General features: G+C 62.3%; 54 protein-coding genes (2 of these 54 cut by a window edge). 28 read left to right on the top strand and 26 right to left on the bottom strand.

The features are described 5' to 3' along the window. Window positions 1-690, top strand: partial view of a sulfate adenylyltransferase subunit CysD gene (cysD, locus tag G8767_RS12250; RefSeq protein WP_095969417.1) — the 3' portion only. The gene continues 225 nt to the left of window position 1, outside the view; the window shows 690 of its 915 coding nt (coding positions 226-915); its start codon lies off the left edge, out of view; its stop codon occupies window positions 688-690. Further along, complete coding sequence (gene cysC, locus G8767_RS12255; RefSeq protein WP_166810293.1) at window positions 690-2,570, top strand: adenylyl-sulfate kinase; 1,881 nt, start codon at window positions 690-692, stop codon at window positions 2,568-2,570. Before cysD ends, cysC begins: the two co-directional genes overlap by 1 nt. Here the strand turns inward: cysC and G8767_RS12260 are convergent. From G8767_RS12260 to G8767_RS12275, 4 genes are read right to left on the bottom strand one after another with little or no spacing between them, the layout of a single operon-like run. Next, window positions 2,567-3,937, bottom strand: coding sequence for a sulfatase (locus tag G8767_RS12260; RefSeq protein WP_124566900.1), 1,371 nt, complete (start codon window positions 3,935-3,937; stop codon window positions 2,567-2,569). The two genes, cysC and G8767_RS12260, sit on opposite strands and share 4 nt — an antisense overlap. 56 nt (window positions 3,938-3,993) lie before the next feature. Further along, window positions 3,994-7,191 carry a carboxyl transferase domain-containing protein gene (locus G8767_RS12265; RefSeq protein WP_166810294.1) on the bottom strand — a complete coding sequence of 1,066 codons (3,198 nt, stop codon included), beginning with the start codon at window positions 7,189-7,191 and terminating at the stop codon, window positions 3,994-3,996. Next, window positions 7,188-8,885, bottom strand: a complete 1,698-nt coding sequence (locus G8767_RS12270; RefSeq protein WP_166810295.1) for an AMP-binding protein — start codon at window positions 8,883-8,885, stop codon at window positions 7,188-7,190. The genes G8767_RS12265 and G8767_RS12270 overlap by 4 nt, the downstream gene beginning before the upstream one ends. Window positions 8,886-8,910: 25 nt before the next feature. Beyond that, window positions 8,911-9,546 carry a TetR/AcrR family transcriptional regulator gene (locus tag G8767_RS12275; protein ID WP_095969412.1) on the bottom strand — a complete coding sequence of 212 codons (636 nt, stop codon included), beginning with the start codon at window positions 9,544-9,546 and terminating at the stop codon, window positions 8,911-8,913. Window positions 9,547-9,696: 150 nt separating this feature from the next. Between G8767_RS12275 and G8767_RS12280 the strand changes: the two genes are divergently transcribed. Together G8767_RS12280 and G8767_RS12285 are read left to right on the top strand one after the other, a co-directional pair. After that, window positions 9,697-11,073 carry a M20/M25/M40 family metallo-hydrolase gene (locus G8767_RS12280; RefSeq protein ID WP_166810296.1) on the top strand — a complete coding sequence of 459 codons (1,377 nt, stop codon included), beginning with the start codon at window positions 9,697-9,699 and terminating at the stop codon, window positions 11,071-11,073. Then, window positions 11,070-12,632 (top strand): YfcC family protein, encoded by a 1,563-nt coding sequence (locus G8767_RS12285; protein ID WP_166810297.1) that lies wholly within the window; start codon window positions 11,070-11,072, stop codon window positions 12,630-12,632. Before G8767_RS12280 ends, G8767_RS12285 begins: the two co-directional genes overlap by 4 nt. A gap of 1 nt (window position 12,633) precedes the next feature. Here G8767_RS12285 and G8767_RS12290 read toward each other — a convergent pair whose 3' ends face one another. Next, complete coding sequence (locus tag G8767_RS12290) at window positions 12,634-13,221, bottom strand: DinB family protein (protein ID WP_166810298.1); 588 nt, start codon at window positions 13,219-13,221, stop codon at window positions 12,634-12,636. Window positions 13,222-13,239: 18 nt separating this feature from the next. Here G8767_RS12290 and G8767_RS12295 point away from each other — a divergent pair, with 18 nt between their 5' ends. From G8767_RS12295 to G8767_RS12310, 4 genes are all read left to right on the top strand, one after another. Then, window positions 13,240-14,487 (top strand): hypothetical protein, encoded by a 1,248-nt coding sequence (locus tag G8767_RS12295; RefSeq protein ID WP_253252803.1) that lies wholly within the window; start codon window positions 13,240-13,242, stop codon window positions 14,485-14,487. Window positions 14,488-14,566: 79 nt separating this feature from the next. Next, entirely contained in the window at window positions 14,567-16,213 is a 1,647-nt protein-coding gene (locus tag G8767_RS12300) for an MFS transporter (protein ID WP_166810299.1), read from the top strand. A 3-nt stretch (window positions 16,214-16,216) separates the two neighbouring features. After that, a complete protein-coding gene (locus tag G8767_RS12305) occupies window positions 16,217-16,669 on the top strand; it encodes a DUF6325 family protein (protein WP_166810300.1) in 453 nt (150 codons plus the stop codon). Next, on the top strand, window positions 16,666-16,950 hold the full coding sequence (locus G8767_RS12310) for an SHOCT domain-containing protein (RefSeq protein WP_166810301.1): 285 nt from the start codon (window positions 16,666-16,668) through the stop codon (window positions 16,948-16,950). The genes G8767_RS12305 and G8767_RS12310 overlap by 4 nt, the downstream gene beginning before the upstream one ends. Window position 16,951: 1 nt before the next feature. On the opposite strand, the gene G8767_RS12315 is transcribed toward G8767_RS12310, so the two are convergent. Further along, window positions 16,952-17,635 (bottom strand): SagB family peptide dehydrogenase, encoded by a 684-nt coding sequence (locus G8767_RS12315; RefSeq protein WP_095969405.1) that lies wholly within the window; start codon window positions 17,633-17,635, stop codon window positions 16,952-16,954. Next, on the bottom strand, window positions 17,632-18,552 hold the full coding sequence (locus G8767_RS12320) for an ABC transporter substrate-binding protein (protein ID WP_346842987.1): 921 nt from the start codon (window positions 18,550-18,552) through the stop codon (window positions 17,632-17,634). Before G8767_RS12320 ends, G8767_RS12315 begins: the two co-directional genes overlap by 4 nt. On the opposite strand from G8767_RS12320, the gene G8767_RS36535 reads away from it, so the two are divergent. Beyond that, a complete protein-coding gene (locus G8767_RS36535; RefSeq protein ID WP_240952203.1) occupies window positions 18,488-18,631 on the top strand; it encodes a hypothetical protein in 144 nt (47 codons plus the stop codon). The two genes, G8767_RS12320 and G8767_RS36535, sit on opposite strands and share 65 nt — an antisense overlap. On the opposite strand, the gene G8767_RS12325 is transcribed toward G8767_RS36535, so the two are convergent. The 3 genes from G8767_RS12325 to G8767_RS12335 all read right to left on the bottom strand — a co-directional run bounded on the left by G8767_RS12325 (window position 18,609) and on the right by G8767_RS12335 (window position 21,811). Next, complete coding sequence (locus G8767_RS12325) at window positions 18,609-19,403, bottom strand: ABC transporter ATP-binding protein (RefSeq protein WP_166810303.1); 795 nt, start codon at window positions 19,401-19,403, stop codon at window positions 18,609-18,611. The genes G8767_RS36535 and G8767_RS12325 overlap by 23 nt on opposite strands. Then, window positions 19,400-20,467 (bottom strand): iron ABC transporter permease, encoded by a 1,068-nt coding sequence (locus tag G8767_RS12330; protein WP_166810304.1) that lies wholly within the window; start codon window positions 20,465-20,467, stop codon window positions 19,400-19,402. The genes G8767_RS12325 and G8767_RS12330 overlap by 4 nt, the downstream gene beginning before the upstream one ends. A gap of 84 nt (window positions 20,468-20,551) precedes the next feature. Beyond that, a complete protein-coding gene (locus G8767_RS12335; protein WP_124566912.1) occupies window positions 20,552-21,811 on the bottom strand; it encodes an MFS transporter in 1,260 nt (419 codons plus the stop codon). Window positions 21,812-21,903: 92 nt separating this feature from the next. Here G8767_RS12335 and G8767_RS12340 point away from each other — a divergent pair, with 92 nt between their 5' ends. The 5 genes from G8767_RS12340 (at window position 21,904) to G8767_RS12360 (ending at window position 27,045) form a co-directional block, all read left to right on the top strand. After that, on the top strand, window positions 21,904-22,092 hold the full coding sequence (locus G8767_RS12340; protein ID WP_003943543.1) for a streptamidine-related RiPP repeat protein: 189 nt from the start codon (window positions 21,904-21,906) through the stop codon (window positions 22,090-22,092). 94 nt (window positions 22,093-22,186) lie between these two features. Further along, window positions 22,187-22,999, top strand: coding sequence for a hypothetical protein (locus tag G8767_RS12345; protein WP_166810305.1), 813 nt, complete (start codon window positions 22,187-22,189; stop codon window positions 22,997-22,999). Then, entirely contained in the window at window positions 22,996-24,426 is a 1,431-nt protein-coding gene (locus G8767_RS12350; RefSeq protein ID WP_166810306.1) for a CocE/NonD family hydrolase, read from the top strand. Before G8767_RS12345 ends, G8767_RS12350 begins: the two co-directional genes overlap by 4 nt. Then, complete coding sequence (locus G8767_RS12355; RefSeq protein ID WP_166810307.1) at window positions 24,419-25,756, top strand: YcaO-like family protein; 1,338 nt, start codon at window positions 24,419-24,421, stop codon at window positions 25,754-25,756. The genes G8767_RS12350 and G8767_RS12355 overlap by 8 nt, the downstream gene beginning before the upstream one ends. Beyond that, on the top strand, window positions 25,753-27,045 hold the full coding sequence (locus tag G8767_RS12360; protein ID WP_166810308.1) for a YcaO-like family protein: 1,293 nt from the start codon (window positions 25,753-25,755) through the stop codon (window positions 27,043-27,045). The genes G8767_RS12355 and G8767_RS12360 overlap by 4 nt, the downstream gene beginning before the upstream one ends. Window positions 27,046-27,074: 29 nt before the next feature. Here the strand turns inward: G8767_RS12360 and G8767_RS12365 are convergent, their stop codons facing one another. Together G8767_RS12365 and G8767_RS12370 are read right to left on the bottom strand one after the other, a co-directional pair. Next, on the bottom strand, window positions 27,075-27,848 hold the full coding sequence (locus G8767_RS12365) for an SDR family oxidoreductase (protein ID WP_166810309.1): 774 nt from the start codon (window positions 27,846-27,848) through the stop codon (window positions 27,075-27,077). 317 nt (window positions 27,849-28,165) lie between these two features. Further along, window positions 28,166-29,122: a sugar nucleotide-binding protein gene (locus G8767_RS12370; RefSeq protein WP_166810310.1), complete on the bottom strand. Its 957-nt coding sequence runs from the start codon at window positions 29,120-29,122 to the stop codon at window positions 28,166-28,168. 51 nt (window positions 29,123-29,173) lie between these two features. On the opposite strand from G8767_RS12370, the gene G8767_RS12375 reads away from it, so the two are divergent. Beyond that, entirely contained in the window at window positions 29,174-29,800 is a 627-nt protein-coding gene (locus G8767_RS12375) for a TetR/AcrR family transcriptional regulator (protein ID WP_003943606.1), read from the top strand. A gap of 6 nt (window positions 29,801-29,806) precedes the next feature. Here the strand turns inward: G8767_RS12375 and G8767_RS12380 are convergent, their stop codons facing one another. The 3 genes from G8767_RS12380 to G8767_RS12390 form a co-directional block, all read right to left on the bottom strand. Further along, window positions 29,807-30,247: a PAS domain-containing protein gene (locus tag G8767_RS12380; RefSeq protein ID WP_003943598.1), complete on the bottom strand. Its 441-nt coding sequence runs from the start codon at window positions 30,245-30,247 to the stop codon at window positions 29,807-29,809. A 111-nt stretch (window positions 30,248-30,358) separates the two neighbouring features. Beyond that, complete coding sequence (locus G8767_RS12385) at window positions 30,359-31,099, bottom strand: ABC transporter ATP-binding protein (RefSeq protein ID WP_095969394.1); 741 nt, start codon at window positions 31,097-31,099, stop codon at window positions 30,359-30,361. Beyond that, a complete protein-coding gene (locus G8767_RS12390) occupies window positions 31,096-32,142 on the bottom strand; it encodes an ABC transporter permease (RefSeq protein WP_166810311.1) in 1,047 nt (348 codons plus the stop codon). Before G8767_RS12390 ends, G8767_RS12385 begins: the two co-directional genes overlap by 4 nt. Window positions 32,143-32,256: 114 nt before the next feature. On the opposite strand from G8767_RS12390, the gene G8767_RS12395 reads away from it, so the two are divergent. The 4 genes from G8767_RS12395 to G8767_RS12410 all read left to right on the top strand — a co-directional run bounded on the left by G8767_RS12395 (window position 32,257) and on the right by G8767_RS12410 (window position 36,364). Further along, the gene (locus G8767_RS12395; protein ID WP_166810312.1) at window positions 32,257-33,459 is read left to right on the top strand and encodes a sensor histidine kinase; all 1,203 of its coding nucleotides are present in this window, start codon (window positions 32,257-32,259) and stop codon (window positions 33,457-33,459) included. After that, window positions 33,456-34,073 carry a response regulator transcription factor gene (locus G8767_RS12400; protein ID WP_019746299.1) on the top strand — a complete coding sequence of 206 codons (618 nt, stop codon included), beginning with the start codon at window positions 33,456-33,458 and terminating at the stop codon, window positions 34,071-34,073. Before G8767_RS12395 ends, G8767_RS12400 begins: the two co-directional genes overlap by 4 nt. 92 nt (window positions 34,074-34,165) lie before the next feature. Further along, window positions 34,166-35,404, top strand: a complete 1,239-nt coding sequence (locus tag G8767_RS12405; protein ID WP_166810313.1) for an HNH endonuclease signature motif containing protein — start codon at window positions 34,166-34,168, stop codon at window positions 35,402-35,404. Window positions 35,405-35,548: 144 nt separating this feature from the next. Beyond that, a complete protein-coding gene (locus G8767_RS12410) occupies window positions 35,549-36,364 on the top strand; it encodes a siderophore-interacting protein (protein WP_095969390.1) in 816 nt (271 codons plus the stop codon). Window positions 36,365-36,373: 9 nt separating this feature from the next. Here G8767_RS12410 and G8767_RS12415 read toward each other — a convergent pair whose 3' ends face one another. Together G8767_RS12415 and G8767_RS12420 are read right to left on the bottom strand one after the other, a co-directional pair. After that, entirely contained in the window at window positions 36,374-36,583 is a 210-nt protein-coding gene (locus G8767_RS12415; protein ID WP_166810263.1) for a hypothetical protein, read from the bottom strand. Next, window positions 36,550-36,735, bottom strand: a complete 186-nt coding sequence (locus G8767_RS12420) for a hypothetical protein (RefSeq protein WP_166810437.1) — start codon at window positions 36,733-36,735, stop codon at window positions 36,550-36,552. Before G8767_RS12420 ends, G8767_RS12415 begins: the two co-directional genes overlap by 34 nt. Before the next feature lie 195 nt (window positions 36,736-36,930). Between G8767_RS12420 and G8767_RS12425 the strand changes: the two genes are divergently transcribed. Next, window positions 36,931-37,869 carry a proline dehydrogenase family protein gene (locus tag G8767_RS12425; protein WP_206029300.1) on the top strand — a complete coding sequence of 313 codons (939 nt, stop codon included), beginning with the start codon at window positions 36,931-36,933 and terminating at the stop codon, window positions 37,867-37,869. On the opposite strand, the gene G8767_RS12430 is transcribed toward G8767_RS12425, so the two are convergent. The 4 genes from G8767_RS12430 to G8767_RS12445 all read right to left on the bottom strand — a co-directional run bounded on the left by G8767_RS12430 (window position 37,862) and on the right by G8767_RS12445 (window position 43,376). Further along, window positions 37,862-38,371: a VOC family protein gene (locus tag G8767_RS12430; RefSeq protein WP_166810315.1), complete on the bottom strand. Its 510-nt coding sequence runs from the start codon at window positions 38,369-38,371 to the stop codon at window positions 37,862-37,864. The two genes, G8767_RS12425 and G8767_RS12430, sit on opposite strands and share 8 nt — an antisense overlap. Before the next feature lie 51 nt (window positions 38,372-38,422). Next, a complete protein-coding gene (gene lpdA / locus G8767_RS12435; RefSeq protein ID WP_166810316.1) occupies window positions 38,423-39,823 on the bottom strand; it encodes a dihydrolipoyl dehydrogenase in 1,401 nt (466 codons plus the stop codon). Window positions 39,824-39,855: 32 nt separating this feature from the next. Next, the gene (locus G8767_RS12440; RefSeq protein WP_166810317.1) at window positions 39,856-41,133 is read right to left on the bottom strand and encodes a dihydrolipoamide acetyltransferase family protein; all 1,278 of its coding nucleotides are present in this window, start codon (window positions 41,131-41,133) and stop codon (window positions 39,856-39,858) included. 62 nt (window positions 41,134-41,195) lie between these two features. After that, window positions 41,196-43,376: an alpha-ketoacid dehydrogenase subunit alpha/beta gene (locus tag G8767_RS12445; RefSeq protein ID WP_095969383.1), complete on the bottom strand. Its 2,181-nt coding sequence runs from the start codon at window positions 43,374-43,376 to the stop codon at window positions 41,196-41,198. Window positions 43,377-43,817: 441 nt separating this feature from the next. On the opposite strand from G8767_RS12445, the gene G8767_RS12450 reads away from it, so the two are divergent. Genes G8767_RS12450 through G8767_RS12460 form a run of 3 tightly spaced genes read left to right on the top strand, consistent with a single transcriptional unit; the run spans window position 43,818 to window position 46,706 of the window. Further along, on the top strand, window positions 43,818-44,531 hold the full coding sequence (locus G8767_RS12450) for a GntR family transcriptional regulator (protein WP_095969382.1): 714 nt from the start codon (window positions 43,818-43,820) through the stop codon (window positions 44,529-44,531). 15 nt (window positions 44,532-44,546) lie between these two features. Continuing rightward, window positions 44,547-45,284: an SDR family NAD(P)-dependent oxidoreductase gene (locus G8767_RS12455; protein ID WP_095969381.1), complete on the top strand. Its 738-nt coding sequence runs from the start codon at window positions 44,547-44,549 to the stop codon at window positions 45,282-45,284. A 60-nt stretch (window positions 45,285-45,344) separates the two neighbouring features. Beyond that, complete coding sequence (locus tag G8767_RS12460; protein ID WP_166810318.1) at window positions 45,345-46,706, top strand: MFS transporter; 1,362 nt, start codon at window positions 45,345-45,347, stop codon at window positions 46,704-46,706. A gap of 52 nt (window positions 46,707-46,758) precedes the next feature. On the opposite strand, the gene G8767_RS12465 is transcribed toward G8767_RS12460, so the two are convergent. From G8767_RS12465 to G8767_RS12475, 3 genes are all read right to left on the bottom strand, one after another. Beyond that, window positions 46,759-47,202: an SRPBCC family protein gene (locus G8767_RS12465; protein ID WP_166810319.1), complete on the bottom strand. Its 444-nt coding sequence runs from the start codon at window positions 47,200-47,202 to the stop codon at window positions 46,759-46,761. 3 nt (window positions 47,203-47,205) lie between these two features. Further along, window positions 47,206-48,759 carry a succinic semialdehyde dehydrogenase gene (locus G8767_RS12470; RefSeq protein ID WP_095969378.1) on the bottom strand — a complete coding sequence of 518 codons (1,554 nt, stop codon included), beginning with the start codon at window positions 48,757-48,759 and terminating at the stop codon, window positions 47,206-47,208. Window positions 48,760-48,837: 78 nt separating this feature from the next. Beyond that, window positions 48,838-50,154, bottom strand: coding sequence for an MFS transporter (locus G8767_RS12475; protein ID WP_166810320.1), 1,317 nt, complete (start codon window positions 50,152-50,154; stop codon window positions 48,838-48,840). A gap of 71 nt (window positions 50,155-50,225) precedes the next feature. Here G8767_RS12475 and G8767_RS12480 point away from each other — a divergent pair, with 71 nt between their 5' ends. After that, on the top strand, window positions 50,226-51,197 hold the full coding sequence (locus G8767_RS12480) for a helix-turn-helix domain-containing protein (protein WP_095969377.1): 972 nt from the start codon (window positions 50,226-50,228) through the stop codon (window positions 51,195-51,197). Between the two features lie 30 nt (window positions 51,198-51,227). Continuing rightward, window positions 51,228-51,605: a DUF5313 family protein gene (locus G8767_RS12485; RefSeq protein WP_003943558.1), complete on the top strand. Its 378-nt coding sequence runs from the start codon at window positions 51,228-51,230 to the stop codon at window positions 51,603-51,605. Between the two features lie 7 nt (window positions 51,606-51,612). Here G8767_RS12485 and G8767_RS12490 read toward each other — a convergent pair whose 3' ends face one another. Both G8767_RS12490 and G8767_RS12495 read right to left on the bottom strand, forming a co-directional pair. After that, a complete protein-coding gene (locus tag G8767_RS12490) occupies window positions 51,613-53,364 on the bottom strand; it encodes an oleate hydratase (RefSeq protein WP_346842983.1) in 1,752 nt (583 codons plus the stop codon). A gap of 22 nt (window positions 53,365-53,386) precedes the next feature. After that, window positions 53,387-54,313 (bottom strand): TetR family transcriptional regulator, encoded by a 927-nt coding sequence (locus G8767_RS12495; RefSeq protein ID WP_095969375.1) that lies wholly within the window; start codon window positions 54,311-54,313, stop codon window positions 53,387-53,389. A 115-nt stretch (window positions 54,314-54,428) separates the two neighbouring features. Here G8767_RS12495 and G8767_RS12500 point away from each other — a divergent pair, with 115 nt between their 5' ends. From G8767_RS12500 to G8767_RS12510, 3 genes are all read left to right on the top strand, one after another. Next, entirely contained in the window at window positions 54,429-55,382 is a 954-nt protein-coding gene (locus G8767_RS12500; protein ID WP_166810322.1) for a cyclase family protein, read from the top strand. Continuing rightward, window positions 55,379-57,028: a long-chain fatty acid--CoA ligase gene (locus G8767_RS12505; RefSeq protein ID WP_166810323.1), complete on the top strand. Its 1,650-nt coding sequence runs from the start codon at window positions 55,379-55,381 to the stop codon at window positions 57,026-57,028. The genes G8767_RS12500 and G8767_RS12505 overlap by 4 nt, the downstream gene beginning before the upstream one ends. 376 nt (window positions 57,029-57,404) lie before the next feature. Next, window positions 57,405-57,671, top strand: the 5' end (the start) of a protein-coding gene (locus tag G8767_RS12510; RefSeq protein WP_166810324.1) for a histidine-type phosphatase. It continues 1,182 nt past the right edge of the window; the window shows 267 of its 1,449 coding nt (coding positions 1-267); the start codon lies at window positions 57,405-57,407; its stop codon lies beyond the right edge, outside the window.

The raw sequence follows: 57,671 nt of genomic DNA on the forward strand, positions 1-57,671 counted from the left end.
GAATTTCGCGACCGCCGAATCAAGGAGGGTGGACACACACTTCTGGTTGCCTCCGTTCAGGATTCGATCGACCAGGGCAGAGTGCAGGAGTCGACCGAGACCAGCGGATCACGAAACCGCCTGCAGACCAGAACCCTGCTCGACGCTCTCGAAGGCGGAAGGTTCGACGCCGCGTTCGGTGGCGCCCGCCGGGACGAGGAACGTGCGCGCGCCAAGGAACGAGTCCTCAGCTTCCGTGACGAGTTCGGCCAGTGGGACCCGCGAGCGCAACGGGCCGAACCATGGTCGCTCTACAACGGTCGGATCAGACGCGGCGAGTCCGTTCGTGTCTTCCCCCTGAGCAACTGGACCGAGCTCGACATCTGGCGCTACATCGCCCAGGAGGAACTGGAACTGCCGTCCATCTATTTCGCGCACCAACGGCGGGTATTCGAGCGCGACGGGATGCTCCTCGCTGCTTCCGAATTCAGCACAGATGCCGAGAACGCCGCGGCAACGACCGAGTGGGTGCGATATCGAACCGTCGGCGATCTGACCATCACCGGCGCCGTTCGATCGCACGCCACCACCATCGACGACGTCGTCACCGAAATCTCGGCCGCGACGGTGTCCGAACGAGGCGAGACTCGCGCAGACGACCGAACGTCGGTCGCCGCGATGGAAGACCGAAAGCGTGAGGGCTACTTCTGATGACCACCACCATCACTCGCCAACTCCTGCGGCTGGCAACGGCGGGTAGCGTCGACGACGGCAAGAGCACGCTGATCGGCCGGCTGTTGCACGACACCGACAGCCTGCCAACCGATCACCTCGATTCCGTGACCGACGAGCACGGTGTCGCCGACCTGGCTGCACTCTCCGACGGACTACGCGCCGAGCGTGAACAGGGCATCACGATCGACGTCGCGTACCGATTCTTCTCCACTCCGACAAGAAGTTACGTACTCGCCGACACCCCGGGACACGAGCGCTACACGCGCAACATGTTCACCGGAGCCTCCAATGCGCACGTGGCGGTCCTGCTGGTCGACGCGAGGACCGGCGTGCTGCGTCAGACGCGTCGGCACGCCAGAATCGCTGCGCTACTGGGTGTTCCGAACCTTGTGGCCGTGGTGAACAAGATCGATCTGGTGGATTTCGACGAAGCGAGATTCGCGCAGGTGCAGGAAGAACTGCGAGTCTTGGCGCGGCAAGTCGGGCGCGAGGACGTACTTGCCATCCCGGTCTCCGCGAAGGCCGGTGACAACGTCGTGACGCGTTCCGAGAACACCGCGTGGTACGACGGGCCGACGCTTCTCGAATATCTCGAAGGCGTCGAACTCCATGCGCCTGCGACACACATCGAGGAGCTTCGGCTTCCCGTGCAGTGGGTTTCGCGTCCAGATCCACAGAATCGGCGCCGGTATACCGGCCGCATATCGGCAGGCACACTGAGCGTCGGAGACGAGGTAGTGGTCCTGCCGTCCGGCTCGAAGAGCACCGTGATCGGCCTCGACACCCTCGACGACAACCGCACTACCGCCGTTGCACCACTGTCGGTTTCGGTGGAGTTGGCCGACGACATCGACGTCGGACGTGGCGACGTTCTGGTCAGCGGAGGTGCGCAGGCCCACTTGCCGGTTCTGGCCCGAGAACTCGAAGCCACGATCTGCTGGTTGTCGAACACGCCACTGCGAGCCGGCGATCGGATAGCACTCAAACATACGTCCCGGACCGTGCGAGCGACCGTTCAAGAACTGCACACCCGACTCGATCCCGAGACGCTCGACGAGCAGGACAGCCCGGTGGAGTTGGGGCTCAACGACATCGGAACGGTGACGCTCCGAACCAGTTCCGTGGTGGTCGCCGATACCTACGACCACAATCGGGACTCCGGCGCGTTCATTCTGATCGACGAGCAGAGTAACGACACCGTCGGCGCAGGCACCATTCTCGAACCACGCGTCGTCGTTCCCGGTGAACAGACCCGCAACGACATCAAATGGCATCCGTCCTCACTCGAACGTCAACGGCGGTGGGCGTCTACCACCCAGAAGGGCGCGACGATCTGGTTGACCGGCCTGCCCGCCTCCGGAAAATCCACCGTAGCTGTGGCTGTCGAACGTGCGCTGGTCGACGCGGGACGCACCGCGTACCTCCTGGACGGTGACAACGTCCGCCACGGTATCTCCGACGATCTCGGGTTCTCACCGGGAGATCGGGCCGAGAACATCCGGCGCGTCGGACATCTCACTCGACTGTTCGCCGACGCCGGCGTGGTGGCCATCGCGTCGATGGTCTCGCCACTGCGTTCGGACCGAGCAATTGCGCGTGCTCTCAACGAAGCTGCCGGGCTCACCTTTCTCGAAATTGCTGTCACCACTCCCGTCGAAGAATGCGAACGCCGAGATCCCAAGGGCCTGTATGCACGTGCGCGAGCGGGTGAACTGAAGGGACTCACCGGTATCGACGCGCCGTACGAGACCCCGGAGGACCCGGACCTGGCTTTCGACACGACGGGGGCTGACATCTCCGAGTTGGTCGAGCGGGTCATCGCATTGTTGGAAGAACGCGAAGCCACCAGGCCCTAAGGGTTTTCGGTGTCCGACTCGAGATAGCCGCGGTCCGCGCTGTAGGCGGACCGCACGTTGGGTCGGACACCGATCTTTTCGAGATATGCCGCCATGCGGTGCACGGCCATCGCGCTACCCAATGCCTCGTCGGGAAGACGATCATCCGTTTCGGCGCGCCACGTGTGAAGCTGTGAGGACAATTCCGCCTGTACCGCCGACACTTCCGGTCGATCGATCAGATTGATCTTCTCGTCAGGGTCGGACCGCAGGTCGTACAGCTCGCGAGGCGCACGTACCGCCAGATGCTCGGTGCCGAGCGCCTTTCCGGAGAGACTGTCCTCGATGTCGAGCGGTAGATCCAGAGCCGGGCGGACGGCGTAGTTCTCGATATAGCTGTAGTCCTTGGTGCGCACCGCTCGAATGGGATCGAAGCTGTCGTGAAAGGTCTTCTCCGTGAACAAGGAAGTCCGGACGGGCTCGGAAGGCTGGGTTCCACGATCGACGAGGGCATCGGCGTGCGAGCGACCTTCCACCTCGGTGGGGACATCGATGCCGAGGAGATCGAGAATGGTCGGAACAAGGTCCACACCGCTGAAGAGTGTCTCGTATTCCTTTCCGCCACTGCGATACCGAGCCGGAGGGCGAGCGATCAACGCAATTCCGGTACCCGGGGCGTAGAGCGTCGACTTGGCACGCGGGAACGCGGCGCCGTGATCGGTGAGGAAGAAGACCCACGTGTTCTCGTCGAGCCCCTCTTCCTCGAGCGTCCCGAGCAGATCACCCACCGCGGCGTCGGCCACCTCTACGCTGCCGTGGAATTCGGCCAGATCCTCGCGTACCTGCGGCACGTCGGGAAGGTATCCGGGAACCTCCAGCGCTGCGGTGTCCGCCGGTGTGTAGCGATCGGCCGGGTACGGCCGATGCGTTTCGAAGAACCCCGTGGTGAGCAGGAACGGCTCGGGTGGGAAGCGTCGTAACCAGTTCTGGGCACGCGGAACCACGTAGTCGCAGAACGAATTGGTGACGTCGTACTCGTGATAGCCCAGTCGCTTCGGATACGCAGTCTCGTGCTGCATGCCGAACAGCGAGGTGTACCAGCCGTTGTCGGAGAGGATTTGCGGGAGCGTCTGCACCTCGGCGTGGTACTCCCAGCCGTGGTGCGCCAACCCGATCAGACCGTTGTTGTGCGGATACCTGCCCGAGAAGAGCGAACCGCGCGAAGGTGAGCACAGCGGCGCCGTCGCGTGTGCGTCGGTGAAGCGGATACCTTCTGCTGCCAGTCGGTCGAGATGGGGGCTGTTGACCCCGGCGACACCGTAACTTGCGAGGTGTCGCCCCAGGTCGTGCCAATGAATGATCAGGACGTTATCTCGCGCAGCCGACACGTGGGCAAGGCTAGTTGCCCCGCCCACGTGCGGCAACAGCTCGAATCAGCAGGATCTCAACTGTTTCTGCCGAGCTGCCTGATCCAGGCGCGGGTGTCGGCCGGATCGATGACGTCGTCCAGTTCGAACGTGGTCGCCGCCATGAGAGCCTTGCCCTGTGCGTAGGCCAGTTCCACGAACTGACCGAACAGGGTCTCCCGAGCCTCCGGATCTTCGACGGACTCGAGTTCCTTGCGGAAACCGAGACGCACCGCGCCTTCCAGACCCATCGGCCCGATCTCGCCCGTCGGCCACGCCACCGTGAACTCGGGTGCGTGGAAGGAACCACCGGCCATCGCCATGGCGCCCAACCCGTAACCCTTGCGCAGGATGATCGTTCCGAACGGCACCGTGAGGCGAGCACCGGCAACGAAGAACCTGCCGAACCTTCGGACCGTCGCCTCTTCCTCCGAATCCGGACCCACCATGAATCCCGGTGTGTCGCACAGGGTCACCAGAGGGATGCGGTGCGCTTCGAGCAGTTCCAGGAAATCCGAAGCCTTGTCGGACGCCTCCGCGTCGATCGCTCCGCCGAGATGCTCGCTGCTGTTCGCCAGCACACCGTACGGAACTCCTTCGACGCGAACGAGTGCAGTCACTACACCGCGACCGTAATCTCGACGCAGTTCCAGGACGCTGTCGACATCCGCGATCGCCTCAATCGCTCCACGAACGTCGTACGAGCGCAGGCGATTCTCCGGCACCACGTGCCGCGAGAGCCGCGGATCCGGAGCCGCCCACTCTCCGCTCGCGCCCTGGAAATAGCCGAGGTACTGCTTGGCCAGGGCCACAGCATGAGCGTCGTCGTCAGCGACCAGGTGTACGACGCCGTTGCGGCGCTGCACGTCGATGGGGCCGATGTCCTCGGGGCGGAAGTTTCCGAGCCCGCCGCCCTCGACCATGGCAGGGCCTCCCATGCCGATGTTGGCATCGGGCGTCGCGATCAGTACGTCGCACGCGCCGGCCAGGGCCGCGTTGCCCGCGAAACAACGACCGGACACGACGGCGACCATGGGCACCCGGCCGCTCAGAGCCGCCATGGCACGGAAGGTTCCCAGTTCCAGGCCCGCCCCGGCGCCCGCGTCGGTGTCACCGGGGCGACCACCGCCGCCTTCCGCGAACAGCACTACCGGAACTCGCTTGCGATCGGCGATCTCGAGCAGGCGGTCGGTCTTGGCGTGATTGCGCATGCCCTGGGTACCGGCGAGCACCGAGTAGTCGTACGAGATCACGACGCTCTCGCCGCCGCTGATGGTCGCCACTCCGCCGATCAGTCCGTCAGCCGGAGTGTTGGCGATCAGGTCTTCCTCGCTGCGTCGACTGCGCTGCGCTGCCAGCGCGAGAGCGCCGTACTCGACCAGGCTGTCGTCGTCGACCAGGTCGTAGACGTTCTCGCGAGCAGTCCGGCGTCCCAGCTTGTGGCGCTTGGCCACAGCTGCGGGCCGCGCCGCGTCCAGGGTCACCTCGTGGCGAGCGATGATCTCCGCGAGATCGGGGCGGACGTCGTCGAGGTCCACCTCGTCGACCTCGGCGAGCTTCGAGCCCGCGCTCGCGCTACGAACGACGAGCAACGGTTCGCCCGCACTCACCGATCTCCCCGGTGACGACAGGACCCGGACCACTTCGAGGTCACCGGGCGCCGAAAGTACATGCTGCATCTTCATCGCCTCGAGGACGGCAACCTGGCCTCCCGCATGGACACCGTCACCGACGGCGGCGAGTTCGACGACGATGCCCGCCATCTGTGCACGAACCACGTCTTCGTCCGGTGCCACGTCCACGTTCGAGGAAGGCGTTTGCGGACCGGCTTCGGGAACAAGATCCGCCAATCGCGAACCCAACCAGTCGACGTCGACCAGACCGTCACGGAAGTCCTTGTCCGACAATATGGCCTGCAAGAATTCGAGGTTGGTCGCCACACCGTCGATAGTGAACTCACTCAAAGCAGCAATCGACTTGCGCACAGCGGCAGGAAAATCCGATCGACGCGTGTGGGTGACGACCTTCGCCAGCAGCGAATCGTACCGCGCACTCGGCGAGAGTCCGACCGTACCGAAGGTGTCCACTCGCACGCCGGGCCCGCCCGGAGGGGTGAAGTTGTCGAGGGTGCCCGACGACGGCAACGCATTGCCGTCCGGCGTCATGGTTTCCATGTTGACGCGAGCCTGGATCGCGATTCCCGATGCGATTGCCACGGATCCGACTGTTTCCGAGCCCTTCTCGACAGCGGTGATTCCGGTTGGCAGGTCCAGATTCTCGAACGGAACTCCGTCCGCGATCGCGAGCTGTACGGCGACGAGGTCGACTCCGGTGACCTCCTCGGTCACCGTGTGCTCCACCTGAATTCGGGGATTGACCTCGAGGAAGACGAATCCGCGTTCCTCGACCAGGAACTCGACGGTCGCGATGCCGCGGTAGCCGACCTCGGCGCACAGCCTCGCGGCCGCAGCGTGAAGACGCTCGCGCAGGGCCCCCGACAGCCCCTGCGCGGGCGCAACCTCGATCAACTTCTGATGCCGACGTTGGACGCTGCAATCGCGGTCACCCAGAGCGAGCGCGTGAGTTCCGCCTTGCCCCGGCGCCGCCACGATCTGCACTTCGATGTGCCGAGCGCGCTCACTGAGTACCTCGGCGAACAGTGCCGAACTACCGAACCCCGACTGGGCTTCGGCCGCACACACACGGTACGCGTCGTCGAGAGCTTTCGGGTCCCGCACCGCGCGCATGCCGCGGCCACCGCCACCGCTGAGCGCCTTGATCATGATGCCGCGGGAGTTGCGCTCGAAGAATTCACGTACCTCCGCGAGGTCGGCATTCGCCGATGTCGACGGCAGGACCGGTACGCCCGAGTCGACAGCCGCGGTCCGGGCGCCGGCTTTGTCTCCGAAAGTCCGGAGGACCTGGGCGTCCGGACCGACGAAGACGATCCCCGCCTCGATGCATGCCTGCGCGAATTCGGCATTCTCACTGAGGAATCCGTAGCCCGGGTGCACGTGCGTGGCGCCGGTTTCGGCCGCGATCTTCAGCAGTGCGCCCTGATCGAGATACGCGGATGCGCCCGAAGCTCCGAGCGGCACCGACTCCGTGGCCGCCGCGACGTGCGGACTGGACGCGTCCTCCTCGGCGTAAACCGACACCGTTTCGATCCCGAGTTCACGGGCAGTTCGAATGATCCGCAGCGCAATTTCGCCGCGGTTCGCAATCAGCAGTCTCACTTTTCCCCCTGAGTGCGCTCGAACAGATCGCCCTTGCGCACCTTTCCTGTCGCTGTCATCGGAAGCGCCTCGAGCACTTCCACTTCGGGCACCTTGTACGTAGCCATGTTCTCCTTGGCCCACGAGACGATCTCATCGGCCGCGGTGTCGGAACCCTCGACCAGCTGGACAAACGCAAAAGCCACCTGCCCCTTGTCCTGATCCGGTTTCGGTACCACCGCAGCCTTTTCGATCGCGGGATGGAGCATCAGCAGCGCTTCCACCTCGGAGGGGAAGACACTCATGCCGTTGGTCTTGATCATTTCCTTGTTACGCGCCAGATAGTGCAAACCGCCACGCTCACTGAACTTTCCGACGTCACCCGTCTGCAGCCAGCCGTCACGGATGGCGTCGGCGGTGGCGGCCTCGTTGCGGTAGTACGCGGAAAGGATCGACGGGCTGCGCACGATGATCTGTCCGTGCTCGCCGACGGGAACCGGCCTGCCGTCGTGATCGACGATCAGAACGTCGGTACCGGGCACCGGAATTCCGCAGAACACTGGCTCGCTTTTCAGGTCGTAGTCGCCGTCCTGGAAACCGAGGGTGATCGTGTCCGCGGTGTGGGTTTCGGTCATGCCGTAGCTCGCTTCGCGCAGAACACCGCCGGTGGCCTCGCGCCACCGCTGGCGCGTGGCCGGATCGAGTTTGAGAACAAACGAGACTGCCATGGCGTTCTGGAGTGTCGAGAGATTTCGCTCCGAGAACCTTGATGTGTCCATCAGTTCGACGTAATTGTCGACGGTTCCGACCAGTGAGGTCACACCGTAGGTCTCGACCGCGTCGAGCGTGGTCTCCGCATCCCAACGATTCAGCAGGACAACGGTTCCGCCGTTGACGAGCGGAACCAGAATGCCGAAGTCCTCACCCGCGATCCAGAAGATCGGCAGAAACACCAGAGATACCGGCGGATTGGCGCCCACCTGGTCACCACCGGCAAGCGTCGCGGTGGCCGCGGTGTAAACCATGTGACGCTGAGTGTGCTCACAACCCTTGGGCATTCCCGTCGTTCCGCCCGTGTAGTTCAGGGCGGCGAGGGAATCGAGTTCGGTGGCAACGGGAGTCGCACGCTCACTGGTGATGATCGACTGCCAGTCGCTCAGGCGCGGATCGTCGACCTCGAAGGGCAGTTCGACGGTGGGGATCGCGGTAAGCATGTCGGAGACGGCAGTCTTCGCGACGTGTTCGAGTGGTGTCTGCGAACGAATCTTCTTCACCAACTTCGAGAAGGTGTTCTGCGTCAGAAGAACCGTGACACCCGCATCGTTGAGTTCGTGAATCAATTCGTGTTCACGGAAGAGCGGATTGATCGGCACGTGAACCGCACCGACCTTGAGAATGCCGAGCATCGCGATATGGAACTGCGGGCAATTGACCAGGTGAACGCCGACGCGATCGCCGCGTTCGACTCCGAGTGAAAGCAGCCATCCGGCAAAACGATCCGAAAGCTCGTCGTATTCGGAATACGTGACGACCCGGCCGTAGAAGACGATTGCGGGAGTATCCGGCCGCTCGACCGCCCAATGCCGCAAGTAGTCGACAAGTCCCCCACCTTCGAGCGGATACTCGACGGCGCGGGGAATGCCGGCGGGCCAATGCGCTTGTTGCAGCGCGGAGATTTCCGCCAGAGCCGCTTCGAGCACGTCTTTTTCTGCCACCGATCACTCCATTCGTAAAAGAAATCTATTTCGACTCTTCGAACCCGATCAACCGCTCGGACATCGTCGTCATATCTGCAATGAACTGGTTCTGCTCTTCGACACTCGCCTTACTCAGTCGTGCTCCACCGGCCATCTGTGCGTCCGAGATCATCTGAACGAGCACCGGGGGCGAAACGCAGGGATCCACGTCGTGAACCTGTTGAATCCGTTCGACGAAGCGCACGTAGCGGCTCACGAGCTTTTCGCGAACCGCCGACCAACTGCGCTCGACCTCGGAATCCACCCGCGCCCGATGCTCGATCACCGCGAGCAGGTCACCGTAGGTGTACACGGCCGTGATGAACGCCGACGTGGTCGTTCGGAGAACTTCGCGTAGATCCTCGGCCGCCGGGCCCTCCATGTGCTGAGCGTCGAGGAAGCGTCGGCACATCATTTCGGCGACGGCACGGAAGACCTCGTCCTTCGAGGAGAAGTACGCGTAGAAGGTCGCCCGGGAAACATCAGCCCTGGTCGTGATCGTCTCGACGGTCACAGCGTCGTATCCGAGTTCGCCGAAACAGAGCGCAGCGGTGTCGAGCAGGCCGGCCCGGCGTGGACCGTCCCCGAGCTTGCGGGCCGTCCGCGCTCGCTCCTGCGTTTCGCTGGTGGTCACCGTCACAGTGTGTGTTGACGTTGACGTCAATGTCAAGAACCGACCCCGCGTCGACCGAATTCGATCTTTTGTTCGGGTTGCCCTTTCACAGCCCATATATCGGGTGTAAGACTCTGCCTCTAATGCTTTTCGCCTTTCCCAGAAGGAGTCAGTTCCGTGCCGGAAGAATCCGCCTCACCCTCCTATTCCACAATCAAGGAAACAGTTGCAGCTTTGATGCCGGAACTGGAGTCGGAACTTGTCGAACTCGTTCGTATTCCGTCGATAGCAACAGAGGGTTTCCCCAGCAAACCCCTGTTCGAGGCTCACGACCTGATCGTTTCTCTACTGGAAAAGTCCGGAGTCACGAAGATAGAGAAACTCGAGATAACAGGTAAAACCGCGCCCGTCATCATCGCAACAGTTCCCGGCCCCGCCGGGTCCCCGACAGTATTGATGTATTCGCACTACGACGTCGTTCCCGCCGACGACATCGAACTCTGGGATTCTCCACCTTTCGAGCCGACCAGACGCGACGGCGCGATATACGGCCGCGGTACAGCAGATTCGAAGGCAAATGTCATCGGCATGATCGGCGCACTTCGCGTATTCGACGGAAAGCCGCCGGTGACGGTCAAGCTCGTCATCGAAGGCCAGGAAGAATTCGGCAGCCCCTTCGACAACTATCCGCCCGAAGCCCCCGAATTGTTTGCGGCCGACGCAATGGTCATCGCCGACGTCGGCAGCGTTCGCCCCGGATCGCCGACTCTGACCGTCGCATTGCGCGGATCCGCCCAGGTGATCGTCGAACTGGCCACTCTCGGAGCCGACAAGCACAACGGCCTCTACGGCGGCGCCGCACCGGACGCCCGCCTCGCGCTCATCCGCGCACTGGCGTCGCTGCACGACGACAACGGTGACGTCGCCGTCGACGGCCTCCTGCGCGAACCGTGGACCGGCAGTTCATATACCGAGGACGAGTTCCGCACCCTCGCCGAGATCCGCGACGGGCTTCCGCTACTGGGCACCGGCGGCATCGGCGAACGCATCTGGTCGGGCCCGGCCATCACCGTGACCGGAATCGACGCTCCTCCGGTGGACGGTGCCGTCAATGCCGTCGCCAGCACTGCCCGCGCCGTGATCAATCTGCGCGTGCACCCGCGCCAACCTGCCACCGAGGCGCAGGCTGCTCTGGTCCGGCATCTGGAAGCCTTGCGGCCCTTCGGGTTGGCGTTGACCGTCACTGCAGGAGAAACGGGCGACGGGTTTGCCGCGGCCGAAGGCGGACCGGCCTTCGACGCAGCGCTGTCAGCACTCTCGCAGTCATGGGGTGAGCCGGCCGGACTGATGGCAGGCGGCGGATCGATCCCCCTCGTCATGGCCTTGGATACAGCAGTGCCGACCGCTGAGAAGCTGTTGTTCGGCGCCACCGACGGCTACGCGAACATCCACGGCCCCAACGAACGCGTCCTGCTCGACGAGATGGAGAAGGCCGTCGTCGCCAAGGCACTGTTCTTTCAGGAGTACGCACACACCTTCGAGGGGAAGAAATGAGCACCGAGACCGACACGGGATCCGCGCAAACACCGGCCAAGAAGAAGTTCGAGTTCCCCGGTGCTGTCACGATGCTCGCGATCGTCACCGTCCTGGTCTGGGTTGCAGCACTGTTCATTCCGGCCGGACGCTTCGGCGTCGACGTGGACGGCTCACCCGTTCCCGGCAGCTTCGAGACCGTTACGTCTCCGCTCTCGTTCTGGGAACGAATCCAGCAGCTGATCCTCTCCCCCGTGAACGGCCTGTACGGCGTGCAGGATTCGATCACCGGGTTCGTCGACACCGACAACATCGGACGGCTCTTCGGCTCCGTCGGCGTCGTCCTCTTCATCATGGCGCTCGGTGCGTTCATCTCCGTCAGCTTTGCCACCCGCAGCCTCGAAACCGCTGTCTCCCAACTCGCCACCAAGCTCAGCGACAAGGGCTGGCTGCTCATCACCGTCATCATGGTGCTGTTCTCGCTGCTGGGTTCGACGATGGGCTTCTCGGTCGAGACCTTCGGCTTCTACGCCCTGCTCATACCGCTGATGACGGCACTGGGTTACGACCGCATGGTCGCGGCCACCATGATCATCCTCGGCGCACTGGTCGGAAACATGGCGTCGACGGTCAACCCGTTCTCGATCGGCGTCGCCTCGGGTGAAGCAGGCGTCTCCATCGGTGACGGCATCGTGCTGCGCGTGATCCTGTGGATCGTATTGACCGCAGTAGCAGTGGTATTCGTTCTCCGCTACGCCGCGAAGGTGAAGAAGGATCCGTCCAAGTCGCTCGTCGGTTTCGACATCGAGGACGACGAAGACGAGGAGCCGGCCGAGCAGGTGGACATCGACGGCAAGCTCACCGGAACTCAAAAGCTGGTGCTGCTCATCACCGGGCTCACCTTCGGATTGATGATCTTCTCCGTCATCCCCTGGTCGAGCATCTTCGGAGCCACCACCGGACCGGCCGAGTACGACGCGTACCACATCACCACCACCGAACCCTACTGGTTCGAGTTGAACTGGTGGTTCCCGCAATTGGCGATGCTGTTCATCCTCGCCGCAGTTCTCGTCGGCATCGTCGCGAAGATGGGTGAGAAGAAAATCGTCTCCCTGATCACGCGTGGAGCCGGCGACATGGTCGGCCCGGCAATCGTCATCCTGCTCGCTCGCGGCGTCTCGGTGATCATGACGAACACCGAAACTCTCGACACCATCCTCAATGCGATGGAGCAATTGGTCAGCGGCGCTTCGGCCGGAGTCTTCGCGATCCTCGTGATGCTCGTCAACATCCCGTTGGCGTTTCTGATCCCGTCAAGCTCCGGTCACGCCACCCTGGCGATGCCGCTGCTCGCTCCGCTCGGCGACTTCGCCGGAGTCAGCCGCGCACTCGTCATCACCGCCTTCCAGATGGGCCACGGCCTGATGCTGATGGTCGCCCCGACCAACGTCGTCGTTGTCGGCGGGCTGGCGATGGCGAAGGTGGGCTACGACAAGTTCCTACGCTTCGTCTGGCCACTCCTGCTGATCAACTTCGTGATCGTCGTCGTGGTGATCGGGGCGGCAGCGGTATTCGAGTAGTTCAGGCGTGGTCGGCCTCGCGTGCCGCCGTCTCCAGACGGTCGTTGTACTCGGCCCACCACGCCTGATCACCGGGAGCCAGATTGTCGTCGCCCGCTTTCATCCCCGCGGCACCGTCGATCAACTCCCGGACGATGTCCGCATGGCCGGCGTGCCGATGGATCTCGGTGACGACGTGAACGAGTATCCGATGCAACGTGACGTCGCGCCGATTCTCCGGCCAATGCTTCACGAAGCCGGGGGCATCCAGATCGTGCTCCTCGATCGTGGCGTCGGCGAAAGCCCAGGTACGGCGATAGGTTTCGACGATGTCGGCCCTGGACTCGTCGGCGCGGGCCCACATGTCGACGTTGAGTTCCTCCGAACGCAACCACGCAGGTAGATCGGGAACACGTCGGCCGAACGTCGGACCGAAATACCCGAGCTCGACGCCGATCATGTGTTTGACCAGACCCAACAAGTTGGTCCCTGTCCGGGTCATCGGACGCCGAATGTCATACTCCGACAGCCCGTCGAGCTTCCAGACGAGCACGTCGCGCGCTGCCTGCAGGTACCGCCGGAGATCTTCCTTTTCCGAGTTGGTGGTCATGAAACCAACCTAAACCGAGTGGAGCACACATTGACAGCGGTGGAGGATCTGACCGAGGTTGCCTCCCGGGCCGTCGCCGCCGAGCGTGACGCCAGATCGGTGCGCTGGCACAACCCGACGGCGGTCCGCAAAGCCGCCGCGTCCGTCCGCGATTCGCTCGACGACGAACGAACTGCGCTGAGCCGACCGTCGTACAGTGGGTTGTCGCCCTCGCCGCACATGGCGCACCAACTCGAACTGATCACCCGGTTGCAACCACCGCTTCCCGCCGACGCCTCCATCGGTACCGCCGCGCAGGCCGAGGCCGACGCCGTTGCCGCGGTCACCACTGCACGGATAGCCCTGCGCGCCGCCCACCTTGCGGTTCTCGAAGCACGCGTCGCCGCGCTCGATGCCGGTGACACCGATACCGTCGCCGCTGCGATTCGCGGTTACGTCCCGCTGACCTCGGGCAACCCCGTCGTCCGGCATGTACAGGGTCTCGGCTCGCGGATCCGTGAGGAAGCACGGCACGTCGTGAGTGGCAAGCCTCGGTCGATCGCTTTTCGGCTGGGGCTGAGCCTCGGAATGGGCTTGGCATACCTGGCTTTCATCCGCCTCTTCCAGTGGGACGCCAAGGAAGATCGACTGCCTTACCTTGCGCTGTACGCACTCTCGGGTGTGGTCGGAAGCGTCGTGTGCACCAATGCACTCAGCTTCGACGCCGGCCGCGTCCGTGCTGCGTTGTCCGGCGGCACCAGGCTCTGGCACGTACTGGTCGCGAAGAACGCGGTGATGCTGCTTCTCGTCGGCAGCGCCGGGTTCCTGCTCAGCGCCGTCCTCGCCTGGCGCTCCGGAAGCAGTGCTGATCTGGTGAAGGCGTGCGGTCAGGTGCTGACCATGATCCTGCTGTGGCTCGGCGTCGCCAACGTGATGTCCGTGGCGTTGCCGCTGCGGGCCGAACCGATGACGGCACGGCGCCACGACGGCACGTGGAAGCAGTTCCTGCTGTCTTTCGTCATCTCCTACGGTGTCGGACTGATCGTCAATCTGATGCTCTACTGGCGAGTCTGGGCCAAGACGACGCTGCTCGAGCAAATGGGCGGACCATGGATTCCGGTCCTGTTGCTCCTCGCGAGCGCGGCGGCTACCTGGCTGCTGCTGACCGTCCTGGCCGTACTCGTGGCCGAGCAACCACGCTTCCGACGCGCCTTGCAACGGGAGATGGTGGTCTACCGCGAAGAAACCAACCACCTGCAGGCGACCATTCAGCACAATTCCGGCTAATGTAACCGTGCGTGGCTGATCCGGGCACGTCGCGAGTACACCGCGAGTACACGCAGTGTCGAGGAAGGCGTGACCCATCATGTCCGTAAAGCCTGGCGCAGCCGCCACAACGGCCGCCGTGAGTACCGCCTCCTGGCTACCACTCGTCGTGGTGGTCCTCACCCAGATCCAGGCGTCGTTCGCCGTCAACGCCCTGACCGTCTCGATGGCCGGTATCACCACCGACCTCGACACGCCCGCAACAAGTGTCGGCACCGCGATCACCGCGGGCACCTTCGCCATGGCTGCCTTCATTCTGCTGGGAGCCAAGATCGGCGCCCGGTACGGAACGCGTTTGGTCTTCCAGATCGCGGTCGCGATTCACGGCCTCGCGATGGCCGCGGTTGCTCTGAGTCAGAGCCCGGCAATGCTGTTCGTGGCGCAAGCTGCGTCCGGCGCAGTGATCGCCCTCATCGCTCCCGCATTGACGGTCTTCATCGCCACGAACTTCAGTGGCGATCAGCAGGCAAAGGCCATCGGTTACCTGGCAGCAGCAATCCCAGCAGCCGGTGTGCTGGCACTGCTCATCGCCGGTTCCTTCGCGACGACGATCGGGTGGCGCTACTCGTTCGCTCTCGTCGTGGCGCTCGCCGTGGTCAACCTGATCCTGAGTTTCCGTGTCAAACCTGTTCCCCCACAGAAGGACATCACCATCGACTGGGCCGGCGCCGCCATTGCTGCCGTTGCCGTCATCCTGCTCAGCTTCGGATTCAGCGGCCTGAACTCGTGGGGCGTCATCCTTGCCACCGACGCTGCGCCGTTCTCGGTCATCGGTGTTTCACCCGCGGCCATCCTGATCGTCCTCGGCACCATCTGCGCGCAGGGCTTCTTCCAGTGGACGCGAAGCCGCAAGGCACAGAACAAGCCTCAGCTCTTCAACCTCGACGTTCTCAAGACCGGCGCCGAGCGCGCCACCACGATCTGCATGGCGACGATGATGTTCGTGGGAACGGCGGCCAACTTCCTCATTCCGCTGTACATGCAGATCATCCAGGGCCGCACCAGCTTGCAGACGTCGTTCTCGATCATCCCGTACACACTCTCGATCTTCATCGCGAGCACCGTCGTCGCGCGCCTGTACAAGACGTACTCCCCGCGCCTGATCGCACGAGCCGGGTTCGTCGTTGTTGCCGCTGGACTCATCCTGTTGGCCTTCACCATTCGTGGCGACTGGCATCAGATCTTCGTCGTTATCGGACTGATCACCCTCGGCCTCGGGCAGGGTGCCATCGTTGCGCTGGTGTTCAACACCCTTCTCACCGCAGCCCCCAAGGAACTGGCCGGTGACGTCGGTGCCTGGCGAGGACTGGTACACAACATGTCCGGCAGCGTCGGCATCGCGGTGGCCAGCGTGTTCGCCGTCGGAATCCTCGGTACCCTCGTCAGCGCGCAGCTGATCGACAACCCCACCATCCCGGCATCGCTCAAGGTCGAGTCCGGGATCAATCTCGACCAGGTCAACTTCGTCCCGAACGATCAACTCGTCGTGACGCTCGAAAACACCTCGGCGACACAAGCACAGATCGACGAAGCCATCCGGATCAACACCGAAGCGCGCCTGCGCGCACTGCGAACCTCGCTGCTCGTACTCGCCGGACTCTCTCTGCTCGCCGTCATTCCGGCCGGGCGCATGCCCAACGAAGTACCTGCTCTGGAAGAAACGCAACCCACGAAGGGCAAGAAGTAACCGATGTCCAACCAAGACCAGTTCGGCCCCATCGAATACGTAGCCGTCGAGTTTCCCAGCGGTGCACCGACCTCCGCGGGATTCGAGCAGCTGCTCACTCTCGTCGACTCCGGAGCGATCCGCATCCTCGACCTCGAGTTCGTCACCAAGGCCGCCGACGGATCGGTATCCGTCGTACCGGCCTCCACCTTCGAACTCGAAGATTTCGATCTGGCGCAGTTCGACGGCGCTGCCTCCGGACTGCTCGACGCCGGCGACATCGCTGCCGTTGGTGGCGAGTTGGCCGCCGGAAGTGTTGCCGCCGTACTCGTCTACGAGGAACTGGCCATACTGCCTGTCATCGATGCCTGGACACGCAGCGGCGCAAAGGTTGTCACCGAAGGTCACCTGAGCGTGGACGAACTGGCTGATGCACTCGACAACACCGCACGAGAAAATACGGAGAAGGACGCATGAGTTTCTTGAGGCGAGCCGGCCGGGTAGCCGTCGCGAGCTCCATTCACGGCAACGTTCAGCGCCGTCAGCGGACCCGTTGGGCCGCCGAAGATCAGGCTCGCGCAGCCCAGGCCCAGCCGGTGCCGCCGATTCCGGATCTACCGCCCCTGCCGCCGCAGGCAGCCCCGACAGCGTCGATGGACGCGAAGATCGAACAGCTCACCAAGCTGGGCGAACTCAAGAACGCCGGCGTATTGTCGGACGCCGAGTTCGAGATCCAGAAGGCGCGCATTCTCGCCTGACCTAGCCGGGCCGCCCGAGGGCGAAAGCCATGACGGGAAGCTGCGTCGTCGCGAGATTCAACAGAGACGCCACTCGAGCGTCCGTGAATCCTGCGATGGCGCAGCCCACAAGTCCCATCGCCTCGGTCACCAGGTACAGATTCTGAACCAGCACACCGGCATCCACGTGCATCGTGCGGTAGTGCCGCATCGCATACTTCTCGAGCGGTGCTTCCGCGTCGGCGACCACGAACAGAAGAACCGGGAACACGTCGACGAACTCGGGTTGGAGAAGGCTCGCACGAAGGTGCTCTCGTACGTCGCCCAGCCGGACAGCTTCGGCGCGGTCCGGGGCGTACCGGTACACCCCGACTCCGAGCGGATCACTGGGCTGGGTGACAACCATCAACACCGTCAGTTCGCGCATCCCGCCGGCCGTCGGACTACTGACCAGACTGTGGTGCAGCACATTTGACAGTTCGACGGCTCCCAACGCAACTGCTGCCGGGTTGTAGCGGCTTCGTCGTGCCTGCAAGACGTCCGGGAACCCGCAGGCCGGCAGTGACGTCGGGGCCGGCAGCCCCACTGATTCACAAGTCACCGGTGGCAGTGCGTGCTCGTCGAACGGTCGCTCCGACGGACTCACCGTCCGGTCCAGCGCAGCATGTAGCGATACGACGGCCTCGATCCGCTCGAGTGCGGTCACGAACCCGGGTGCAGCAGACGGGAAACCTCGGCAGCGCCGTCTATCGATACCAACTCGCCTGCGAACCACGCCTCCGGGACGGCAAAGATCGCATTCGACGCCGCGGCGGGAGTGCCGGCAAATGCCGTGCGGGCAGCCTCGAGTGTGGATGCCCGCGTCGACTCGGTGGAGTAGACGACGAGGATCGCCTGCGGCGCCTTCGCGAGTACCGACTCCGTCGCTACCTGGCCGAAGTACTTTCCGTCAGGGAGGTCGCTCTCGAAGAGGTTCTTTCCCCCGGCCGCCTCGAGCACACTGCTGTAGAGACCCCTTGCCAGAGCGTAGGACTGCCCCTCCGAAACCTGAAGCATCACAGTGGGAACCGGCCCCTTCCCGGCCACGGACGCCTCGGTGGCGGCGAGCGACTTCTTGCCGTCTGCCAGGAGAGTTGCCGCTTCGTCGCTCGTTCCCGTCAAGGCGCCGAGAGCGTCGAGATCGGACCAGACGTCGTCGATCCGTCCTTCGGTGACTGCCTTGTGGCAATAGCCGCTGTTCACGAAAATCGGGATGCCGAGGTCGCGTAGTTCGTCCATGCTCTGCAATCGGTCACCGTCGAACCAATATTCGCCGTCGGAGACGATCAGATCAGGACGGGCGTCGAGCAGTGCTTCTTTCGCGGGAACTCCGGTGCTCAGTACCGGCACGGCGGCGAACTGTTGCGCGAGATCGGGACTCGGTGGTGAGAGGTCGGTATTCGATTGTCCGACAATGCGGTCGGCGGCGCCGAGCTGAATCAGAAGCTCCGTCATCGATGGATACAGCGAGACTATCCTTTCGGCCGACGTCGGTAACGTGATGTCACGATCACAATTCGTGACAGTGATCTTCTCGGAGGACGCTGCCGCCGAATCCGCAGTGGAGTTCCCGCAGGCGGTCAGTACAGCTGTGGTAGCTACTGCCGAGCAGAACAGCGCGGCAGTACGTTTCGACTTCTTCAAGACACTGCTTCTTTCGTAGGTAGGAGCGGAGGGGCGAACGAGAGCAGGGGACGACCGGTCAACGGATGAGTGCCGAGATGCACCTGAACGCCGAATACTTCGGACAACAGATCCTCGGTCAGAACCTCGGCGGTCGGGCCCGACGAGACAACCGCACCCTCCGAAAGCAGACACACGTAGTCGCAATAGGCGGCGGCCAGAGCAAGCTCGTGGATCGCGACAACCGTCGTGGTACCGAGTTCGATGACCAGTTCCATCAATTCGAGCTGAGCGCGGATGTCGAGGTGGTTGGTGGGCTCGTCCAGGACCAGCACCGAGGGCTGTTGAGCAATGGCCCTCGCCAACATCACACGCTGCTTCTCACCACCGGACAGTTCAGCGAAGAGCCGTGATTCGAAGCCGCGCATACCGGTTCGTGCCAGTGCGGCACTGACGATGTCCCGGTCGATTTCACCCAGTCGGGAGAACGCGCTGTGATGCGGCGTTCGGCCCGTCGCGACAACCTCGCGGACACTGAACGAGAAGTCGGATGAATGCTCCTGCCCGACGACACCGATGATGCGGGCAGCCGATCGGGGCGAGAGATCGTCCCAGACATTCACCTCGTCCACCTTCACGATTCCGCTTCGAGGCTTCATCGAGCGATACAACGCGCGCAGGAGGGAGGACTTTCCGCTGCCGTTCGGTCCGACGAGCCCGACCACACTTCCCTCCGGTGCTTCCAGATCCACACCCGAAATCACCAGGCGCCCGCCCCGAACGATCTGAATTCCGCTGGCCGACAATCTCACGACTGCGCACCGCCGTCCCGTCGAAGCAACCAGAGAAAGAACGGAGCGCCCAATCCCGCGGTGATGATCCCGAGTGGCAATTCGTTGGGCGCATCCAGCATTCGAGCTGCAAGATCCACGATCACCAGGAAAGTTGCACCGACCAGCGCGGTGGCGGGGAGCAGCTTGCCGTGATCGGATCCGACGAGGAGCCGTACGGCGTGCGGCACGAGTAGCCCCACGAAACCGATTCCGCCGGCGACGGATACGACCACAGCGGTCAGCAACGACGCGATCACCAGCAACAGCAATCTGGTACGACGCACATCGACGCCTACCGATTGCGCACTCTCGTCACCCATCGCCAGCGCATTGAGTTGGCGCGATTGCGTCAGCAACACCGCTGCGCACAGGGTGATCACCGCGGCCGGCACACCGAGATCCGACCAACTTGCCCCGCTCACCGAACCGAGTAACCAGAAGAGCACTCCCGAAAGCTGGCTCGGGTCGGCACGCAGCTGCACGAAACTTGTTGCAGCCGAGAGTAGATAGCCGATGGCAACACCGGCCAGGACCATGCGTAGCGGGACGAGCATTCCCTCGCGCCTTCCCAGAACGAGAACCGCGATCAGGGAGATCATCGCTCCCAGGAAGGCCGCCACCGGGACACCGATCGACAGCCCGGTTCCGATGCCCGTCGTCATGATCAGCACCGCGCCGAAGGACGCTCCCGAACCGACACCCAGAATGTAGGGATCGGCAATCGGGTTGCGCACCAATGCTTGCAGCACGGCGCCGGCCAGAGACAACCCTGCGCCGGCCAATGCCGCGATCAGAATGCGCGGGACCCGTAGTCCCCATACGATCCGATCGAGCAGTGGATCGACCGGCGGGCCACCGACGTGAGCGTACAACACTGCGAACACGTCGGCGAAGGACAGCGACGCAGCACCGGACCACACTGCGACGGTGGAGACCGCGACGAGCACAACGGCCGTGGCCACTAGAAACGGACCGTACCCACGCTGGCCGACGGGGTGTGCACGCGACGGCGCGTCAGGTACTGCTTCGCTGGTCAGCGTCATCGCGCTCCTGAGTTAGTGGCGTTCGCAGTCGTGAACAGGTGGATCTAACCATAACGACAGTCGTTTTCATTAATAGTGACATGCTCATCTGTGCGGGTGAGGGTCGGACCGCAGAGCGCTCGCCCATGCGAAGAGTGCCCCGACCAGCGCAAAGATGCACGCAACAAGGTAAGCGGTGCCGATGTCCCACCGTCCGGCAATTACCCCGGCAATCAAGGCACCCACCGGCGAACCACCCCAGGCGACCATCCGCGCCGTGGTGTTCACCCGGCCCTGAAGGCGATCCGGCGTCAGGCGTTGCCGTGCACCGATCCCATTGAGGATGGTGACAGTCGCACAGCCGGAGTAGACGGCCAGAGCAGTGATCGCGGAGGCGGTGTTGCTGGTTGTCGCAACTACGAACAGCACCGCCGGGGCGATGGTCAACGCACCGATCGTGATCGCCCCCACCGGCCACCGCGCCGGTAGGCGTGGGAGCAAGACTGCGCCCACCACACCACCGACGGAGACTGCTGTCCACACGGCCCCGATCATCGGACTCGACGTCGAAATCCCCAGCCTCTCGGTCGCGTACACCACCAGGAGCGCCGTGACAGCGCCCTGCGTCAGCGAATTGACGAAGCCGACGCCGGTCAAGGCTCGCAGGAGCGGAGACTGCCAGAGAAAGCTGAGGCCTTCGCGTATGTCACGCGCGATTCCAGATTCCGACTTCTTCGGCGCCGCAGGGGTAATCGAAAACGAGGCTCCGATCGACGCCATGGCCAGTCCTGCCAATACATAGGCCAGCGCATCAGCACCCAATGCGTAGGCCGGGCCGATCGATGCCACGAGCACTCCGGCAATCGCCGGAAAGACAACATCGATCAGCGTGCCGGCCGTCCACAGCGCACCGTTGGCGGCCGGTATCCTCTGCCGACCGACCAGAGCAGGCAGCGCTCCGAAAGCTGCAGCGTCGAACCACACGAAACACGTTCCGATGCACATCGATACGCCGACGGCATGCCACGCGGTCAAGACACCAAGCGCCTGGGCCACCGGAACACTCGCCAAGGCAAGAGCAGCTGCGGCCTGCGCACACAGGATGACCGTGCGCCGATCGACTCGGTCTGCCACCGCGCCGGCGAACAAACCGAACACGAGGTACGGCAGAACCGTCCCAGCAGCCGCGAGCGAGGTGAGAAACGGAGACCGACTGATGTCGAACACCAGGATCGGCATGGCCACTCCGGTCACCGCCGCACCGGCCACGGCAATCGTGCGGGCGGTGAAGAACAATCGAAACGATCTGTCCCGAAACACATGTGGTTGCGCTTCGACGGATCCCGTCGTCGGGGTCTCGCTCATGTATGCACTCTCTTGTACCTGTTGCTCTCCGTCGCGATCTTTCGTACGGTGGCATCGTAATGGAAATGGTTTCCATTACGGAAGGGATGACAATGAGCAACATTTCGTTCGACAGCGTCTCCAACTCGGCTCCGGCCAATGCACTCCAGGGCGTCGGCACCAATGCCCTCGTCGACAACCCGTTCACCTTCGAGCCGGTTGCCGAGGCAACGTCAGCACACGCGCTGCAGGGTGTGGGTACCAACGCTCTCGTCGACAACCCTTTCAGCTTCCAGAGCTGAAACCTTCCTTGATCCAGCCTGTTTCGACAGTCTGATCTGCTGACGACCCCGCCCGCATCCGACTCGTCGGGTGCGGGCCTCGACAAGGAGATCCGTGTACGCCCTCGCCGACGGACACCAGCTGTACCCGACCCCGGACGGTTCTTGGCACTACCTGACACCGGACGAGAACGCAGTCACGATCGGTGCGCCTGCCGAAGATCTCGCGGAACTCGACAGCTTCCTCCGACGGTCGAACTCGCCGCTCGGCGCGGGATCGATCGAGATCGCCGACGCCCTCGTCGCACGCGGCGTGCTGGTTGTTCCAGGTGAAGTACCGGAGATTCCAGTCCTCCGACATGTACTGATCGACGGAACCGGGCCCGTTGCCGATGCCTGCATCGCCCTGCTCTCCGAAGCTCTTCCGGATCTCGAAGTCATATTCACCACTGCGCCAATCGAAGACGACGTTGCGGCATCGGACCTCGTACTGTCGGTTGCCGACGCTCCCCCTCACGACGCGTGGTCGGAACTCGATACCTGGTGCCGCCGCAGCCGAACTCCGTGGCAACGCGTCCACTCCGAGCTGGGCGAGATATACGTAGGCCCCTTCTTCGACGGCATCGACAGCTCGAGCTACCGGGACGTCTGCGGACGACGGCTTGCCGCGTCGCGTGTACCGGATCATCTGCAGGCACTGTGGAAACACCTCGCCGGCAGCGACCGCCGTCCGCTTGAACTTTCGCCCACCGCAGCCGCAATGGTCAGTGCACTTGCATGTTCGGACGTCGTGGCTGGTTCCTACGGCGCACCGCAATCACACCTTCACCACCAGATCCGGATGAATCCACGAACCCTCATGACGACTCGCCATCCCGTGTTACCACTGCCAGGCGGCGTTCTCGAACCTTTGCCGACGCTCCGGTGATCTCCCTCGGTGTCGAGGTTCCGGCCGCTGACGGTTCTCTGCTCGCTACGGATGTGCTTCTCCCACCAGAGTCTTCACCTCGAGGGCTGATCGTGATCCGCACCCCGTACGGGCGTGGGTGGCATCTGGCCGAGGGAATCGAATGGCGATCGCGAGGAATTGCGTTCCTCTGTCAGGACGTACGTGGGCGGCACGATTCCACCGGCTCTTGGGAACCGTACGTCCACGAGCGCGAGGACGGCGCCGCCCTGGCCGAGTGGCTGCATGATCAGCCATGGACACCGAAGTGCGTCATCGCCAGTGGGGCTTCGTACGCGGCAGGAACCGCCTGGGCATTTGCTGCCGAGACCAACAGCGCCGATCGGTCGTTTCGCGTTGACGGCGTCGTGTCCAAAGTGCCGACCATCGGAAGCGATCGCGTCAAACGTGATCCGTCGGGGATACTTCTCCTCGCCGAGCATCTGGCGTGGTGGGGCGAACACGGAGATTCCTCGTCCTCCCGTGAGGGATTCATCCCGGCTCTGATGCGCTCGGATTCAGCTTTGCTGGAACATCTCCCGGTGCAGTCGATGATCGAGAAGGTCGGCGTGACCTCCGATTCGCCGGGTTGGGTGACGCCGATCAACCGGGCTCGTGAATGCCAACCGTACGGCAGCGACGATCTCGTCTCCGCGGACGACCTGTCCGAACTCGATGTCGCCGGACTACACATCGGAGGTTGGGACGACGCGATGATCCGGGAGACGCTGCGACACCACGCATCCGTGGAGCGCGGCCCACAAAGTTTGATCGTGGGCCCCTGGGCGCATGACCTCCGCCCCGGAATGGTCGGCGAGACAAGTTTCGGCCACCTTCAGGTCGAGTGGATGGAATCGATATTCTCGGCGCGGCCCGCGACCATCAATCGGGTCTTCGACCGGGGTGCCGGCGAATGGTCGACCGAACCGTATGTCATGGGCGCGAATCGCGTTCGTCTCGAACCAGATCCGAGGACGGCGCCTTTCAGCTTCACGCACCACGCGGAAGAGGGCCGAAACGACTGTGTTGTCTGGACTTTCGACATGGAGGTCGAGTGTGTGCTGTCGGGAACGCCTTCGACGGAGTTGACAGTGCATTCGCCCGAGGGCGAAGCCGACTGGATCGTCGAGCTGAGCATCGTCGACAGCGCTGGAGTCAGCAGGTCGATCGCTCGTGGGGCCGGCGTCAGCCTTTGCTCCGGCACGTTGACCATAGATCTCGATCCCGTGTTGCACACCCTGCGTCCCGGTGACGTTCTGTCACTGCAGATCGCCGGCTCGGACTTCCCCCGCCTCGCACGCAATCTGGGAGACGGCGATCGCTATCGGGGAACCCGCTGTACCGCACTGCACCAATCATTTTCCGGGTCGTTGACCCTGCCGATACTCGGAGGAACTGACGGTGAATGACTTGCTCGTCGACGCCCGGAGCGGCGTACTGACCTCACTCGACCCCCACATTCGCTCCGACATGCCGACGGGTTGGGTCGGGTGGGCCGCGAGGGTGGCCGATACCCGCAACTTCGGCGGCAGCAGACGGTTCCGCGCCGACCCTTACGGATTCGGGGCTTCGATACGCGACGACGCCGCGGCCCGCGGCGCGGCAACCGGTGAGGCCGTCGAGCGGTATTGCGGCAACGTGATCCCCGAAGATCTGGTCCGCAGCAGCGCGTCGGCGCTGGAGCGGTCCGGTGCACGGGTCGTCGATCCGGCGAGTTTCGCGCTGTACAGCGAGGACCAGTACCGCCTTCCCGGGTTCCCCTTTGTTCCCTTCACCTCTGCCCTGGAAATTCGCTGGGCACTCGGTCACACCATGGACGAGAAAGTGCCCACCTATGTGCCTGCAGCCCTGACGTATCTCGGGTACTACACAGGCGCCCGTCGCGGAGAACCACCGATCGCATCGTTGCAGTACGCCGGAATCGCTGCGGGACGCTCACGCGCCGAGGCCGAGATGTCGGCTCTGCTGGAACTTCTCGAACGCGATGCCACCGCACTGTGGTGGTGCGGAGACCGGTCACTGCCGGCAGTCGAACTCGCCGACTGGGAGCGGTTGCCCGCGCACCGACAGCTCGGAGATCTGGAGAGCGACACTCGAAGCGTCAGAGTGCTGCTGTTTCCCTCCCCCTTCGGCATTCCCGTCGCCGCAGTGTGGATCAGGGACGACCGACGTGGACTGGTCGCCCTGGGCACGGCTTGTCGACCGACCGTGGAAGCGGCAGTCTCGAAGGCCCTTGTCGAGGCGTACGCCGTACTGGCCATCACGATCGACCTCGCCGACCCCGACGGACCGACCTGGCGCAGCGTGGCGGACGGAACGCTGCCTGCGCACCTGTACAAACCCTTTCGGGCCGACCGTCGTTACCGAGACGAATTCGAGACGCGGTGGAAGGACGTCGTCGATCTGCCGACCGTCGCCCAGCTGTATCTCGACCCCGTGATGGCCGAGGCAGCGGAAGAGCATCTTTTCGACTACACCGAAACACGCTCGGTATCAGAGATTCCCGACGAGGCGCCGTTGAATCTGAATTCTCTGATTGCTCTCCTGACGTCCCGAGGGCACCAGCCGATTTCCGTCGATCTCACCACTCGCGACATCTCGATCGCCGGGTTACACGTCGTCCGTGTCCTCTCGCCCGGCCTGTACAACAATGCCCCGGCAGCTTTTCCCCTTCTTGGAGGTAGCAGATTGACCAGCGCATCGACCACCCATCTGCATCTGCCGGTCCCTCTCGCATGAGGTCGTTGCTCGTCGACCGCCGAACCGGGATCATTCGAGAGTTGGTCGACGCCGTTGTTCCCCAGCACTTTCCGCCGGAGTTCAAGCTGATTCACTCGTATGTCTCCGACTCGGCACGCTTCTCACCCTGGTCCAGCGACTCGGCGGGTGCCGGATACTGCTTCGATCTCGGTGACCGTGCGCGACCTACCGCTGCCGCAATAGGTGAAGCGGTGGAACGATATTGCGGGAACATCGTCGCCAAACCGATCGTCCGCGGATCAGCCGAGACGGTGATCGGCGCAAGCATCGACCTGTCACGACTCGCGCGTTTCGGCGCCACCCAGTATGCGCAGCCACGGTTCCCGTTCGTCGAACCAACCGACGATCTGGAGATGGACTGGACTCTCGGAGTCGACCTGATCACGGGTTCGGATATCTGGGTGCCGGCCGAACTCGTCTGGGGTTCCTATCCTCATTTCGTCGCCCGGACGGGCCCGGCGATCTCACCGGTGGCTCAGGCGGGTCTCGCCGCCGGTCCCACGACGAGGTTCGCGATACGGAATGCACTGCGCGAGATAGTCGAGCGCGACGCGATGACGCTCTCCTGGACCGGAAGGCGCGGCGTTCGGATCGTCACCGGGATGCCAGAGCAGCTCCTTCGACTGGGCAATCACGAATCCCTGTCGACTAGATGGCTGGCATTCGAGAGTGATTTCGGGATCCCGGTACTCGGCGCCCTCGTCCGCGACCACCGCACCGGATACTCCACCATGGGAACCGCCTGCCACGAGGACGCACAGACCGCTGCGTTCAAGTCGCTCGGCGAAGCGCTTCAGCTGCAACTTCTTTCCGCCGACTACGACGACCCGGAGAGCGGCATCGGTCGAGCCGCGGCCTCCCCGAACAGCCCGCTTGCGCCGTGGCGAGCCGACCGACGCTACGCGGACGTCTACCGATCGGACTTTGCCGACGTCATGGACTACGGATGCCACTTGCAGCTCCACCTGGACCCGGAGATCCAAGCACGATTCGAGAGTGAGCTGGCAGGTGCCGTCGTCGGCGAGGTGGAACTCGACTCTCTGACGTCACCCATCGACACCGAAAGCGCACTGACAGGCTCGGGTTTCAGGCCGGCATGGGTCGACCTCACCACTACTGATGTTCTCCGAACTGGCCTGCATGTCGTCCGCGTCGTCGTACCCGGTTGTCTCACCAATGCGGCCGCCGGATTGCCGTTTCTCGGATCGCCGCGACTAGTCGACAGTCTTGCCGGACATCCGTCTCGCACCATCCCATTGCCGCACTGACAGTTCGTTCAGGCCGTGATGGCGTGGGCTCACGGTTCCGGCAACGGAAGGATGCCGAGATTGGCGTCGAGACCCCCGTCGACGACGAGCGTCGTGCCGGTGATGTAGCTCGCCGCGGGGGACGCGAGGAACCAGATCGCCTCCGCCTGCTCGACAGGTTCGGCGAATCGGCCCAGAGGAATTCGTCGTTCGATTGCCGCCAGCAGTGTCGGATCGGAAGTGACGTTCGCAGTGATCCCGGTCCGGGTCAGACCCGGCGCGAGGGCGTTGATCCGAACGCCGACCCCGGCATAGTCGATTGCGAAGGCGCGCACCAGATTCACGAGAGCGCCTTTGGTGGCGTTGTAGGCCCAGTTACCGGGATCACCCCGCAGACCGGCGACGGACGCGGTGAAGACGGCAGAGCCCTGGCTTGCGCGTAGGGCCGGAATCGCGGCCCGCAGTCCGTGAATGGGACCCCGAAGATTGACGCCGATGATGCGGTCGGCATTCTCGATGGCACGGGGAGACTCGAGCGGAGGTGTGCCCCCAGTCCCGGCATTGAGGACGGCAGTGTCGAGTCGGCCGAAGTGTTCGAGTGCGGCATCGACAGCCGCCTTGTTGACCTGCTCCTCGGTGACACTACCGACTACCGTGACCACGCCGTCGAGTCGATTCAGAGATTCCAGCCCACGTTCGGAGACGTCGACGGCCACCACGGCATGCCCACGCGAGGCGAACAGTTCGACGGCGGCCTTACCGATTCCCGATGCGGCTCCGGTGACCAGAGCGACCCGGCGTGTATCGGCGGACGGTGTACTCATGATGAGCCTTTCTGCAGGTGGATTCGAGCGGGATCAGCGCGATTGAGTTCGACGTGCGTTCGACCGCCACTCCGTTCTTCCTCACTGAAACGCGGGAGCCGATCCGAGTGACTCGACAGGGTCGGGTATCAAGTCATTTGGATCATGCTGATTTGAACTATGTTGCGCTGCAACTGAAACCATAGATCACAGTCGGCAACTCCCGCACCCTCGACGTCGAACCGGGGCGTTCTGACGGCCTGCCTACAGTCTCGATCGGGTGGGCGAACTTCCGGAATTGGAAGACTTCGGACTCGAACTGGTGGCACGACGGTGGATTACCGTTCGCTGCTCGCACCAACCCATTGCCGCACCGACAGTTCGGGAACCGCAGCTTGCAACGACTCGGCGGTCTCCAGCGAGTGAAACCACGTCGGCTTCGAAATCGCGGCGCCTTCAAGCACCTGCACTGCGCGCGCGGCGATTGCTGCCGTCGCGGCCGACTGGCTACGCCCCGAAACCCACAGCGCCGGGCCGGTATCCGCTCGGGCCATCGCCACCCAACGATCCGAACCCCACAGCTTCTTCGGCACTACCTTCTGAAGAGCGGGCGCCCACGTCATGGCGGCAAGCCCAAGCGTCGCGGTTACCGTGTCCAATCGCAGGTACGTCCGCACCGGTACGCCAAGGTCGCGTGTCAGGGCATGTTGGTCCGAAAAATCGGCCCGCACAGCAGGGCCGGTGCGGTAGCCGGTCGCATCGGCCGGCATTCGAAAGCTCTTCATTCCGGTGTAGTTCCGGATCGATCGCCCGTCGGGATCGTGAAACCTCGTGCCCAACATCCCGTACGTCCACGCCGTCGCGGCCGGTCCGTGTAGTTCTCCTCCGCCGAGGCCGATCACGATGTCCACGGGTCCGTCGCCGAGTCGATGCGCCTCGGCGGCAAGGATACTGGTCAATCCGGGAGCCAACCCGACGCCCATCAGGACGGGTCCGTCGACCGCTTCCAGTTCTTCGCAGTAGCTCGAGGTCGCCGTGACGTCCACGAATGCCGCACCACTGCGTACCGCTTCTTCTGCCAGGCGAACGTCCTCGAAACCCGAGGCATTCACCACGACATCGAAGTCTCGAACCACAGCCGAATACGCGCCTGGTTCTTTAAGATCAACGACGACGTCAGCGCGAGCACGATCGCGCCCGGCGGAGTACGCGGAGATTTCGGGGACCTTCGCGAGTTGTTTCATCAAGGGAATCCCGACGGCACCGTAGCCACCGAGTACCAGAACCTTCGTCATCATTTCGCCTCCCGAGTCGCTAGAGTTCGACTCTAGAGTTAAACTCTAATCATGACTGAGGTACTTCGGGAAGACACGTCGGCGCGGCGCAAGATCATCGAGGCAGCGCGCGAAGTTTTTGTCGATCCCGGCTACGCGGCCGCCACGATCAAGCAGCTCGCCGCGGCGGCGGGCGTGTCGGTGCAGAGTGTCTATTTCGTGTTCGGCAACAAGCCGAGCGTGCTGTCAGCACTGCTCGACGTGGCCGTTGCGGGCGACGAGGAAAAGACAGCCACTCTCGACCGTCCGTGGGTGGCGGCAGCGCTCGGCGCCCCACATCCACTCGGGCAACTCCGGATTCAGGTTCACCACGGACGGCTCATTCTGGAACGCACCGCGGACATCCTGTTGGCCCTGCGGGCCGCTGCTTCCGCGGACGAGGACGCCGCCCGGTTGTGGCAAATCAACCGCACTCAACGACGCACGGTCCAGGAACATCTGATGGTGGGCATCGTCGAAAAAGCACCGACCGTCGACCTCGAAACAGCCGTCAACGTGGCACTCACGCTACTCAGCCCCGAGACGTACACCGACCTCGTGGTCGGCGCAGGTTGGACCGGCCAACAGTACGAAGAATGGGTGGTCAACACCCTTGCTGCAACCCTCGGCCTGGACCGGACGGTCAAATCCCGAAAATAACCGGGTCTACTTGGTGGGCTTGTCGTCGATGTGCCGCGGGTTGTTCCACAGGCGCTCCGTCAGATCGTGGAGGACGGCAAGCGTGATCGTGTCGTCGTCCCGTCGGAGCAGCGACTGACTGACCGTCGCCCGCACCAACGTGCTGTCCGAGTGCACGAACTCCTTGACCGAGCCCGGCTCCGAACTCAGTTCACGATGAGCCTGCTCGGCACTGACGTCGTCGGCATCCTTGTCGTAGAGGATGTCCTGCAAACGCAACGCCGAGACGGCCTTCTTGGGATATCCCAGCATGTCAGCGAAGGACGGATTGGCAAAAACGATGCTGCCGTCGCGGTGAACGGCCATGACCGGCACCGGAAGCCTGTCGAGGAGAATCAGGGCAGGCATCTGCTCCAGATCCGCGATCGGCGATTGTGGCGGCTGCGCAACGTTGCGGCGGCGTTCCATAACACGTCCTCTCAAGTTGCCCGAGTCGACAACAGTCTAACTGCCCAGCAAATCGCGGGTTGACTTCCCGCCCGGATGCAGTGACGAATGCCCGAATCGTGCCCGCCTGAGTCACGCCGCGAGCGCCTCCTGATCCTCCGCCAAGGAACCGTCAACAACACGATAGACAGTATCCATCCGAGACAGGTGACTTCGGTCGTGTGTCACGAGAAGGGTTGCCGCCTCGTGTTCCCGCACCACCCCGATGATCAGATCCATGACAGCGGCACCGCGCTCCTGATCGAGCGCGCTGGTGGGCTCGTCCACCACCAGCAGCTGCGGATCGTTCATCAATGCCCGCGCGAGATTGACCCGCTGTCGCTGTCCGCCCGACAGCTGGGACGGCCGTTTTCCGCTCTGATCCGCGAGCCCGACAGCGTCCAGCAAATCCATCGCTTTTGATTTCACGTCTGTGCGACGGGCCCGCGAGGTGAACACGGACTGCCCAAGATGCGCCATCACCTCGAGCTGTTCCAGAGCCGTCAGCGACGACACGAGATTGGACTGCTGGAAGACGATCCCGATCGACGAGCGTCGCAGTTCCGACGCCGACCGCCGACTCAGCGCCGCAATGTCGGTGCTGCCTTCCGGCGTCCGGAGATAGACGTGCCCGGAATCCGGACGGATCAGGGTCGACGCCACTGCCAACAGGCTGGACTTGCCCGAACCCGAGGGTCCGGTGATCGCGGCGATCTCGCCGCGGTGCAGCCGCAGAGACACGTCGTCCAGCGCCGTCACCCGCGATTGCCCGTCGGGAAACGTCAGATCGACGTTCTGGATGTCGAGAACTGTGGTGCCGGTTGTCATGGTCATCGTGCGCTCCCCAATGCTGTGAGTGGATCGGTGGTCGAGAGGAATCGAAGTGCAAAGGCCGCGCCGAGCAGACCGAGTCCGATCAATGCCACGGCGGGTACGACGGTGGTGGATGCGTCCAGGACAAACGGCATGGCGTCACCGATCAGCGAGCCGGCCACGGCCGTCAGCCCGATTCCGACGGTGACGCCGGCAATCAGGACGATGAGGGCCTGACCCAGTGCGTCGCGTACCAGAGAACCGGTGGTTGCGCCGAGCGCTTTCAACGTCGCGATGTCCGGGGTTCGCTGGATCGTCCACACCGTGAAGAACGCACCGATCACCAGGGCCGAGATCGCGAACAACATGAGCGTCATCAGGGTCAACGACCCGTTTTCCGACTTGTACGAACCGATCGCGTCGAGCGAACCGCTGACCGTCGTCGACGTCGTCGCGGCTGACTTGTCCGTTGTGGAAGCGTCGGAGGCTCCGGTGACAGCCAGTACTGTCGCAACTCCGCCGCGTGGATTGGCCGCCTGCCAGTCATCGAGCGTCATCCAGACGACAGGCGAATGGCTGTACCAGTCGTCGCCGCGAACGTCACTGACGGTGAACTGCTGCGTACCGACGCTCACCTGTTCGCCGGCGCCCGCCCCCAGATCGCGGGCGGCACCTTCGCTCAACACCACCGTGCCTGACGCCGACGGCGTTACGTCACCGAAACCGCCGTCAGCACCGAACAGGGCAACCGACTTCTGATTTCCGTCGGCCAATCCTGCCTTGCCGCGGCCGATTCCGACTGGATCGACGTCCTTCGCCGCGCCGGCCCAGGCGTTGACCTGGTCCTGCGTGAGCGCCGACTCGTCGAACGACGCCCCAGCTCCGGTGTCGGCAAACACCACCGTGTCGGCATTCATGGCCTCGATGGCCGACACGTTCTGATGGCGAAGTCCTGCAGTCAACCCACTGAGAAAACTGACCAGAAGTGCAACCAACAGAACCACGACGGAGATCAGCGCGAAACGACCTCGCGCTGCCCGTAAGTCCCTCATTGCGACAAACACTGTGAATTCCTTTCCTGTGCTTGCCTCTACGCTCTCGCGGATGCAGACTCTTTCCATCGCACCTCGGATCGACATTCCAGCGCTCGAAAGAACCATCCCGGTTTACAACTTTTGATGGATGAACCAGGTCCGAACCTCGCTAAGCTGGGCGAGATGCACCGATCTCCGCTCACGCCTGTCTTCGCCGGCTTACAACTGGGCCTGCATGTCCTTGTCATGGCGCTTGCCGGTGTGGTGTTTCTTCGAGCGCTGATCGACGAATCCGACCTGACCGCGACAATCACCGCGTTGGCCGTGATCTTTGTTGCCGTCTATCTGTTCGGAGTTGCCAAAAGGCTGCGCGGCAACGCTGCCCGCTGGTGGCTAGCGGTGCTGACCCTCGTCTGGATCGCAACGATGGCGGTATCCGCCGACGCCGCCTACCTCGCGTTCGGACTTTTCTTCCTCTATCTCCATATTCTGCGACGCCCCTGGAGCCTGCTAGCCGTCACCGCGGCAACAGCTGTCGCGGTGATCGGCACCGGGCTGCATCGTGGATGGACGATCGCCGGCGCCGTCGGCCCGATCATCGGCGCCGCCGTGGCGGTTGCCATCGGTCTCGGCTATCAAGCGCTGTACCGCGAGGCAGCCGAGCGCGGTCGTCTCATCGACGAATTGATGAACACCCGTGAAGAATTGGCGTCGACGTCTCGCGATGCCGGAAAATTCGCGGAACGCGAAAGACTCGCGGCGGAGATTCACGACACCGTAGCCCAAGGACTTTCGAGCATCCAGATGCTCCTTCACGCTGCCGAACGCGCCGATCCGGAGAGCCCGGCCATCCGTCAGATCAGCCTCGCACGGGAAACCGCTGCGGACAGTCTTGCCGAAACCCGCCAACTCATAGCCGAATTGACACCCGCGGCCCTGGACGGTCAATCGCTCGCCGATGCGCTTCGTCGAATCTGCGAACGCGCGAGCAGTCCGGAACTGGAAGCGCGCTCCGTGGTCGAAGGTGAGGCAATCCGGCTGCCGATGCCCCTCGAAGCAACACTGGTGCGCATCGCCCAAGGTGCGGTGTCCAATGTTCTCCGCCATGCAAATGCAACCAGAATGGCTGTGACACTGACCTATTCCGACAACACAGTCAGCCTCGACGTGGTCGACAACGGCCGCGGCTTCGACGTGAAAGTTCTCGAACGTGGACCGGCGGAATCTTTTGGCCTCAACGCAATTCGACGACGCGTCGAGCTGCAGGGCGGAACGTTCGCCATCGAGTCCGAGCCGGGACACACCGCCGTCGCGGTGACGTTTCCCCTCGAAACCGGTGAACAGTGATCCGCCTGCTGCTCGCCGACGATCACGCGATCGTGCGCGCCGGGCTACGAGCGCTGCTCGAAAGCGAATCCGACATCGAGGTGGTCGGCGAAGCAGGGACCGCCGAGGAAGCCATAGCCTTCTGTGCCACCACGCCGGTCGACCTCGTGCTCATGGACCTGCGGTTCGGGCCAGGCAAGACGGGGGTCGACGCCACCCGCGCGGTATGCGCGCTGCCGAATCCGCCGCACGTACTCGTCGTGACCAACTACGACACGGATGCGGACATCTTGAGCGCCGTCGAAGCCGGAGCCAGCGGCTATCTGCTCAAGGACACTCCACCGGTCGAGCTGCTGTCGGCCGTCCGCGCCGCCGCAAGCGGGGACAGCGTTCTCTCCCCCGCCATCGCGTCGAAGCTCATGACTCGCGTCCGTAAGCCCGAAACCAGCCTCAGCCCAAGAGAAATCGAGGTGCTGAAGCTGGTGGCGGCGGGACGCTCCAACCGCGAGATCGGTAAAGAACTGTTCCTGAGCGAGACCACGGTCAAATCGCATCTGGTCCACATCTTCGGCAAGTTAGGGGTGAAGTCGCGGACGTCGGCGGTAGCTCGTGCGCGGGAGTTGGGTTCGATCTGACGTTTGTCCGAATTGTCGAAAGTAGCTGGACAGAAGCAATTTTCGATATCGATCCTCTTGTATTCGAAACTGTGTTCGAATATGATTGCCGCATGGACAGACGGGAAGCATGGCAGCTGGATGGTGAGGACCTCAAGAGTGAGGTTCTCGATCTGGTGCGTGTCCGGCACGAATTGCAGTCGCGGATGGTGTTGCTGATCGTGGAGATGTTTTCCCGGGAGGTTCTCGGCGGAAAGGGTTTTCGGGCGATCGCGCAATGGTTGCATGGTTCGACGAATCTGGAGATCGGTGAGTGCAGTCTGCTGGTCGGGTTGGCGCGGTTGTTGATGCTCGAACCCGTGGTGGGCGATGCGTTTCACCGGGGTGACGTGGATGCGTTGAAGGCCCGGCAGGTGGCGTCGTTTTGTCAGCATCCACCGAAGAACATGACCCCGGCCGATGTGGACAAGGCCCGCGGGATCTTGTTGGGATTGGCGTCGAAGAACATCGCGGATTGTGATGCGGTGCGGGTGGCGATTCGGCGGATCGAGAAGCAGTACGGCAATCGCGAGGACGGAGTTCCGGTCGGCGAGGATTCCGAACGTAACGAGTTCTACGCCTCGAAAGGCCTGTACGGGCGGGTCACGGTAAAAGGTGATTTGGATGCGATCAACGGGGCCCGGCTGATCACGTTGTTGTCGAGCCTGTCCGCTCCGACGCCGGAGAAAGACGGCGTCAAAGACACCCGCACGCCGGCATTACGACGCGCGGACGGGTTCTGCGAACTACTGCGCCGGTACGAGCGGGCGGGGCTGGGTCCGATCGAGGGCGGGGTGAAACCGCACATCACGATCACCGCCAGCGCGAAAGACATGACCGATCTCAAAGCTCTGAAAGACCTCCTGCCATCAACTCAGGAACTCGGGTTCGCGTGGACGGATTGGGTGGGTCCGATCAGCATCGACACCGCCCGGATGCTCGCCTGCGACTGCACGGTCACCCGGATCTTGTTGGACGAGAATGGTGTTCCGCTCGACTGCGGCAAGGAAGCCAGAACCGCGACGGTGCCGCAGCGACGGGCGTTGACAGTTCGAGATGGTGGGTGTGCATTTCCGGGATGCGGGACACCGTCGGGGTGGTGCGATGCCCACCATATCGTTCATTGGAACGATGGTGGCCCAACAGATCTCGACAATCTGATCTTGTTGTGCGGTCATCATCATCGGACGCTGCACCACACCGAGTGGAGGGTGGAGATCGGCCCGGATCGGAAGTCGGTGTTCTATCCGCCCATGTCCGTTGACCCGTATCAGCAGCCGATCGGCGGGAACAGCCCACCGACTGCCGCCTGAACGGGCATAACTGAAAATGCCAGCGTATGCACCGGGGAGAAACCATGCCTCGGGGCATACGCTGGCGTTCTCAGCTGTACTTGATGTCCGTCTTGCGACAGCATCTGTCTCCACTTCGACACGCAGGACCAATAGGGTCGAGGAATGTCTTTCTGCGAACCCGCCCGCGTTGTCACCGTCACGTCACTGACCCCGCACATGCGGCGAATCAGCATCGAAGCAGAAGGTGACTGGCACTGGCCGACCGGCGGACAGGGCGACGAGCGCATCGACATCGCGTTCCCGAAACCCGGTGAAACAGAAGCAGAATACGACTACTTCAACAATCCCGACTACGGCAAGGCCGATCTCGGAACCGAGCCACCGTGGCGGCACTACACCGTGCGCAAGGTGCACGACGGCGGCCGACGTCTGGACATCGACTTCGTCGTGCACCCTGGCGGTATTGCAGCGGATTGGGCCCTGCGGGCCGAACCAGGTCACCTACTAGGCGTCTTCTGGTCGGACAGTTCGCGTTCCCATTACCAAGCACCGGCGGGTCCTCGTTGGCAGCTGCTGGTCGCAGACGCCACGGGTCTCCCCGGACTGGGCAGGATTGTCGAAGAACTTCGAGAGGGCGATGTCGCACAGGCGATCATCGAGGTCGAAACCGAAGAGGATCGACAGGAATTCGTCACTCGCGGCGACGTGACGTACACGTGGCTCGTGGGGAGTGGTCTCGGAAAGGCGCCGAGCGCGCTGTTCGAGGCTGTGGAGAAGGTCGAGTTTCCCGAATCCGAATCGGCCGACGTCTACGCCTGGGTGGCGTGCGAAAGCGCTACCAGCCGTCGTATTCGTAAGCATCTGAGGGAAGTTCGAGGAATCGCTCGCGACAAACACAATGTTGTCGGGTACTGGCGAGAGGGCGTCGACGGCCACGTTTCCGGCATGAACAGCGAAGAAGTCACCGTCGGCGCCTGAGCCCCGTGATCACTCTGCCGGCAGCGTGTCGGCAGATTCTGCGACTGTAGCTTCTGCGTCAGCCGGCTCTTTGTCGGCCGGCTGCACGTCAGCGGGCTTTTCCGCCAGCATCTCGAACAATGCCCGGCGTGCTTCGGCGAGAATTGCCTCTGCCTTGGCTACCTGCTCAGCGGTCCCACCTGCGGCTACCGCGACGGCGGCACCTCGGAGTAGACCCATCGCGGGGCGGAGAGTTGCGCCGGCTTCACCGAAGTGAGGGCGGCCGTGTCCGCGACCACGTCGTCCTTCAGAGCGTCCTTCAGGGCGTCCTTCTGCTCGATCTTCGAAGCGACCCTCGGGGCGCTCTCCCTCGAATCCTCGACGGAAACCATGTCCACGATGCGGACCTCGACGGCCGTGCTCGCGACGTTCTTGCATTTCTGGGTTGTTGTGTGGGGCGTACATGTTGTCCTCCTGGACTGTCTGTGTTTGTTTGACGTATCGACGATATATCGACAATAGATCGAACGCAAGGGTTCGGAGAATAATTCCCGCCCCCCTCATCCGGATACGCTGAATCCGTGAACATGGATCTACAAGCCCAGGCCGCCGACGTCCTACGCCGCCTCGCACTCGACGAATCCCTGAAAGAACGCACCATGGCGGACGCTGCAACGGCAGCACTCGCACGGAAAGTGGCCGCTCGCTACATCGGCGGCGAAACCATCGACGACGCCTTCGATCGTCTTCCCTCGATCTTCGCCCGAGGGCACAAGGCGAGCATCGAATACACCGGCGAGAGCGTCCGGGATCCCGAGCTCGCGAACGCCGAAACCGATGTTTTCGTGGAACTGGCGGAACGGATCGGCACGTCGGGTGTCGACAGCACCGTGTCGTTCGACCTCTCACATATCGGCTTGGTGATCGATCCAGAGCAGTGCTTTCGCAATGTCGTGCGACTGGCCGAGACCACGGAACCCGTGGGTGCCGAGCTGATCATTTCCGCCGAAGCGTCCGATCGCACCGACCTGGTCCTCGACATGCATGCGCGGCTGGCCGAGCGTTTCACTCACGTGGGGATCACCGTTCAGGCCCGACTGCACCGGACCGCAAAGGATCTCGCCGCTCTGCTGGACCGACCCGGTCGCATCCGTCTCGTGAAGGGCGCCTTCCTCGAAGCCGAATCCGTCGCCTACCCGCGCGGCAGTGCCGAACTGCGCGGGGCGTATCTCGACTACGCAGCCCGGATCGTCGACTCGGGTCACCAGGTTTCCATCGCGACGCATGACCGCGACATCCTCGAAGCATTACGCGCAGAACATGGTTGGGCCTTGGAACAGAGCCATGTCGAGTTCGAGATGCTGCTCGGCCTCGGTACCGAGCAACTGGACGCACTCCGAGCAGCGGGGTTCACCACACGCGAATACGTCATCTTCGGAACACAGTGGTGGCTGTACGTGCTCAATCGCATTGCCGAAGAACCGGAGCGTGTCTATACCGCGCTCATCGACGCCGCGTCTACATAACCTCGGATGGTCGTCGGGTCGATGGGATCTCGATGAGTTCGACGATTGCGCCGACCGAATCCTGAGTGTCGTAGTACGCAAAACCTCCGTCCCCGTTCGCCCCATAGCCGTACCCCGACTGAATCAAATCGACGTCGTATTGCGCCATTTCGATCATCGCGTCCTTGATCGACGGGACGACAAAACCCAGGTGGTGCAATCCGAAACCATGACGCGAATGCCATTCGTGGTACGAGCTGGGGCCTTCGAGCAGTTCGATCAGCTCGATTTGGGGACCGGCACCGACAAACGCCAAGCGCATGCCGAATCGCCCTTCCTCACCTCGGTAGCTCAACTCCGGAACGTTGTCGGGCCCATACGTGTAGATCGACCAATCGTCTCGGCCGAGAATGCCGCTCCACAGTGCAACGGCCGATTCCAGGTCAGGCACGATCATGGCGATCTGCGCCACCGGGTTCCCCCGCAAGGGTTCAGGGAGCGAGTCTGCCTTAACGCCTATCACTTGCCACTCCTCGTTCGGTTCGGTTATCGGACCAATTCAACAGCAGTCCGTTCACAGATTGATCATGTGTCCTGCCAGCCCGTGGAATGCCTCCTGCAGCGCCTCACTCAGTGTGGGATGGGCGTGAACGTTGCGTACGAGGTCTTCAACTGTCAGTTCGAATTTCTGAGCGAGCGTCAACTCTGGTAGCAGCTCGGTCACTTCCGGACCGATCAGATGCCCACCGAGCAACTCACCGTACGTATCGTCACTGATCAGCTTCACGAATCCGACAGCATCCCCGAGACCATGTGCCTTGCCGTTGGCACTGAACGGAAAGGTAGCCACCTTGACATCCCAGCCCGAGATCTCGGCCTTGTCCCTCGCTTGCTGCTCTGTCCACCCGAAGCTGGCAACTTGAGGTTGACAGAATGTTGCGCGGGGAATCATCGGGTAGTCGACGGGGACGGTGTCTACGCCGGCAATCGTCTCAGCCGCGACCACGCCCTGAGCCTCTGCGACGTGAGCGAGCATCAACTGAGCAGTGACGTCGCCGATTGCGAAGATTCCTGGCACTGACGTACGCATGTACTCGTCGACCATCACGCCTCCCCGCTCGGTCAGTTCGACGCCCGTCGTCTCGAGGCCGTAGCCGTCGGTCCGCGGAACAAACCCGATCGCTTGGATCACCTTGTCCGTGAGCAGCGTTCGCGCCTCGCCGCCCTGCCTCACTACCACCTTGACCTGGCCGCCCGAATCGACGATCTCCTCCACGCCAGTGGAAACCAGAATCGTGATCCCGGATTTCTTGTATCGCTTCGACAGTTCCGCAGAGACATCCGTATCTTCCAGCGGAAGGATCCGCTCTGCGTACTCGATCAGCGTGACGTCAACTCCGAAACTGTTCAGAACATAGGCGAATTCCACACCGATCGCTCCCGCACCGGCAATGACCACGCTCTTCGGTAGCTCACGAGTGAGAATCTGCTCCTCATACGTGACTACATTGTCGCTGCGAGTCGTACCTGGAAGTAGTCGTGGCTCTGCACCACTCGCGATGATCACGTTGTCGAAAGTGATCGTCGCGGACTCAACCCCCGATACCTCGAGGGTGTTCGGTCCACGAAATACGCCGCGACCGTTGTACTGCCGAATACCGTTCTTCTTCATCAGGTAGTTGACGCCCTTGGTTCGGCCGTCCGCAACGGATCGACTGCGGTCGAACGCAACCCCGAAGTCAACCGAAGTGACACCTTCGATTCCGAACATCGAGGCTTCGTCTGTCACCAGGTGCGCAATCTCCGCGTGCCGCAACAGTGCCTTCGACGGAATGCATCCGACGTTCAAACAAACTCCGCCCCAGTACTTTTCCTCGACCACAGCAATGGAAAGCCCCAGCTGCGCAGCCCTGATGGCCGCAACGTAGCCACCGGGCCCAGCTCCGAGTACGACCACGTCGTAATGCGAATTCATTCCTGTGCCTCCCACTTTCTCACGATGTCTTCTCAGCCGAAGATCTGGATCGGGTTCTCGAGCACTGTGGTGAAATGCTTCATCCACTTCGCGGCGATCGCCCCGTCGATCGGCCGATGATCAACCGAGAGAATCACTCGCAGCACCGTCCCGACCTCCAGCCGTCCCGCCACGACAACGGGCTGCTCGGTCGCTGCTCCAATCGCAAGAATCGACGATTGAGGTGGGTTGATTATGGCCGAGAATTCCTCGACCCCAAACATCCCGAGGTTCGAGATTGTCGTCGACCCACCTTCGAGTTCGTCCTGCCGAATTTTCCCTGCACCGGCTCTCGCTACTAAGTCTTTTGTGGCGCTCGCAATTTCGGAAATGGACATGGTGTCGACCCCACGCAGAACAGGAGTAAGCAATCCGCGATCGGAATCTATCGCGATCGAAATATCCACCTTGGCAAAGGTTCTCACTGCGTCTTCGACCCAGATCGAATTCATCTCCGGCACCAGCGTATGTGCCTTCGCCATCGCTTTTATCAACAGATCGTTGACCGACACCTTGGAAACGCTGACTTCGTTGAGCTGCCTGCGCGCCTCCAGCAACGCATCGACCCGAGCAGAACCAGAGATGTAGAAATGGGGCTGTGTCTGCTTACTCGATGTCAGCCGAGCAGCAATTGCACGCCGAAGTCTCGTGTGCGGCGTGTCCGTGAAGACAGGGCCACGGTCCTTGACTCCAGCGTCCTTCACACCAGCATCTTTCGCTGCGACGGCCTCTGCCGAAGCGGCCTTCGCTGCTATTGCTGCATCCACGTCGCTACGTACAACGCGTCCGTTCGGGCCCGATCCCACGATGTCACCGAGTCTCAGCCCTGCCGATTCCGCTAGACGTCGCGCCAAGGGACTCGCGAAAATTCGCGGCGCCCTCTCATCGGCCACTTTCTCGCCCGGCACGGTCGGAGAAGACGCACCGTCGGGTTCGTCTACAGCAGTGGATGTTTCAATCTTGGCCGAGTACCCATCGGCATCAAAGACTCCGAGCTCGGCCAGCAATGTCGCAATATCCTTCACGACTTCGCCCCGATCAGCGAGGACGGCGATCGGTGCACCGACGTCGACAGACATCCCTGGTTCGACGAATGTGTGTACAAGAACACCGGCGGACTCGGCCTCGATCTCAACCGTCGCTTTGTCCGTTTCGAGAACGGCCAACGGTTCGTCGACATCAAATTCCGAATCGACAGCCAGCGGCCACTCGGAGAGGATTACGGTGGTAGCTCCGGCTGCCACCTCTGGCATGCGCAGTAATGTCGCCATGGCGGTTGATTGCTCCTAGAGAATTTCTGCCGATGAGGGTGAGTGGGTTCGGTTCGGTCCGTTCACGATCGAGTGATCCTCTTCAACGCTTCGACTACTTCATCCGTCTGTGCAATTGCCGCACGTTCGAGCACTTTGCTGATGCTCGGCGATGCCTCAGACCCCGTCACTCGCTGGATGGGCTGATCAAGCCAATCGAAGAATCGGCGTTGGATTTCATCACTGAGCCAGCCGCCGTATGACGTTCCGTGTGCTCCTTGCTCAGCGATGACCACGTTGTTGGTCTTTCTGATGCTTTCGCCGATGGTGTCCCAGTCGATACTCGCTTGGTCGAGCCAACGGAGATCGATGACCTCGGCATCGACTGTCCCGATTTCGTCCACTGCCTCGAGGCAATGCCCCACCATCGACAAATAGGAAATGATCGTGAGATCGCTTCCGCGCCGACGCACTGCAGCCTTCCCGACCGGCAGGAAGTAGTCGTAATCATCGGTCGGCGCCTGGCCGCTCGTGCCGTAAAGGTCTACGTGCTCGATGACCACCACCGGGTCGTTACAGTGCAAAGCGCTGTTCATCAATCCGATGTAGTCGTACGGCGTGGACGGTGCGACGATGCGCCATCCCGGGGCAGTTGCAAACACGCCTGCAGGGTCCATGGAGTGTTGCGAGCCGTAGCCGGTCCCCATAGCGACCTTGCTGCGCAATACAAAGGGCACGTTGCTGTCCCCACCGAACATATGTCGCGCCTTGCCGATCTGATTGAAGATCTGATCGGCTGCCACCCACATGAAATCGGCGTACATGAATTCGACGACTGGCTTGTACCGTCCGTCCAAGGCGATTCCGCCACCGAGGCCCGCGAACGCATTCTCACTGATCGGAGTGCCGAGCACTCTGCCCGGGTATCGATCAGCCAATCCTTTTGTAGCGCCGTTCGTTCCGCCCTTCAAGCGATGGATGTCCTCACCCATCACGACGATGGAGTTGTCGGCGTCCATGCGACGGTCCATCACCTCAGCCACGACGTCGATGAACTTTCGATCGGCCATCTCGCCGGCGAACTCCTCTGGTTCCACGAATCGGGCACCCCCGAACTCACTGAGATCACCGCGTATCCCGACATCGACGAAGTTCACATCCGGCCATTCCGATGCCTTGATTCTGACCTCACCAGGCTTGCCCCCTGGCACCTTTTCCAGCAGCTCGCCACCGATCTCCTGCATTACTCGGGAGGCTTGCGCGACCGCCTTGGCTACGTCGGCTTCCGTCAGCAGCTTCCGACGGACCACTTGATCGGTGAGCAGGCGAAGCGGATCGCGCTTTTTCCAGGCCTTTTCTTCGTCCTTCGTGCGATAGCCGAAAGCGCTGCCCGGGAATGGGCCGTTCTGGTGAAAGAAGCGATAGACATCAGCTTCGATGATCGTCGGGCCCTTACCCGAACGCATGTGTGTGAGGGCCTCCTGCATCGCGAGGTGGACCGCAAGCGGGTCCATACCGTCGACCTTCCAACTAGGAATGTTGAACCCGAGCCCGCGTGCCGACAATCGCGGTTCACCGGTCGCTTCCGCGACATGTGTGGATACCGCATATTGGTTGTTCTCGATGAAGAAGCAGATCGGAAGATCCCAGGCTGCCGCCAGATTGAACGATTCGAGTACCGACCCGATGTTGACCGCGCCATCACCGAAGTAGGTAACTGCGACGGCATCGGTTCCTGCCTGACGGTGCGCCCAGGCAAAACCTGCAGCTTGCGGTACCCCGCCTCCGACGATCGCATTCGTACCCATCGCGCCGGCTTCTTTCCACTGCAGGTGCATGGACCCGCCACGACCACGGCAGTAGCCGCGCGACAGACCACAGATCTCTGCGAGGCTGCGGGTCAGTACGGTACGGACCTCCGGAGAGAGTTCAGCGGTCGGATCCAAACCGTCGACAGCCACATGGGCCAGCGCCTTGGCAAGAAACTGATGATGTCCGCGGTGGGAACCGTTGATGGAGTCAGCGGATGTGAGGCCGACGATCGATCCCACAGCCCCACCCTCTTGTCCGATGCTGGAGTGGGCCGGACCGTGGATCAGTCCCTTCCCCGCCAACTCCAGAACGTATTCCTCGAAGGATCGGATCAAGATCGTCTGAGCCAGCATCGTGGCGAGGAGCGACGGGTCGGCCGCATCCCAGTCCTTGTTCGATGTTGCCAGTTCCACCCATGGTGATGCTGCGGTGAGTTTCTTGTGCGTGGTCATAGTCAGTCTCCGGATCAGGCCTTTGGACGGCCAAGCTTTGGCAGCGCGTCTGGACAGCGCGGAGGGACTCGCTCAGAGCGGTCCGCTTTCCGTGTTGGGCCTCACATTGCCACCGAATGGATCCATTCGCAAACCTGTCTCGGTCTCCATTGGCAGTAAATGTGGCTTGGCCCACTTGACGAACAGGGCCAATACCCCGCAACATACGTGCTGAGAGTTTCATCCGAGAAGCAAATTCGAGTGATTGGATCCAAAGCTGTGGAGCATTCAGGCCAGATCACAACTGCGGTCAAACAAGCGAACAGGCACAATTGGATCCAATCCGCGACACGGATCATCCCGCACACCATCCCGCACGTCCGCAGTGAACAATGAACCCCGGCACCCGCTCGATCCGCGGCCGAGCAGAACTGCGCCCGTCCCCCATCTCGAGGAGCACCGTTGTCCGAAGCCGATTCTGCGAGCGGCCCCACCACGGTCGCGAGCCACCGCATCGCAGCCCATATCCGCGAAGACATACTTTCCGGACGCCTACTGCCTGGAGTTCGAATCCGCCAGGAGGAGATAGCCGAACGACTCGGCGCGAGTCGGTTACCAGTACGAGAAGCGCTGCGCATGCTCGAATCCGAAGGCCTGGTCGAGTTGAAAGCGAACAGCGGCGCGTGGGTGTCCTCCATGGATATGCAGGAATGCGATTTCGTCTATCGCATTCGCGAACGGATCGAGCCCATGGCGCTGGCGGAGAGCATCCCGCATCTGAACAGCAGTGTGCATGATCGACTCTGGAGTATTCAGGAAGAGATCGAAGCCAACGAGGATGTCGACCGATTCCTGGTACTGGACCGGGAGTTGCACCTGCTCACTTACAGCGGTTGCGAGATTCCTCAGTTGATAACTATGGTGACTCGGTTCTGGAATACGACTCAGCATTACCGTCGGGCATATGCCCGGCTGACGGGCCCCGATCGAACCTGGGTCATCAACTACGAACACCGCTTGCTGATCGAAGCCATCGTGCGCAAAGACGAGATCGATGCCGAACGCTGCCTGACCGGCCACATACGAAGAACCAGAACCGAATTAACCAAGCATCCCGAACTTTTCGACAGCACCCACCCTGATTCTTTGCCGGGAGGTTCGTCGAAAGTGCGCTGATCAAAGGAAAGCCACTTGTACGACTTCACCGATCGCACCATTGCAATATCCGGAGCCGCAGGCGGAATCGCCAGGCAGGTATCAGAGCAGATGTACGCAGCAGGGGCGAATCTGGTACTCGGCGACCTGGATACACAAGCGCTCTCCGCGATCAGAGCTTCTCTGGATCCTGACGGAAATCGTATAGCGACAACAGAACTCGATGCTGCTTCACCTGAAAGCAATGATCACTTCGTTGCGGTTGCGCAAAGGCATTTCGGGGGGATCGACCACCTCATAGTCGCTGCGGGGATCTATCCCGAACAGTCGGTGGAGTTGATGACCGACCAGCAATGGCGGACGGTCATGTCCATCAACCTCGACGGGGCAATGTATCTGACACGCGCCGCCATTCCGGTGATGCGTGACGGCGGTTCGATCGTCAATCTGACGTCTATGGCAGGCCATCGCGGCAGTCGAAATCACGCTCACTATGCGGCAACAAAGGGCGGACTAATCGCTTTCACTCGAAGTCTCGCTTGGGAACTGGGTGGATCGATCCGAGTCAATGCAGTATCGCCCGGCATCATCGAAACACCGATGACCGCAGATTTGGTCAACAGCCAAAACGACCACCTCATCCGCTCGACGCCGATGGGCCGATTCGGCCGCGCCGCCGAGGTTGCTTCCGTGGTCGGATTCCTGTGCAGTCCAGCCGCGAGCTTCGTGCACGGCGAAGTGATTCATGTGAACGGCGGACTCCATATGGGTTGACCGCCCATATCTACCGAACCTGTTGAACGACAAAAATACTGACATCCCGAGAAGGCTCACATGAACAGCTCTGCACCTCCGGAACAAACCCCCGAACTCGATCGCGCCCGTTCGCTGCGGGCAGCCGTGTCCGGAAACATCCTCGAATGGTTCGATTGGACTCTGTACGCGATCTTCTCCACGTATCTGGCGTCCAATTTCTTCGATGACAGCGATCCCACTTCTGCCCTGCTGTCGACACTTGCGGTGTTCGCCGTCGGATTCGTGGCGCGACCGTTCGGTGGGCTTGTCTTCGGACGCCTGGCCGACCGTAAGGGTCGAAAATTCACGATGGTGCTCACGATGTGCTTGATGGCCGTTGCAAGTCTGGCAATTGCATTGATCCCGAGCTACGAGAGCATTGGGGTGTGGGCGTCGTTCGCACTCTTGATTGCACGACTGACGCAGGGCCTTGCGCACGGAGGAGAGGCCGGCGTCTCTTACACCTACGTCGGTGAGATCTCGCCTCGAGATCGGCGAGGGCTGTGGGGCAGTTCGGTATTCACGGCTGTCACCTTCGGAGTAATGCTGGCGACTCTCGTCGCAGCATTGCTGACGGGGATCCTCGGAAAAGACGACATGAGCAGATACGGATGGCGGATTGCTTTCGCCATCGGGGCCGTACTCGGTCTCTACGCATTGTTCTTGCGTCGTGCAGCATCGGAATCCCCTCACTTCGAAGAGAATTCGGATTCTGCAGCTACGGCACCTCCGATTGCACGAAAGGACATTGTAAAAATCGGTGTGCTGATCCTCATGCTGTCTGCTGGGCAGAACGCGGCCTACTACACCTGGGCCACCTTCGCGTCAGCGTATGCAATTTCAGCCAAGGGAATGGATCCCAACGGAGCCTTCATTGCAAGCTTGCTAGCCCAACTCGTTGTGCTGGCGCTACTTCCACTCTCAGGTCACCTCTCGGACAAGTACGGTCGGCGTACCATGGCGGCGGCCTTCGGCATTTCCGGCGCTGTCCTCGTACTACCGATCGCGGCTATCCTGACGGCACAGCCGTGGACCTTGTTCGTGACGCAGGCGATGGGATTGGCAGTCTGGTGCTGCGCGTCCGCGATGTATCCGGCGCTCATGTCCGAGCTCGTCCCCACTCGTGCACGCGCGATGGGAGTCGGCTTCGCCACGTCGCTGTCCGTGGCGATCTTCGGCGGTACGGCGCCGTACCTGAACACCTGGTTGACCTCGCGAGATCTTGGATGGGTGTTCTCGGTATACGTGGGAGCGCTCTGCCTTCTCTCTCTCGTTGCGGCGCTGATCATGAAGGAGACCAAAGGAATCGACCTCAGTACAGTCGGCATGCCTTTCCGCAACTCCGACAAGAATGAGCATCAGGCGTCGCCGTCCGACCTCGGCGAGCTGTCGAACCGATAAACAGAAAGTGGGGCTGCACTCGAATCGAGTGCAGCCCCACTTTCGTATGTGTCTAGCTCTCCAGAAACGCCTTGATGCGCGCCAGAGTGGTTTCCATTCCGGTCTGCATCAGCTGATCTCGACCCCGGCCGAGTAGGCCGCTACCCGACATCATGCGCACGTAAAGCGCAGGCGTCGCATAGATTTCGCGAGTCTCGGTTAGCACAGTGCCCGTCCCCGAAGGCTCGAGCACAAAGGTCCACCGCGCCTTCGGCTCGTCCGATTCGAAGGAGAACTTCCGGCAGTCGACCACGTCGACCACCGTGCAGTGCGTGCTCCACCGAATCAGGCCGTGCTTGTTGGTGCCCTTGAACTTTGCGCCCACGGTTCCCGGGGTTCCGGAAGTCCATGTTCCGCCGGTGTTTTCAGGACTGAAGCGACCCATACCTTCGATGTCGCTGACAACCTTCCACACCGATACCGGAGTTGCCTCGATGTATGCGCTGGCGGTTTCCACCCGTTACCGGCCCGGAACCCAGGACATGATCTTGATGGCGTGAGGCATGAGCTTTGCCCACACCTTGGCCGGAAGTCCGCGCGGTCCACCGAGATTCATGACGCGAGTGGTAGCAACGGTCTGCGGCTCGGTGTACTTGATCAGACCTTCGGCGCCGTGACGACGTCCGACGCCCGAGACGCCCATGCCGCCCATCGGTGCAGCGGTGCTGCCCCAGGTAGGTGCGTAACCCTCGTCGACGTTGACGGTGCCGGCGTGGATGCGCGCTGCGATGGCTTCGCCGGCAGCCTTGCTTCCCGCCCACACACTGGCGTTGAGGCCGTACTCGGTGTCGTTGGCCTGCGCGATGGCCTCTTCGACGTCCTTGACGGGGTAGATCGAGACGAGCGGCCCGAAGGTCTCGTCGCGGTAGCACTCGGCGTCCTCGGGAACCCCGGTGAGCAGGGTGGGCTCGTAGAACAGCGGTCCGATGTCCGGACGGGCCTTGCCACCGGCAATGACGGTGGCGCCCTTGACGACTGCGTCGTCGACATGCGCGGAGATTGCCTTGACCTGGGCCTCGGATACGAGGCTGCCCATCTCGATTCCGAATTCGTAACCGGCGGCGAGGTTCATCTTCTTGACGCGGTCGCCGAACATGCGGATGAACTCGGGTGCGATGGACTCTTCGACGTAGATGCGCTCGATGGAGATGCACAGCTGACCGGAGTTGGAGAAGCACGCACGCACAGCGGCGTCGGTGACCTCGCGCAGGTCTGCGCCGGCCGCGACGATCATCGGGTTCTTGCCACCGAGTTCGGCGGAGAAGCCGATCAGTCGACGGCCGGCCTGCTCGGCGAGGAGCTGACCGGTCGCGGTGGAACCGGTGAACATGAGGTAGTCGGTGTTCTCGACCAGCGCGGTGCCCACGACGGAGCCCGGTCCGGGAACCACGGCGAAGAGGTCGCGGGGAAGTCCCGCCTTGTAGAGCAGTTCGACGCAGGCGAGGGCGCAGTACGGCGTCTGGCTGTCCGGCTTGAGGACAACGGCGTTGCCGGCGAGCAGCGCGGCGATGGCGTCGGACACGGCCAGCGTCATCGGGTAGTTCCACGGCGAGATGACGCCGACTACACCCTTGGGCTGGTAGCGGACGACGGTCTTCGTCAGACCCGGGAGCATGCCGGAGACGCGACGCGGGCGCAGCAGCTTCGGCGCCACACGTGCGTAGTGACGCGACGTCATCGAGATGTCGAGGACTTCTTCCTGAGCTGCGGTACGCGACTTTCCGGTCTCGGCCTGAGCCATGTCCATGAGGGCGTCGCGGTTCTCGAGGATGAGGTCGCGGTAGCGGTGGAAGACGGCAGCGCGGTCGAGGACGGAGCGCTTGGCCCATTCCTTCTGGGCGACGCGGGCACGGGCGATGGCCGCAAGTGCGTCGTCGGCGGTGCCGACGGGGATGGTCGCCAGCTCCTTGCCGGTGAACACCTCGGTGATGGACTTCGTCGGGCGATCGGCAACATTGTCGATGGCGATCAGATCGGCGAGCCGCGAGAAGGTCGCAGCGGACGGAGCAGGCATTTCAGTACCCCTACTGGTGAGTAGTTCTTGGAGTTACACACAACTTACCCCGTCGGTGGTACCGATCACAGTGCCGAATCAGACAGAGTCAACCAATACTGCCTCTTTCGGACGTTTTGCGATCAACAACGACATGACTGCGGCGATCGCGCAGAGCGCGCCGGCCACCAAGAAAGCAGCGTCGTACGAGCCGATCTGATCGCGAACGAGGCCGGCCAAGAAGGCCACCAGACCCGCGCCGATCTGATGAGATGCCAGCACCCAACCGAACACGATGGGAGCGTCGGCGCCGAAGTGCTGACGGCACAGCGCGACGGTCGGCGGAACCGTCGCCACCCAATCGAGCCCGTAGAAGATGACGAACGCGATCATCGGCGGGTTCACGGTGTTGGCGAGCAACAAGGGCAGAAAGAGCAGCGAGATGCCGCGGAACAGGTAGTAGATCCCGAGGAGTTTTCGCGAGTCCATCCGATCGGTGAACCAACCCGAAGCAATGGTGCCGACCATGTCGAGGATTCCGATCAACGCCAGCAGCGACGCGGCCGTGGTGATCGGCATCCCGTGATCGTGCGACGCTGGAACGAAGTGCGTTCCGATCAGGCCGTTGGTACTCGCGCCGCAGATCGCGAACGTACCGGCGAGAAGCCAGAACACCTTGGTCTTCGACGCCATGACCAGTACCGAGATCGCCCGGCCTCCGGCGCCGCCGCGCTGGTAGACAGGCTTGGCGGGTGGGGCGTAGTCGGCGGGCGCTCCGTACGGCGTCGTACCCACATCGGACGGATAGTTGCGCAGGAACAGCAGAACGAACGGCACTACGGCCAGCGCGGCAAACGAAACTGTGAAGGCGACGCTCTTCCAGTCGTACGTTTCCGCGATCTTCGCCAGAACGGGCAGGAACACCAGCTGACCGGCAGCACCACCGGCCGTCAGGATGCCGGTCACGAGACCGCGTTTCTCGACGAACCATCGATCTACGACGGTGGCGACAAACGCCAGCGCCATCGAACCGGTGCCGAGTCCGACGAACACGCCCCACAGCAGGATGAGCTGCCAACTCGAGGTCATGAAGATCGTGAGACCACTGCCGAGCGAGATGAGCGCCAACGCCGAAGTGACAACCGCCCGGATGCCGAACCTTTCCATCAGGGCAGCAGCGAACGGCGAGGTCAACCCGTACAGGATCAAGTTGACCGAGACGGCGGCCGAGATGCTGGCGCGAGACCACCCGAAATCCTCGTGCAGTGGATCGATCAGCACGGATGGGGCAGCGCGGAAGCTCGCCGCACCGACCAAAGCCAGGAATGCCACGATCGCGACGGACCAGGCGCGGTGAAAGCGCGGCGGGCTCACCTGATGTTGGCCCGATTCGGGGAGAGCGGTCTCAGAAGTCACAGAGAGAATTCTGCAGTTCGGATTCGATCGAGAACAGTGGCCAGATTGCCAATATATGAAAGAATCGAGCCATGTCTGGTCCGCATCGCGTCGTCGTACTGGCTCTGAACGGAGTCATTCCCTTCGAGCTCGGTATCCCGGCGCGCATTTTCGGGCGCGCCCTCGACGTCGAGGATCGGCCGCTCTACGAGATCCTGACGTGCACCGTCGACGGCAATCCCGTGCAGACCGACGCAGACTTCAGCATCTCGGTCGACCACGGGAGCGAGCTGCTCGCCACCGCCGACACCGTCGTCATTCCCGCGTCGTACGAACTGGGTCCGGCCTACGAAGACGGTTACCTCTCCCCCGAGTTGGCCGCAGCGTTCCGACACATCCGCCCGGGCACTCGACTGGTCTCGATCTGCACCGGTTCGTACATCCTCGCCGCGGCGGGTTTGCTCGACGGACTTCGTGCCACGACGCACTGGCGCAACACCGACCATTTCCAGCGTGTCTACCCCAAGGTGAACGTGGATCCCGACGTGCTGTTCGTCGACGAAGGCCACATCCTGACCTCGGCCGGTGTGGCGTCAGGGGTCGATCTCTGTCTGCACATCGTCAGGCGCGACCACGGCATGGAAGTGGCGAACACCGTCGCGAGGCGTTGCGTCGTACCGCCGTGGCGCGACGGTGGCCAAGCGCAGTACATCCGGCGCCCGCTGGCCGACAAACCCTCGGAATCGACTGCCGACGCTCGGCATTGGGCCCTCGAACATCTCGGCGACCCGATCACCCTGGCGGACTTGGCGACGCGTGCCAACATGAGCGTCCGTACGTTCAGTCGTCGATTCCGCGACGAAGTCGGAACGACGCCGAACCGCTGGTTGACCAGCAGACGCGTCGATCGAGCACGCGAACTGCTGGAGGAATCCGACCTGTCGATCGATGCAATTGCCGCTCGAACCGGCTTCGGGACCGCGACATCGATGCGTCAACACATGAACGAGGCGCTCGGCGTTTCACCGAGCGCCTACCGACGTACGTTCAAGGCACCCGCGTAAGCGGCGGTACCAGGCACTATCCTGGAAGCCATGGCCGAACAGACTCGCCCGAACTTTCCCCAGTACTGCGGATACCTCCTGGGAAAGACCCTCCCCGACCGGTACCAGGACTGGGTGCGAAACGATCTGGTCGGCCCGGGTGCACAGGCCCGCTACATCATCCGCTTCACCGTGCCGGCGACGCTGATCCTTCTGCTGTTCCTCTTGATTCCGGGACCGATCTGGATTCCCTTGGCCATGATGGCCTTGTTGCTCATCCCGCTCGCGTACTTCGTCGTAGCGCTGGGGACCATCTACCGCCGTCACCGCCTGCTGAGCCATGGACTCGATCCCGAATTGCTCGACGAGAAGGCCCAGCGCCGCGCCGATCGCACTCGCGAGGACTACGAGAAGCGGCACGGTCGCTGAGCACCCCTCAGCGGAACATCGTCACTGCGGCCTTGGCGAGAACCTTCGGGTCCTTCTCGTAGTGATGCATCTTGGTGAGCTTGTCTTCCGGAATCCCCAGGAACTTGTAGACGGCCACCTGAGCGCAGCGCACCGAGTACTGCTCGGTGAACACCATGTCGAACGGCAGCTCCGCGAACTGACTGATGAAGGCCAGGTTCTTGGAATGCTTCGGCACCACCAGCGGCCGGTCACCCACGGCACGCCGATTGAACAGCGCACTGGCGTAAGGCATGTGGCTGGGAATCGAATTGACGACGCTGTCCATGATCTCTTCTCTGCGCGCGGCCAGCGCACCGTTCTCGTCGAGCGCCTCGAGGTGTCCGAGCGTCTCTTCCAGCATTTCCCGGCCGGTCATCTCGATGAACGGCTTCTTCACGTAGTCACCGTTCTTTCGCGGGAACAGACAGTAGCCCCAGAAGACTCCTTCGTTCTCCTTCTGCGCGTGATAGTGCGGCTGATGGTGAACCACGATCGACAGAAGTACGTTCGAGTCCACGAAGGTGTTGAGCGCATTTCCGGGGAGCTGCTTGGTGATTCGGGAAATCTCGTTGATGAGCTCGTGTGACGAGGTAGTGACGGTGAAGCTGGTCCACTCACTCTGCTCCCGATCTCCGAAGAACTTGTCGGGATTCCCGAGATCGTAGAAGTGCTCGGTTGCCTGCTTCCACAGCAGCGCACTCGGCGCGTACCTCATGTCTTCCACGATCGGGGTATCCAGATCGCCGATCGACGAACTGTCGGTGATGCTGCCGTTGGTGTCGAAGACGAAATCGCCCTCCGCTACGTCGATTCGGCCCTTCTCACCGGTGCGGACGTTCTCGTAGTCGAGTCCCGTCACGGTGATCTCGTCGCGAAGCGGGGTGTCCTTGAACACGAACTCCGTGATCTTCAGTTCGTTGACGAACTTCACACCCTTGCCTTCGAGGAAGGTCCGCATCGGCAAGATGATGCTCTCGTACTGGTTGTACGGGGACCTGGTGACACCCGCGAGAGTCTGAATGCGACTGAACTCGAGAATCATTCGATTCATGTACCGGCGCAGCTCCATCGCCGAACTCACCCGCTTGAACGCAAATGTGGTCTCCCACATGTACCAGAAGTTGGTGGTGAAGAAGTGCGGAGTGTCCTCGAACCACTGCTCGATACTGATGTCGTCGAGTTTTGCCTCGTCCGACTCCGGCATCGTCATCAGCTTCGTCAACAAGTATCGATCCTTGTTGTCGAATTGCATGTGCTTGTAGTCGTTCTCGCCCTTGTTGCGAATACCGTCGCGGTCGATCAACCGTGCAACGTCGTGTGTCGGATGCGCGTGGTCGAAATCGAGAATGTCATCCGTCACCGACTTTCCCGGGTTGTCCAGCGACGGAACCGCACTCAGCACGTCCCAGAGGTTCTCGTAGGTCTCCTCGTTGAGCATGCGACCACCACGGTTGATGAAGCCCGCGTCGTTGCCTAGCTCGCGATGGCCGTACTGGTGCTGGAAAGTAGCGACGGATTCGCCGTCGTTCGCTCCGTGCATGTCCAGGCCCATGATGGTGATGTCCTCACCGCTCCACTTACCGTCCCGAATCAAATAGACGGCAGCCGAAAGATTTCCGATGCCGGCACCGATCATGTACGCCTTGTGAGACAGCTTGGAAGACATTGTTTTTCGTTCCTTACTCGAGTCGCGGTACGGATACCTTCCAAGCATGGACCCCTTTGCCCGCAGGCGCATCACCCGAACCGGATGACGTCCGTCACGGTCGCTGAAGGCGCACCAGATCTAGCGCGAAACGCGCGTAGTCGCGTGCAATTTCCTCGGGCGTTTGCGGTCCGCTCGGCCGATACCATTGCGCGACAGAGACACACATCACGACGATTGCACGCGCGGCCTGTCGCGGCCGATCCGTCTCGAACACACCGGCGGCGATTCCGTCATCGACTTGCTTCGTCATCAACCATTGCTGGTAGTTGCGTGATTCCGTGATGCGCAATCTGTTCTCGGCTGTGAGACTGCGCATTTCGCTGGCACCGAGAAATCCTTGATCGCGCCGATAGATATGGAACAAGGTCACACATTCGACAAGGAAAGCCAGTCTTTCGCAGGGACTTTCGCCCTCGTCGATCGCCGCCAACGATCTCGTGTTGAGCTCTGCCATGGTGAGGTCGAGAATTTCGGCCAACATTTGTTGCTTACTGGAATAGTGGTGATAGAGACCCGGAACACTCATCTGCGCACGTTTGGCGATCTCACGCATCGCAGCGCCGTGATATCCGGTCTTCACCATCTCCGCGAGCGCGGCCGCCAACACCGGATCGAACGAACTCGGGCCGAATCTTCGCCACTCGTTCGGAAGAAAATGCGTGTTCGGGTCGGCGTCGTCGCCACCCCATCGTGGCTGTTCCGGCGGACGCACTATCGCAGCCGGGAGCAGAGCGTCGAAACGCACTCCGAGAATCCCGCCGATTGCCGCCAACCGGTCGACGCTGACCCTGGTCTTTCCGGTCTCGACGGCGCTGAGGGTAGCCGCGCTGACGTCGAGACGCCTGGCCAATTCGCGCAGCGAGAGCCCGCTGTGACGCCGGGCTTGCCGGATCGATGCTCCGATCAGGACAGCATTCTCGAATTCGGTCACATTGTTCAGTATTCCCGAACATAGGATTTCCAACAATGCCATGACCACGGCAATCGCTGAACCTGTTGACTGCTGATTATCGGCCTGAACATGATGTGGATCACAAAGACCCAGGTCCGCCCGAGCGATCGTTCGGTGTCGGTAGCGAGAGGATCAGATCACCATGACCGAGGCGCCATATCTTGGAGAACTCCTGCACGACGCACCCAGCAACTGGGGCAAGTGGGGAGAGTCCGACGAGGTCGGTTCACTGAACTACCTCGACGCCGGACAGGTGCTTCGTGGCGTCGGAACCATCAAGCAGGGTTCCGTGTTCACACTTCAACGGCTCATCGGCGACCCCAAGGGTGATCCGGTCTGGCCAGGACGCAGCCCTGCCGAGCGCACACAGATCTTCGACGAGAGCAGCTGGGACGGCGACGACGCACCCAACTTCCCCGGCGGTCTGCATTACGCGGACGACAAGATCGACGCGTTCCTGCAGGGTTCGACGCAGTACGACGCACTCGGCCACGTCTGGTACGACGGCGCGCTGTGGAACGGATACTCCGCTGACACGACTGTCGGCGGCCTCGAGAAGGCCAGCGTCGAACCGATTGCCGACCGTGGCGTCGTCGGACGCGCAGTGCTACTCGACATGGCGAAGTTCCGCGGCAAGGAGAACCTCGACAAGGCCGAAACCTTCACGCACCATGATCTTTTGGCCTGTGCCGAAGCGCAGGGTGTCACCATCGAGAAGCGCGACATTCTCGTCATCCGCACCAACTTCCTCAAGCTGTTCTTCGACCAGGGTGAAGCCTTCTACGAGGGATTCTGCGAGCCCGGCCTGATCTACAGCCCCGAACTCGTCCAGTGGTTCCAGGACATGGAGATTCCGAACCTGGTGACGGACACCATCGCCAATGAGGTCACCACCGATCCCGAAAACGGTGTGGCACTGGTGCTTCACAACGCTCTGATGCGCAACCTCGGCGTGGTGTTCACCGAGATCTGCGATCTGGAGAAGCTGGCCGCAGACTGTGCGTCCGACGGCCAGTACACGTTCCTGTACGTCGCCGCACCACTCAAGGTCGCCAAGGCCAGCGGATCTCCCGTGAATCCGGTTGCCATCAAATGACATACGAAGATCGCCCTTGGTTGGCGTTGTACCGCAACGACGTTCCCCCCGATATCGACGTCGAGCACCCCACGATGCTCGAGATGTTGGCGGCCACGGTCCGCTCCGATCCGGACGCCACAGCTGTGAAGTACTTCGACGGTCAACTCAGCTTCGCCGAGCTGGACCATCAGAGCGACGCCCTGGCCCGAGCACTCCGAGCCGGTGGACTCGTGAAGGGTGACCGCGTTGCCCTGTTCCTGCAGAACGTTCCACAGTTCGTGCTCGCCCTCACCGGAATTTGGAAAGCCGGCGGCGTCGCAGTCTCGATCAATCCCATGAGCCGTGAGCGAGAACTGGGATACCAACTCGAAGATTCCGGAGCTGCCGTTCTCATCGCACTCGAGGGGCTCTACGAGTCCGTGGGCCGCAACGTCGTTTCGGACTCGCCGGTGAGGCGCGTCATCACCACCTCGGAACTCGAGTACCAAAGCCGCAACGATCCAAGAATTTTCGACGGAATCGTGAAGAAGGATCTCGGTACCGACGATCTTGTGACGCTGATCGACGAACATCGTCTCGGCGATCCGATCACCACTGACGTTGCCCCGGAAGATATTGCGGTACTCACGTATACGTCGGGAACCACTGGTCCACCGAAGGGAGCGATGACCTCTCATGCGAACATGACCTTCAACGCCCAGGTATACCGGGACTGGCTGGGGCTCACCCCGAAAGACACCGTTCTCGGCGTAGCACCGCTCTTCCACATCACGGGGTTGATCGGTCACATCGCGGTATCCGTACTGACGAGAATGCCGCTGGTGCTGGCCTACCGCTTCCAGCCCGAGGTGATGCTCGACGCGATTCGTGAGCACCGACCGACGTTCACCGTCGGCGCCATCACCGCGTTCACAGCATTGCTCAACACTCCAGGTTGCGCGCCGGAAGACTTCACCTCCATGCGGCTGCTGTATTCCGGCGGTGCACCCATCTCACCGACCGCCGCCGAGGCCGTCCGAGCCATGACCGGTGCTGCGCTGCACAACATCTACGGCCTGACAGAGACCACGTCGCCGACCCATGCCGTTCCCGTCGGCGCGGATACGCCGGTCGACCCCACGTCCGGGGCACTGTCCGTCGGTGTTCCAGTACCCAACACCGTGGTCCGCATCGAAGACGAGGGCGGTGCGGTCCTGCCGATCGGAGAGATCGGCGAGCTGGTCGTCCGTGGTCCACAGGTGGTGCGCGGCTACTGGAACAAGCCGGAGGAGAGTGCGGCGGCCATTCGCGACGGGTGGTTCCACACCGGCGACGTGGGGTTCATGGACGAAGCCGGCTGGTTCTACGTCGTCGACCGCAAGAAGGACATGATCATCGCTTCCGGCTACAAGGTGTGGCCACGCGAGGTCGAAGACGTTCTCGCCGAACATCCCGCGGTCCGCGAGGCAGCTGTCGTCGGGATCGCCGACGAATACCGCGGTGAGACGGTGAAGGCGTTCGTCAGCCTCGTCGCGGGGGCGTCGGTGACGCCGGAGGAACTGATCGATCACTGCAAGCAGCGGATGGCGGCGTACAAGTACCCACGGTCCGTCGTGCTGGTGGAGGAGCTTCCCAAGACCGTCACCGGCAAGATACTGCGACGGGAACTGCGCACGACCTCTTGACGCCGACGGCGGGCGGGCCTCCAGGCTCGCCCGCTGTCTGATCGCACACTTTTTCCCGTCGACCGCGCCATCGGGGTAATGGAACAGTAATATGTGCTGAGTACCCACGGACAAACGGGAGACATCAGTGAGCAAGTTCGGACGTAAGAAGCAGCCCACGCCCAAGAGCTACCAGTGGCTGGCCATGACCCTCATCGCGTTGTCGCTGTCCGTCTCGATCGGGATCGCCGCCAAACCGTCCTGAGCTCGGCGAATCCGAAAACTGTAACCCTGCGTCCATCTGCACATGGACAAATAGGCGCAAATCGGACGCTTAGCTGTTCTAACTTTCCTTCCGTCGTGCCACCTCGGCACCGACGGAGAGGATTCACACACCATGCGAAGCCCACGCTTCGGTTTGCTGGCGGCTGCCGGCGCGGTCGGACTCGTGCTCGTTACCAGTGGCGCTCAGTCCATCGCCACGGCGTCGCCCTTCGGCTCGCTCGACACCGCGTCGAGTTCCGGCTCGGCTGAGACCCCGGCGTCGACCGACGGCGGTTTCACGTCCAAGACGCCGTACTCACCCGGCCAGCGTATCGCCGACTATCAAGCACCACCGACGGGATACTCGCCCGTGTACACGGAAAGCGTTGCGCGCCACGGC

Source organism: Rhodococcus sp. IC4_135, from assembly GCF_011602025.1.
GTDB lineage: Bacteria > Actinomycetota > Actinomycetes > Mycobacteriales > Mycobacteriaceae > Rhodococcus_F > Rhodococcus_F baikonurensis.

Coding starts and splice junctions, on each gene's coding strand:
- G8767_RS12370 (WP_166810310.1), bottom strand. CDS start 29,122: ATGACGAAGGTTCTGGTACTCGGTGGCTACGGTGCCGTCGGGATTCCC.
- G8767_RS12375 (WP_003943606.1), top strand. CDS start 29,174: ATGACTGAGGTACTTCGGGAAGACACGTCGGCGCGGCGCAAGATCATC.
- G8767_RS12470 (WP_095969378.1), bottom strand. CDS start 48,759: ATGCCTGCTCCGTCCGCTGCGACCTTCTCGCGGCTCGCCGATCTGATC.
- G8767_RS12385 (WP_095969394.1), bottom strand. CDS start 31,099: ATGACCATGACAACCGGCACCACAGTTCTCGACATCCAGAACGTCGAT.
- G8767_RS12440 (WP_166810317.1), bottom strand. CDS start 41,133: ATGGCGACATTACTGCGCATGCCAGAGGTGGCAGCCGGAGCTACCACC.
- G8767_RS12335 (WP_124566912.1), bottom strand. CDS start 21,811: ATGAGCGAGACCCCGACGACGGGATCCGTCGAAGCGCAACCACATGTG.
- lpdA (WP_166810316.1), bottom strand. CDS start 39,823: ATGAATTCGCATTACGACGTGGTCGTACTCGGAGCTGGGCCCGGTGGC.
- G8767_RS12290 (WP_166810298.1), bottom strand. CDS start 13,221: ATGACCACCAACTCGGAAAAGGAAGATCTCCGGCGGTACCTGCAGGCA.
- G8767_RS12410 (WP_095969390.1), top strand. CDS start 35,549: ATGTCTTTCTGCGAACCCGCCCGCGTTGTCACCGTCACGTCACTGACC.
- G8767_RS12425 (WP_206029300.1), top strand. CDS start 36,931: ATGGATCTACAAGCCCAGGCCGCCGACGTCCTACGCCGCCTCGCACTC.
- G8767_RS12360 (WP_166810308.1), top strand. CDS start 25,753: ATGAGGTCGTTGCTCGTCGACCGCCGAACCGGGATCATTCGAGAGTTG.
- G8767_RS12490 (WP_346842983.1), bottom strand. CDS start 53,364: ATGCGCCTGCGGGCAAAGGGGTCCATGCTTGGAAGGTATCCGTACCGC.
- G8767_RS12285 (WP_166810297.1), top strand. CDS start 11,070: ATGAGCACCGAGACCGACACGGGATCCGCGCAAACACCGGCCAAGAAG.
- G8767_RS12500 (WP_166810322.1), top strand. CDS start 54,429: ATGACCGAGGCGCCATATCTTGGAGAACTCCTGCACGACGCACCCAGC.
- G8767_RS12445 (WP_095969383.1), bottom strand. CDS start 43,376: ATGACCACGCACAAGAAACTCACCGCAGCATCACCATGGGTGGAACTG.
- G8767_RS12505 (WP_166810323.1), top strand. CDS start 55,379: ATGACATACGAAGATCGCCCTTGGTTGGCGTTGTACCGCAACGACGTT.
- G8767_RS12415 (WP_166810263.1), bottom strand. CDS start 36,583: ATGGGTCTACTCCGAGGTGCCGCCGTCGCGGTAGCCGCAGGTGGGACC.
- G8767_RS12395 (WP_166810312.1), top strand. CDS start 32,257: ATGGATGAACCAGGTCCGAACCTCGCTAAGCTGGGCGAGATGCACCGA.
- G8767_RS12340 (WP_003943543.1), top strand. CDS start 21,904: ATGAGCAACATTTCGTTCGACAGCGTCTCCAACTCGGCTCCGGCCAAT.
- G8767_RS12420 (WP_166810437.1), bottom strand. CDS start 36,735: ATGGTTTCCGTCGAGGATTCGAGGGAGAGCGCCCCGAGGGTCGCTTCG.
- G8767_RS12300 (WP_166810299.1), top strand. CDS start 14,567: ATGTCCGTAAAGCCTGGCGCAGCCGCCACAACGGCCGCCGTGAGTACC.
- G8767_RS12405 (WP_166810313.1), top strand. CDS start 34,166: ATGGACAGACGGGAAGCATGGCAGCTGGATGGTGAGGACCTCAAGAGT.
- G8767_RS12365 (WP_166810309.1), bottom strand. CDS start 27,848: ATGAGTACACCGTCCGCCGATACACGCCGGGTCGCTCTGGTCACCGGA.
- G8767_RS12380 (WP_003943598.1), bottom strand. CDS start 30,247: ATGGAACGCCGCCGCAACGTTGCGCAGCCGCCACAATCGCCGATCGCG.
- G8767_RS12305 (WP_166810300.1), top strand. CDS start 16,217: ATGTCCAACCAAGACCAGTTCGGCCCCATCGAATACGTAGCCGTCGAG.
- G8767_RS12480 (WP_095969377.1), top strand. CDS start 50,226: ATGTCTGGTCCGCATCGCGTCGTCGTACTGGCTCTGAACGGAGTCATT.
- G8767_RS12310 (WP_166810301.1), top strand. CDS start 16,666: ATGAGTTTCTTGAGGCGAGCCGGCCGGGTAGCCGTCGCGAGCTCCATT.
- G8767_RS12460 (WP_166810318.1), top strand. CDS start 45,345: ATGAACAGCTCTGCACCTCCGGAACAAACCCCCGAACTCGATCGCGCC.
- G8767_RS12330 (WP_166810304.1), bottom strand. CDS start 20,467: ATGACGCTGACCAGCGAAGCAGTACCTGACGCGCCGTCGCGTGCACAC.
- cysC (WP_166810293.1), top strand. CDS start 690: ATGACCACCACCATCACTCGCCAACTCCTGCGGCTGGCAACGGCGGGT.
- G8767_RS12485 (WP_003943558.1), top strand. CDS start 51,228: ATGGCCGAACAGACTCGCCCGAACTTTCCCCAGTACTGCGGATACCTC.